61 protein-coding genes (1 of these 61 only partly in view) are annotated in these 49186 nt (G+C 63.1%); 51 read left to right on the top strand and 10 right to left on the bottom strand.

All coding sequences use genetic code 11. The annotated features are described in order from the left end of the window. The 8 genes from RID11_RS19080 to RID11_RS19045 form a co-directional block, all read left to right on the top strand. Window positions 1-143: EF-Tu C-terminal domain-related protein (locus RID11_RS19080; RefSeq protein WP_502949321.1), on the top strand; the 143-nt coding region annotated here is incomplete at its 5' end. Window positions 144-248: 105 nt separating this feature from the next. Further along, window positions 249-557 carry a 30S ribosomal protein S10 gene (gene rpsJ, locus RID11_RS19075; protein ID WP_037273464.1) on the top strand — a complete coding sequence of 103 codons (309 nt, stop codon included), beginning with the start codon at window positions 249-251 and terminating at the stop codon, window positions 555-557. Window positions 558-569: 12 nt separating this feature from the next. Then, window positions 570-1412, top strand: coding sequence for a 50S ribosomal protein L3 (gene rplC, locus RID11_RS19070; protein ID WP_350141856.1), 843 nt, complete (start codon window positions 570-572; stop codon window positions 1410-1412). After that, a complete protein-coding gene (gene rplD / locus RID11_RS19065; RefSeq protein WP_350141855.1) occupies window positions 1409-2026 on the top strand; it encodes a 50S ribosomal protein L4 in 618 nt (205 codons plus the stop codon). The genes rplC and rplD overlap by 4 nt, the downstream gene beginning before the upstream one ends. Then, window positions 2023-2319 (top strand): 50S ribosomal protein L23, encoded by a 297-nt coding sequence (locus RID11_RS19060; protein WP_350141854.1) that lies wholly within the window; start codon window positions 2023-2025, stop codon window positions 2317-2319. Before rplD ends, RID11_RS19060 begins: the two co-directional genes overlap by 4 nt. Window positions 2320-2485: 166 nt before the next feature. Continuing rightward, window positions 2486-2875 (top strand): hypothetical protein, encoded by a 390-nt coding sequence (locus RID11_RS19055; protein ID WP_350141853.1) that lies wholly within the window; start codon window positions 2486-2488, stop codon window positions 2873-2875. 94 nt (window positions 2876-2969) lie between these two features. Then, the gene (locus RID11_RS19050; RefSeq protein ID WP_350141852.1) at window positions 2970-3719 is read left to right on the top strand and encodes a hypothetical protein; all 750 of its coding nucleotides are present in this window, start codon (window positions 2970-2972) and stop codon (window positions 3717-3719) included. Continuing rightward, a complete protein-coding gene (locus tag RID11_RS19045; protein WP_350141851.1) occupies window positions 3719-4726 on the top strand; it encodes a hypothetical protein in 1008 nt (335 codons plus the stop codon). Before RID11_RS19050 ends, RID11_RS19045 begins: the two co-directional genes overlap by 1 nt. A gap of 190 nt (window positions 4727-4916) precedes the next feature. Here the strand turns inward: RID11_RS19045 and RID11_RS19040 are convergent, their stop codons facing one another. Then, a complete protein-coding gene (locus RID11_RS19040) occupies window positions 4917-5264 on the bottom strand; it encodes a phasin family protein (RefSeq protein WP_350141850.1) in 348 nt (115 codons plus the stop codon). Window positions 5265-5601: 337 nt separating this feature from the next. Between RID11_RS19040 and rplB the strand changes: the two genes are divergently transcribed. The 19 genes from rplB (at window position 5602) to RID11_RS18945 (ending at window position 14712) form a co-directional block, all read left to right on the top strand. Further along, on the top strand, window positions 5602-6444 hold the full coding sequence (rplB, locus tag RID11_RS19035; protein WP_350141849.1) for a 50S ribosomal protein L2: 843 nt from the start codon (window positions 5602-5604) through the stop codon (window positions 6442-6444). Between the two features lie 3 nt (window positions 6445-6447). Next, window positions 6448-6726, top strand: coding sequence for a 30S ribosomal protein S19 (rpsS, locus tag RID11_RS19030; protein ID WP_050663337.1), 279 nt, complete (start codon window positions 6448-6450; stop codon window positions 6724-6726). 3 nt (window positions 6727-6729) lie between these two features. Further along, the gene (gene rplV, locus RID11_RS19025) at window positions 6730-7110 is read left to right on the top strand and encodes a 50S ribosomal protein L22 (RefSeq protein WP_050663336.1); all 381 of its coding nucleotides are present in this window, start codon (window positions 6730-6732) and stop codon (window positions 7108-7110) included. Continuing rightward, window positions 7110-7817, top strand: coding sequence for a 30S ribosomal protein S3 (rpsC, locus tag RID11_RS19020; RefSeq protein WP_350141848.1), 708 nt, complete (start codon window positions 7110-7112; stop codon window positions 7815-7817). The genes rplV and rpsC overlap by 1 nt, the downstream gene beginning before the upstream one ends. Window positions 7818-7830: 13 nt before the next feature. Next, on the top strand, window positions 7831-8244 hold the full coding sequence (gene rplP / locus RID11_RS19015) for a 50S ribosomal protein L16 (RefSeq protein ID WP_350141847.1): 414 nt from the start codon (window positions 7831-7833) through the stop codon (window positions 8242-8244). 226 nt (window positions 8245-8470) lie between these two features. Further along, window positions 8471-9091, top strand: coding sequence for a 2OG-Fe(II) oxygenase family protein (locus tag RID11_RS19010; protein WP_350141846.1), 621 nt, complete (start codon window positions 8471-8473; stop codon window positions 9089-9091). Between the two features lie 210 nt (window positions 9092-9301). Further along, the gene (locus RID11_RS19005; RefSeq protein WP_050663332.1) at window positions 9302-9508 is read left to right on the top strand and encodes a cold-shock protein; all 207 of its coding nucleotides are present in this window, start codon (window positions 9302-9304) and stop codon (window positions 9506-9508) included. Between the two features lie 263 nt (window positions 9509-9771). Further along, complete coding sequence (rpmC, locus tag RID11_RS19000; RefSeq protein WP_050663331.1) at window positions 9772-9972, top strand: 50S ribosomal protein L29; 201 nt, start codon at window positions 9772-9774, stop codon at window positions 9970-9972. 12 nt (window positions 9973-9984) lie between these two features. Then, window positions 9985-10215, top strand: a complete 231-nt coding sequence (gene rpsQ, locus RID11_RS18995) for a 30S ribosomal protein S17 (protein WP_050663330.1) — start codon at window positions 9985-9987, stop codon at window positions 10213-10215. A 78-nt stretch (window positions 10216-10293) separates the two neighbouring features. Then, window positions 10294-10662, top strand: coding sequence for a 50S ribosomal protein L14 (rplN, locus tag RID11_RS18990; RefSeq protein ID WP_050663329.1), 369 nt, complete (start codon window positions 10294-10296; stop codon window positions 10660-10662). Between the two features lies 1 nt (window position 10663). Next, on the top strand, window positions 10664-10975 hold the full coding sequence (gene rplX / locus RID11_RS18985) for a 50S ribosomal protein L24 (RefSeq protein WP_050663328.1): 312 nt from the start codon (window positions 10664-10666) through the stop codon (window positions 10973-10975). Next, window positions 10968-11531 (top strand): 50S ribosomal protein L5, encoded by a 564-nt coding sequence (gene rplE, locus RID11_RS18980; protein ID WP_350141845.1) that lies wholly within the window; start codon window positions 10968-10970, stop codon window positions 11529-11531. Before rplX ends, rplE begins: the two co-directional genes overlap by 8 nt. Window positions 11532-11550: 19 nt before the next feature. Continuing rightward, the gene (gene rpsN / locus RID11_RS18975) at window positions 11551-11856 is read left to right on the top strand and encodes a 30S ribosomal protein S14 (protein ID WP_050663326.1); all 306 of its coding nucleotides are present in this window, start codon (window positions 11551-11553) and stop codon (window positions 11854-11856) included. 13 nt (window positions 11857-11869) lie between these two features. Further along, window positions 11870-12262, top strand: coding sequence for a 30S ribosomal protein S8 (gene rpsH, locus RID11_RS18970; RefSeq protein ID WP_080457188.1), 393 nt, complete (start codon window positions 11870-11872; stop codon window positions 12260-12262). Window positions 12263-12274: 12 nt separating this feature from the next. After that, window positions 12275-12808, top strand: a complete 534-nt coding sequence (gene rplF / locus RID11_RS18965; protein ID WP_350141844.1) for a 50S ribosomal protein L6 — start codon at window positions 12275-12277, stop codon at window positions 12806-12808. A gap of 11 nt (window positions 12809-12819) precedes the next feature. Next, window positions 12820-13179 carry a 50S ribosomal protein L18 gene (gene rplR, locus RID11_RS18960; RefSeq protein ID WP_050663323.1) on the top strand — a complete coding sequence of 120 codons (360 nt, stop codon included), beginning with the start codon at window positions 12820-12822 and terminating at the stop codon, window positions 13177-13179. Window positions 13180-13287: 108 nt separating this feature from the next. Further along, complete coding sequence (gene rpsE / locus RID11_RS18955; RefSeq protein WP_350141843.1) at window positions 13288-13857, top strand: 30S ribosomal protein S5; 570 nt, start codon at window positions 13288-13290, stop codon at window positions 13855-13857. 12 nt (window positions 13858-13869) lie between these two features. Next, window positions 13870-14058, top strand: a complete 189-nt coding sequence (gene rpmD / locus RID11_RS18950; protein ID WP_050663321.1) for a 50S ribosomal protein L30 — start codon at window positions 13870-13872, stop codon at window positions 14056-14058. A 216-nt stretch (window positions 14059-14274) separates the two neighbouring features. Beyond that, window positions 14275-14712 (top strand): GFA family protein, encoded by a 438-nt coding sequence (locus RID11_RS18945; protein WP_350141842.1) that lies wholly within the window; start codon window positions 14275-14277, stop codon window positions 14710-14712. 19 nt (window positions 14713-14731) lie between these two features. Here the strand turns inward: RID11_RS18945 and RID11_RS18940 are convergent, their stop codons facing one another. After that, window positions 14732-15445: a vWA domain-containing protein gene (locus RID11_RS18940; protein WP_350141841.1), complete on the bottom strand. Its 714-nt coding sequence runs from the start codon at window positions 15443-15445 to the stop codon at window positions 14732-14734. A 258-nt stretch (window positions 15446-15703) separates the two neighbouring features. Here RID11_RS18940 and rplO point away from each other — a divergent pair, with 258 nt between their 5' ends. From rplO to RID11_RS18870, 14 genes are all read left to right on the top strand, one after another. Beyond that, the gene (rplO, locus tag RID11_RS18935) at window positions 15704-16177 is read left to right on the top strand and encodes a 50S ribosomal protein L15 (protein WP_350141839.1); all 474 of its coding nucleotides are present in this window, start codon (window positions 15704-15706) and stop codon (window positions 16175-16177) included. 112 nt (window positions 16178-16289) lie between these two features. Next, complete coding sequence (gene secY, locus RID11_RS18930) at window positions 16290-17654, top strand: preprotein translocase subunit SecY (RefSeq protein ID WP_350141838.1); 1365 nt, start codon at window positions 16290-16292, stop codon at window positions 17652-17654. Next, entirely contained in the window at window positions 17651-18295 is a 645-nt protein-coding gene (locus RID11_RS18925; protein WP_350141836.1) for an adenylate kinase, read from the top strand. Before secY ends, RID11_RS18925 begins: the two co-directional genes overlap by 4 nt. Window positions 18296-18446: 151 nt before the next feature. Next, entirely contained in the window at window positions 18447-19649 is a 1203-nt protein-coding gene (locus tag RID11_RS18920) for a glycosyltransferase family 87 protein (RefSeq protein ID WP_350141834.1), read from the top strand. A gap of 194 nt (window positions 19650-19843) precedes the next feature. Continuing rightward, window positions 19844-20212: a 30S ribosomal protein S13 gene (rpsM, locus tag RID11_RS18915; RefSeq protein WP_350141833.1), complete on the top strand. Its 369-nt coding sequence runs from the start codon at window positions 19844-19846 to the stop codon at window positions 20210-20212. A 15-nt stretch (window positions 20213-20227) separates the two neighbouring features. Continuing rightward, complete coding sequence (gene rpsK / locus RID11_RS18910) at window positions 20228-20617, top strand: 30S ribosomal protein S11 (RefSeq protein WP_037247420.1); 390 nt, start codon at window positions 20228-20230, stop codon at window positions 20615-20617. 114 nt (window positions 20618-20731) lie between these two features. Beyond that, window positions 20732-21748: a DNA-directed RNA polymerase subunit alpha gene (locus RID11_RS18905; protein ID WP_074785798.1), complete on the top strand. Its 1017-nt coding sequence runs from the start codon at window positions 20732-20734 to the stop codon at window positions 21746-21748. Between the two features lie 150 nt (window positions 21749-21898). Then, window positions 21899-22318, top strand: coding sequence for a 50S ribosomal protein L17 (gene rplQ, locus RID11_RS18900; protein WP_050663313.1), 420 nt, complete (start codon window positions 21899-21901; stop codon window positions 22316-22318). A 164-nt stretch (window positions 22319-22482) separates the two neighbouring features. Next, window positions 22483-23859, top strand: coding sequence for a trypsin-like peptidase domain-containing protein (locus tag RID11_RS18895; protein WP_350141829.1), 1377 nt, complete (start codon window positions 22483-22485; stop codon window positions 23857-23859). Beyond that, window positions 23856-25166 carry a replication-associated recombination protein A gene (locus RID11_RS18890; protein WP_350141827.1) on the top strand — a complete coding sequence of 437 codons (1311 nt, stop codon included), beginning with the start codon at window positions 23856-23858 and terminating at the stop codon, window positions 25164-25166. Before RID11_RS18895 ends, RID11_RS18890 begins: the two co-directional genes overlap by 4 nt. A gap of 213 nt (window positions 25167-25379) precedes the next feature. Continuing rightward, entirely contained in the window at window positions 25380-26990 is a 1611-nt protein-coding gene (locus RID11_RS18885; protein WP_350141826.1) for an ABC transporter substrate-binding protein, read from the top strand. Window positions 26991-27194: 204 nt separating this feature from the next. Then, window positions 27195-28151 (top strand): ABC transporter permease, encoded by a 957-nt coding sequence (locus tag RID11_RS18880; RefSeq protein WP_350141824.1) that lies wholly within the window; start codon window positions 27195-27197, stop codon window positions 28149-28151. A gap of 12 nt (window positions 28152-28163) precedes the next feature. After that, window positions 28164-29402: an ABC transporter permease gene (locus tag RID11_RS18875; protein ID WP_350141822.1), complete on the top strand. Its 1239-nt coding sequence runs from the start codon at window positions 28164-28166 to the stop codon at window positions 29400-29402. Between the two features lie 5 nt (window positions 29403-29407). Then, entirely contained in the window at window positions 29408-31090 is a 1683-nt protein-coding gene (locus RID11_RS18870) for an ABC transporter ATP-binding protein (protein WP_350141821.1), read from the top strand. Window positions 31091-31729: 639 nt separating this feature from the next. On the opposite strand, the gene carB is transcribed toward RID11_RS18870, so the two are convergent. Both carB and RID11_RS18860 read right to left on the bottom strand, forming a co-directional pair. After that, entirely contained in the window at window positions 31730-35029 is a 3300-nt protein-coding gene (gene carB, locus RID11_RS18865; protein WP_350141819.1) for a carbamoyl-phosphate synthase large subunit, read from the bottom strand. Between the two features lie 110 nt (window positions 35030-35139). Next, complete coding sequence (locus tag RID11_RS18860) at window positions 35140-35664, bottom strand: hypothetical protein (protein WP_350141818.1); 525 nt, start codon at window positions 35662-35664, stop codon at window positions 35140-35142. Between the two features lie 161 nt (window positions 35665-35825). Between RID11_RS18860 and RID11_RS18855 the strand changes: the two genes are divergently transcribed. Continuing rightward, the gene (locus tag RID11_RS18855; protein ID WP_350141817.1) at window positions 35826-36950 is read left to right on the top strand and encodes an aminodeoxychorismate synthase component I; all 1125 of its coding nucleotides are present in this window, start codon (window positions 35826-35828) and stop codon (window positions 36948-36950) included. Window position 36951: 1 nt separating this feature from the next. Here RID11_RS18855 and RID11_RS18850 read toward each other — a convergent pair whose 3' ends face one another. Next, window positions 36952-38184, bottom strand: coding sequence for a class I SAM-dependent methyltransferase (locus RID11_RS18850; RefSeq protein ID WP_350141816.1), 1233 nt, complete (start codon window positions 38182-38184; stop codon window positions 36952-36954). A 239-nt stretch (window positions 38185-38423) separates the two neighbouring features. On the opposite strand from RID11_RS18850, the gene aspS reads away from it, so the two are divergent. After that, window positions 38424-40199 (top strand): aspartate--tRNA ligase, encoded by a 1776-nt coding sequence (gene aspS, locus RID11_RS18845; protein WP_350141815.1) that lies wholly within the window; start codon window positions 38424-38426, stop codon window positions 40197-40199. Window positions 40200-40207: 8 nt separating this feature from the next. Continuing rightward, window positions 40208-40930: a GNAT family N-acetyltransferase gene (locus RID11_RS18840; protein WP_350141814.1), complete on the top strand. Its 723-nt coding sequence runs from the start codon at window positions 40208-40210 to the stop codon at window positions 40928-40930. A 322-nt stretch (window positions 40931-41252) separates the two neighbouring features. Here the strand turns inward: RID11_RS18840 and RID11_RS18835 are convergent, their stop codons facing one another. Further along, on the bottom strand, window positions 41253-41954 hold the full coding sequence (locus RID11_RS18835) for a response regulator (RefSeq protein ID WP_350141813.1): 702 nt from the start codon (window positions 41952-41954) through the stop codon (window positions 41253-41255). Window positions 41955-42101: 147 nt separating this feature from the next. Between RID11_RS18835 and mce the strand changes: the two genes are divergently transcribed. After that, window positions 42102-42506, top strand: coding sequence for a methylmalonyl-CoA epimerase (mce, locus tag RID11_RS18830; RefSeq protein WP_350141812.1), 405 nt, complete (start codon window positions 42102-42104; stop codon window positions 42504-42506). Continuing rightward, window positions 42506-42790 carry a DUF1467 family protein gene (locus RID11_RS18825; protein WP_350141811.1) on the top strand — a complete coding sequence of 95 codons (285 nt, stop codon included), beginning with the start codon at window positions 42506-42508 and terminating at the stop codon, window positions 42788-42790. The genes mce and RID11_RS18825 overlap by 1 nt, the downstream gene beginning before the upstream one ends. Here the strand turns inward: RID11_RS18825 and RID11_RS18820 are convergent. Beyond that, entirely contained in the window at window positions 42756-43463 is a 708-nt protein-coding gene (locus tag RID11_RS18820; protein ID WP_350141810.1) for an EI24 domain-containing protein, read from the bottom strand. The genes RID11_RS18825 and RID11_RS18820 overlap by 35 nt on opposite strands. Then, a complete protein-coding gene (locus RID11_RS18815) occupies window positions 43460-44038 on the bottom strand; it encodes a nitroreductase family protein (protein WP_350141809.1) in 579 nt (192 codons plus the stop codon). The genes RID11_RS18820 and RID11_RS18815 overlap by 4 nt, the downstream gene beginning before the upstream one ends. Window positions 44039-44153: 115 nt before the next feature. On the opposite strand from RID11_RS18815, the gene RID11_RS18810 reads away from it, so the two are divergent. Together RID11_RS18810 and RID11_RS18805 are read left to right on the top strand one after the other, a co-directional pair. Then, window positions 44154-44408: a DUF167 domain-containing protein gene (locus RID11_RS18810; RefSeq protein ID WP_350141865.1), complete on the top strand. Its 255-nt coding sequence runs from the start codon at window positions 44154-44156 to the stop codon at window positions 44406-44408. 57 nt (window positions 44409-44465) lie between these two features. Next, the gene (locus RID11_RS18805) at window positions 44466-45683 is read left to right on the top strand and encodes an MFS transporter (protein WP_350141808.1); all 1218 of its coding nucleotides are present in this window, start codon (window positions 44466-44468) and stop codon (window positions 45681-45683) included. Between the two features lie 73 nt (window positions 45684-45756). Here the strand turns inward: RID11_RS18805 and trhO are convergent, their stop codons facing one another. Together trhO and RID11_RS18795 are read right to left on the bottom strand one after the other, a co-directional pair. After that, a complete protein-coding gene (trhO, locus tag RID11_RS18800) occupies window positions 45757-46671 on the bottom strand; it encodes an oxygen-dependent tRNA uridine(34) hydroxylase TrhO (RefSeq protein ID WP_350141807.1) in 915 nt (304 codons plus the stop codon). Window positions 46672-46731: 60 nt separating this feature from the next. After that, entirely contained in the window at window positions 46732-47121 is a 390-nt protein-coding gene (locus RID11_RS18795) for a hypothetical protein (RefSeq protein ID WP_350141806.1), read from the bottom strand. A gap of 158 nt (window positions 47122-47279) precedes the next feature. On the opposite strand from RID11_RS18795, the gene pncA reads away from it, so the two are divergent. The 3 genes in view from pncA to RID11_RS18780 are tightly spaced (each overlapping or abutting the next) and all read left to right on the top strand, a layout consistent with a single transcriptional unit that may run on beyond the window. Further along, complete coding sequence (gene pncA / locus RID11_RS18790; protein ID WP_350141805.1) at window positions 47280-47876, top strand: bifunctional nicotinamidase/pyrazinamidase; 597 nt, start codon at window positions 47280-47282, stop codon at window positions 47874-47876. Then, window positions 47873-48460, top strand: coding sequence for a uracil-DNA glycosylase family protein (locus RID11_RS18785; protein ID WP_350141804.1), 588 nt, complete (start codon window positions 47873-47875; stop codon window positions 48458-48460). Before pncA ends, RID11_RS18785 begins: the two co-directional genes overlap by 4 nt. Further along, window positions 48453-49186, top strand: partial view of an SseB family protein gene (locus tag RID11_RS18780; RefSeq protein WP_350141803.1) — the 5' portion only. 52 nt of this gene lie beyond the right edge of the window; the window shows 734 of its 786 coding nt (coding positions 1-734); the start codon lies at window positions 48453-48455; the stop codon falls past the right edge of the window. Before RID11_RS18785 ends, RID11_RS18780 begins: the two co-directional genes overlap by 8 nt.

Raw genomic sequence — 49186 nt, 5'->3', positions numbered from 1 at the left:
CGGAGATGGTGATGCCCGGCGACAACCTCAAGTTCGAGGTCGAGCTGATCGCGCCGATCGCGATGGAAGACGGCCTGCGCTTTGCCATCCGCGAAGGCGGCCGCACCGTCGGCGCCGGCGTCGTCGCCAAGATCATCGAGTAACAACCATCAGGCCCCGGGGCATGGCTCCGGGGCAGGGTTCGACGAGGGAGGCCGGGTGGTCCGGCCTTCCTCCTATCAACTCCAATGCCGCGAAAGGCTAGACCAATGCAAAGCCAGAACATTCGCATTCGGCTCAAGGCGTTTGACTACCGTGTGCTGGATGCCAGCACGCAGGAAATCGTCAACACCGCCAAACGGACCGGTGCCCAGGTGCGCGGGCCGATCCCGCTGCCGAACAAGATTGAGAAATTCACCGTTCTGCGTGGCCCCCACGTGAACAAGAAATCCCGCGACCAGTTCGAGATCCGGACGCATAAGCGTCTTCTCGACATCGTCGACCCCACGCCGCAGACGGTGGACGCGCTTATGAAGCTCGACCTCGCCGCTGGCGTGGATGTGCAGATTTCGGTTTAAGGAGGGCAAGACATGTTGCGCTCTGGTGTGATCGCGAAAAAAGTCGGCATGACCCGGCTTTTCATGGAAGACGGCAAGCAGGTTCCTGTGACCGTTCTTCAATTGGACAAACTTCAGGTGGTGGCACAGCGCACCCCTGAGAAAGACGGCTATAGCGCCGTGCAACTCGGTGCAGGCACCGCCAAGGCCAAGCGCACGACGCAGGCCATGCGCGGGCATTTCGCCGTGGCCAAGGTGGAGCCCAAGCGCAAGGTCGCGGAATTCCGCGTGGCGCCTGAGAACCTGATCAACGTGGGCGAGGAAATCACCGCTGACCATTACTTTGAAGGTCAGTTCGTGGACGTCTCGGGCACCTCGATCGGTAAGGGTTTTGCCGGGGCTATGAAGCGCCACAACTTTGGCGGTCTGCGGGCCAGCCACGGTGTGTCGATCAGCCACCGCTCACACGGCTCGACGGGTCAGTGTCAGGATCCCGGCAAGGTCTTCAAAGGCAAGAAGATGGCCGGTCACATGGGCGCGGCCAAGGTCACCACGCAGAACCTGCAGGTGGTGCGCACCGATGCAGAGCGTGGCCTGATCATGATCAAGGGCGCCGTGCCCGGATCGAAAGGTGGTTGGGTGACGATCAAGGACGCGGTGAAAAAGCCGTTCCCCGAGAACGCCATTCTGCCCGCCGCGCTGAAATCGGCCGCTGAAGAGGCCGCGAAAGCTGCCGAGGAAGCCGCCGCACAGGCCGCTGCCGAGGAAGAAGCAGAAGCCAAGCGTCTGGCCGAAGAGCAGGCCGCTGCGGAAGAAGCAGCCCTGAAAGAGGCCGAGGCCGACATTCAGGCCGAGAAGAAGGACAGCGAAGAATGAAACTCGACGTGATCAAACTGGACGGCGGCAAGGCCGGCTCGGTCGATCTGGGCGAAGACATCTTCGGCCTGGAACCGCGCGCGGACATCCTGCACCGCGTCGTCCGCTGGCAGCGCAACAAGGCGCAGGCCGGCACGCACAAGGTCAAGACCCGGTCGGAAACCAGCTATTCCACCAAGAAGATCTATCGCCAGAAGGGCACCGGTGGCGCACGCCACGGCGACCGCAACGCGCCGATCTTCCGCAAGGGTGGTATCTACAAGGGCCCGACCCCGCGCAGCCACGCGCATGACCTGCCCAAGAAGGTGCGTCAGCTTGGCCTCAAGCACGCGCTCTCGGCCAAGGTCAAGGCGGGCGAGCTGGTGGTGATCGAGAACACCGAGAGCGACGGCAAGACCAAGACCCTGGCCAAGCTGATCAAGGACATGGGCTGGAAGCGCGCGCTGATCATCGACGGGGCCGAGGTGAACGCAGAGTTCGCCCGTGCCGCGGCCAATATCGAGGGTCTCGATGTGCTGCCGTCGATGGGCGCAAACGTCTATGACATCCTCAAGCGCGACACGCTCGTGCTGACCAAGGCGGGTGTCGAAGCACTGGAGGCTCGGTTGAAATGAGCGCGAAATCTGAACATTACGATGTGATCCGCAAGCCGGTGATCACCGAAAAGGCGACCATGGCCTCCGAAAACGGAGCGGTTGTCTTCGAGGTGGCGATCGACGCCAACAAGCCGCAGATCAAGGAGGCCGTCGAGGCGCTCTTTGGTGTGAAGGTCAAGGCCGTCAACACCACGATCACCAAGGGCAAGCAAAAGCGCTTCCGTGGCCAGATGGGCCGCCGGAATGACGTCAAGAAAGCCTATGTGACGCTGGTCGAAGGCAACACGATCGACGTGACCACGGGTCTGTGATCATGGTGGCGTGAAACCCCACCCTACGGAATGAAAGACCCCGGCTGCCGCAAGGTGGCCGGGGTTTTTCGTGTGTTGTGTTGATGCGCTTGGGGTGCCAATCCACGCTCTGGCTGGCCTGTCTTGTTCAGACCAGGAAGGCGGCGTAGGCTTGGCCGGGGTCAGGGTGAAAGACGAGGTTGTCGGCATGTGGTCGGTTTTTCTGCTCATGTTCGGATTTTTCGCTGGCGCATGCGTATCAATCTGGGTTTCCGGGTTTTTGGTCGCTTTTGTTTTCCCGGTGTTCAATTACAAAGACGAGTTCATCGAGTACTACACGAAACGCACAGGCGCCCCCCCGTCCCGCGCAAAACTCATCCGGTGTATGTACGGGGCAGGTCACTGGTTCTTTGTGACCGAAAAGAGTTATAGGCCTCGGACACCCCATTCACTCAGCCTGATCCCGACAGCGTTTCTTCTTCGTCATATGTTGTTCGGTCTAGCGTCAATGCTGACAGCCCTCGGGCTGTGGGCGGTTATTCTGATCGGGTATCAAATCCTGAAAGGGCTGTTCTGATGGTTCCGCCTAAAAGCCGCGCTTGGCTTGGTTCCGCTTTTTGTTTAGTGATTTTTCAGACATTCAACCGAGGCTGGAAGCCGGGGGACACCCTTTGGACGCGCAGAACCTATTTGCCAACGCCGATGCCTCCGAGGTGGCGAATTGTTGTGACACATGTGACGAGGTGCGGGCCAGTGGTTTCAAGGCCGGGCTGCCCACGAAACGTGTGCGGGTCCAGATCGCGCCGAGCGATACGTCCAACCGCAATGCCTGGGTCCGCTACCAGACAGAGAAATGCGGCCCGCTGGAATACAACATCTATGATCCGAACTGGTTCATGAGCGCGGTTCAGCATATCGGCTACGAACTGGACCCGCGCAGTGCGGTCTGGGCCGATGGGCTGGCCGCGACGCCGCCGCCGTCTGCCCCCGCCAGCTACAGGTTCGGCTGTTGCCTGCTGGAGGCCAAGTATTCCCAGCCCGACCGCGCCCAGGCGCTCTATATCGACCGGGCGACGTTCGTGCGCACGCGGCAGCGCAAGTGGTGGCTGAGGCGAGCCTATCGGAATTACCGCGACGGACAGGTGTTGAGGAATATCCTCGGTCGGCGGCTGGGCCGGCGCCCGCGGCCGCCGATCAGTTTCGCGCGCTATGCTGGCCGCCGCTGGAGCACGGCGCGCGCCCGGGCCGTTGCCCAGCTCGTGGCCTACGCGGCCTTTTGCAGAAGCACCGAAACGCCCTTTACCATCTTTGTCGTGATCGCGGGTGAGATGCGGTTTGTGCAGACCTATTTCCTGCGGATCACCCCGCCGCCCGGGCGCGTCGCGCACGCACGTTTGGGCGGGCCGCATTGGAGGACCTGATGACGGAATTCACGGTATTTTTTGCGCCGCAGGGCGAGCGGCACATGGTTGAAGGGCATTCCGAGATAGCCGCCATCGCGGAGCGTCACGGACTGGAGCAGGCCTCGGCCTTCAGCGCGTCAGGCGGTGCATTCGCCGTGACTGACCTCGGGTTTCAGGACGCGGACGCGTATCATCCCTATCGCCTCGACACGCCGGACGCGGCCGGGGCCGAGACCTTCCTAGCGCGCGAATTGCCCAATCATGACGGCATTGTCATCCTGCGCCACCCCGACAGATATGAACCGCGCAAGGACATCTTTCTGACGGTTGATCCGGGGCTGGCGGCGGATCTGTCGGAAGCCGGGTTTCCGGCCCTCGTGGCCGGGCCCGGGCAGGCGGGCCTTATACGCCGTGCCCTGAGCGGGGCGGGCGCGGCGCAGGCCACAGAAGACCTCGACGCGGAGATGCTCATGGACGCGGGAGAGATCAGCAGCACGATGCGCCCTGTTCCGCATGATCTGTCGCGCCCCGGCGCCGCGCCCTTTCCGGTCGTCCTGGGACGTAGCGCGCTGGTTGGGGGCTGGCATGCCGCAGGACGGGCGCTGAGCGAAATCGAACTCATGGACCGTGTCACTGCCCTCATGGGGGGAGACGCCTATGAATTGCAGCGCGAGGACGACGCGATCATCGGCGGGGTCTACGAGACCGAGGATTTCGCCATCGAGTTTTCCGTGATGCCGCGCCCGTTCGCCGATATCGGGTACGACGGCCCGGTTGTCTATTTCGAGCAGACCTTCGACACGGTGCCGACCGGCCCGGAGTTCACCGTCGAGGAGAGCGTCGACCAGGGCCTGCGCCGTGTCGCCGAGGCAATCGGGCTGTGCCTGGCCGTGGAAATCCCTTACGCGGACACCGAAGGGTGGCTTGTCGGATACAGACGCAGGGCGGATGGCGACTTGGAGGCCGTGCGCGCCTGGCTAGATGAGGAAGCTGCGGAGGGCGACGGGGAAGTGGTGGAGGACTGATGGCAGTCGCATGGGCGACGTGGCTGCGGAATGACGCGGTTTGGAGAGGACCTGCCTTACGCAATGAGGGTCCTGAACTGACTTGGAACACCGCAACGCCCCTCTCCAAGTCACGAGTCGCGGGTCGTACAATTACCCCCGCTGCGCCGAGTTTGTCACGGCGCGGCGTCACGCAGCAACGCACATGCCCTCAAACCGGAACATCGTCAAAGTCGCGCTTGGTGCTGGTCTTGGCGTCCTTGACCGTGTCGCCGGTGGCCTCGGTCATGATGTCAAACATCCGCTGCGCCTCGGAGGTGTATTGCTCGACCGCGCGGCGGAAGAATTCCGATTGCAGTTGCACCAGATCGGCCGGGCTCTGACAGCGCAGCATTGCCCTTTGGGTCTCGAGATCGTTTTGCAGGCGCTCGGAGGCGAAGCGGGTGCTTTCGGCCATGATGTCGAGCCACATCCGGGCGGCGGGGTTCCCGGCGGCCATGGCGGAGGTGAGGGCCTCGGTGTCGGGTTTGGCGGTGGTTTTCTTTGCGGATTTGGTCATGGTCGGTCTCCCTTGTCCGGACGGATCATGCGCCATTGCGGGCGGCGCATCCCATCGTTTATGTGTTATTCAACGACCGGATTTTAAACCCGTCGGGCCGGGTTGGCCTTGATCTGTGTCTAATGGCGCGATTATGTGCTCACCCCCTTGACCGGGCACGGACACTCCCCTATCAGACCCCATCCGCAAGGCCCCGGATTCGTCCGGGGCTTCGCTGTTGTTCGCAAGGGCAACGAAGAGCCGGGCACCTTCGGGGGCCTATAACCACGGTGGGATTGAAACCCACCTTACATAGCGGGCCTTCGGGCACGCGTTTGCTAAACGGAAGACAGAAAGCATGGCACTCAAGTCGTATAAGCCGACGACGCCGGGCCAGCGCGGGCTGGTGCTGATCGACCGTTCGGAGCTGTGGAAAGGACGTCCGGTCAAATCCCTCACTGAGGGTTTGACCAAGCATGGCGGCCGGAACAATACCGGACGGATCACGATGCGTCGCAAGGGCGGCGGGGCGAAACGCCTCTACCGCATCGTCGATTTCAAGCGTACCAAACTCGACATCCCGGCCGTCGTGGAACGGATCGAATATGACCCGAACCGCACCGCGTTCATCGCGCTGATCCGCTACGAAGATGGCGAACAGGCCTATATCCTGGCGCCGCAGCGTCTGGCTGTCGGCGACAAGGTGCTCGCCAGCGCCAAGGCCGATATCAAGCCGGGCAACGCGATGCCGTTCTCGGGCATGCCGATCGGCACGATCATTCACAACATCGAGCTCAAGGCTGGCAAGGGCGGGCAGATTGCACGCGCCGCTGGCACCTATGCGCAATTCGTCGGCCGCGATGGCGGTTACGCGCAGATCCGTCTGAGCTCGGGCGAGCTGCGTCTTGTGCGTCAGGAATGCATGGCCACCATCGGTGCGGTCAGCAATCCCGACAACTCGAACCAGAATTACGGTAAAGCGGGCCGCATGCGCCACAAGGGCATCCGCCCGTCGGTGCGTGGTGTCGTGATGAACCCGATCGACCACCCGCATGGTGGTGGTGAGGGCCGGACCTCGGGTGGTCGTCACCCGGTCACGCCCTGGGGCAAACCCACCAAGGGCGCGCGCACCCGCAACAAGAACAAGGCGTCGCAGAAGCTTATCCTGCGCTCGCGTCACGCCAAGAAGAAGGGCCGCTAACACATGGCACGTTCTGTATGGAAAGGCCCCTTCGTCGATGCCTATGTCTTGAAAAAGGCAGAGGCAGCGCGCGAGTCGGGGCGCAAAGAAGTGATCAAGATCTGGTCGCGCCGCTCGACGATCCTGCCGCAATTCGTGGGTCTCACGTTTGGCGTCTACAATGGCCACAAGCACATTCCGGTGAATGTGAGCGAGGACATGATCGGCCAGAAATTCGGTGAATACTCGCCGACCCGCACCTATTACGGGCATGCGGCGGACAAGAAAGCGAAGAGGAAATAAGCCATGGGCAAGGATAAGAATCCCCGCCGCGTGGCGGATAATGAGGCGATGGCCAAGCTGCGCATGCTGCGCACGAGCCCGCAGAAACTCAACCTCGTCGCCGCGATGATCCGTGGCAAGAAGGTGGACCGGGCGCTGACCGATCTGACCTTCTCGAACAAACGGATCGCCGAGGACGTCAAGAAGTGCCTGCAATCGGCGATCGCCAATGCCGAGAACAACCACAATCTCGACGTGGACGAGCTTGTTGTCGCCGAGGCATATGTCGGCAAGAACCTTGTGATGAAGCGTGGCCGTCCGCGGGCACGTGGCCGGTTCGGGGCGCTGAAAAAGCCGTTCTCGGAACTGACGATCAAGGTGCGTGAAATTGAGGAGCAAGCCTAATGGGTAACAAAGTCAATCCGATTGGCATGCGCCTGCAGGTGAACCGCACCTGGGACAGCCGCTGGTATGCCGACACCAAGGATTACGGTGATCTTCTGCTCGAGGACCTCGCGATCCGCGAGTTCATCAACACCGAGTGCAAGCAGGCCGGCATCAGCCGTGTGATCATCGAGCGTCCGCACAAGAAGTGCCGCGTCACGATCCACACCGCGCGCCCGGGCGTCATCATCGGCAAGAAAGGCGCGGATATCGAGACGCTGCGCAAGAAGCTGGCGAAGATGACCGACAGCGAGTTGCATCTCAACATCGTCGAGGTGCGCAAGCCCGAGCTTGATGCGGCCCTGGTGGGTGACAGCATCGCGCAGCAGCTTGAGCGTCGTGTGTCCTTCCGTCGTGCGATGAAGCGCGCCGTGCAGAACGCCATGCGGATGGGGGCCCTGGGTATCCGGGTCAACGTCGCAGGGCGTCTTGGCGGGGCCGAAATCGCCCGGACCGAATGGTATCGCGAAGGGCGTGTGCCGCTGCACACGCTGCGCGCCGATATCGATTATGCCAATGTCGAGGCGGCGACCGCCTATGGCATCATCGGCATCAAGGTCTGGATCTTCAAGGGTGAGATCATGGAGCACGATCCCGGTGCGCGTGATCGCAAGGCCCAGGAACTCCAGGATGGTCCCGCGCCCCGTGGCGCCGGCGGCCGCCGTTAAGGAGGAATGACAGATGCTTCAACCAAAGCGTACAAAATTCCGCAAGATGCACAAAGGCCGGATCAAGGGCGAAGCCAAGGGCGGCTCTGATCTGAACTTTGGGTCTTTCGGTCTCAAGGCCACACAGCCCGAGCGTGTCACCGCACGCCAGATCGAGGCGGCACGCCGTGCCATGACGCGTCACATGAAACGTCAGGGCCGGGTCTGGATCCGGATCTTCCCGGACACCCCGGTGACGGCCAAGCCGATCGAGGTTCGCATGGGTAAGGGTAAAGGCTCGGTGGACCGGTGGGTCTGCAAGGTCAAGCCCGGCCGTGTGATGTTCGAGATCGACGGTGTCGGCGAAGCGGTCGCGATGGAGGCCCTGCGCCTCGCCGCGATGAAGCTGCCGGTCAAGACCCGGGTCGTGGTCCGCGAGGACTGGTAAGGGCGGTGGGGTGAACCCCCATCCTTTGATATTGGCCCCCCGCGCGAGTGATCGTGCGGGGGGCTTTCGTTTGGGCGGGCGGCAAGCCCGTTGTAACGGGCTTGTGACGCGGTTTTCAAACCGCGTGAGACGCGCCTTGCAAGGCGCTTGGTCAAGCCGCTTGCAAGCGGCTTTCGCGGTGAATTTGCCTCTCGCCTCGGGGCGGAGGCTGCGCTAGGAACGGGCCATGTCCCAGATCCGCTCTCTCTTCGTGACCCGCCTCTACCGTGCCGCCCTGAGTGAGCACGGCCCCGCCATCGATGCCAGGGAGTTGGAGGCGTCGTGCTATTCCATCGCCGAGGATGACGAGGCGGGGCAGGACTGGTGCGAGACCGAAGGCTATCCCGGCTACACCTCCTATGCCTCGCTGACCGATCTGCCGTGGCGGTTTCCGATCTTTGCCGATCTGGTCAAGGCGCTGGATGCGCATGTCGCGGCGTTTGCCGAGGATCTCGAGTTTGATCTCGACGGGCGCGCGCTCAAGCTGGAGGATATCTGGATCAACATCCTGCCCGAGGGCGGCAGCCATGGCAGCCACATCCACCCGCATTCGGTGATCTCGGGCACCACCTATGTGGCGATGCCCGAGGATGCCAGCGCGCTCAAGCTGGAAGACCCGCGCTCGGCGCGGATGATGGCTGCGCCGACGCGTCGCAAGGGCGCGCGGGAGGAATTGCAGACCTTCGTTTATGCCAGGCCGCAGGTGGGCGATGTGCTGCTGTGGGAATCATGGCTGCGCCACGAGGTGCCGATGAACATGTCAGAAGCGGACCGGATCAGCGTCAGTTTCAACTATTCCTGGGCCTGATACCGCCGTTTGGGGCGCATAAGCCCCGGAAAAATCGGTAATTTGAACTTGCCTCTTGCAAAATGGACCATTCGCGCGCATATGGACGCTGCTAACGTTATTCTTTTTCGATACCTGTCTCCTCTAAACCGGCGGTCAGTTTCTCGATCCAGACCGACCACGCCGCGGCTGCCGCACTCAAGCGGGCAGCACAACATCAGGAGACTACCCATGGCCAATGGCACCGTAAAATGGTTCAATTCCACTAAAGGCTTCGGCTTTATCGCACCCGACAATGGCGGCAAGGACGTTTTCGTCCACATCAGCGCCGTCGAGCGCGCTGGCCTCACCGGCCTGGCCGATGACCAGAAAGTGACCTTCGACATCGAATCCGGCCGTGACGGCCGCGAGAGCGCGTCGAACCTGCAGCTCGCATAAGCGAACTGACCGGACTTTGGGACGGCCTCGGGGGAACCCGGGGCCGTTTCTTGTTTTGGATGGGGTGCCGGCCCGCCATGGGCAGGCTGGACGATTTCCCAAACTCCCCCTTGCCCTATGCGGCGGCCTCCCTTATAGAGCGCCAATCCGCGACCCTTGGGCCTGCCCGGGGATTCGCGTGTTTTGCAATTCATCCACCGGGTTTCGGGTGACCCTGAACCAACCGTCAGGGGCCGTCCGGTGTTTTGAGAAAGGAAAAGGCGATGAACGCCAAGGAACTGCGTGACAAGACCCCGGACCAGCTCCGGGAGGAACTCACCACCCTGAAGAAGCAGCAGTTCAACCTGCGCTTTCAGGCGGCCACCGGCCAGCTTGAGAACCCCGCTCAGATGCGCAAGGCCCGCCGCGACGCGGCGCGCGTCAAGACCATTCTGAACGAAAAAGCCCAAGCGGCCGCAGAGTAAGGAGCCCCTGAGATGCCCAAACGTATTCTTCAAGGTGTCGTGACCTCTGACGCCAACGCCCAGACCGTCACCGTATCGGTCGAGCGCCGCTTCAAGCATCCGGTGATGCAGAAGACCATCCGTAAGTCCAAGAAGTACCGGGCTCACGACGAGAACAACACCTACAAGGTCGGCGATGCCGTTCGGATCATCGAATGCGCGCCGAAGTCGAAAACGAAACGCTGGGAGGTGCTGGAGGCGTAAGCCAACAGCGCCGTCCGGCATTGTCGAAACCCTGGGGACCAGGCATTGCATCGCCCCCCATAGGTCGGGAGAAACCAAATGATCCAGATGCAGACCAATCTGGATGTTGCTGACAACTCCGGCGCACGCCGAGTTCAGTGCATCAAGGTTCTAGGTGGTTCCAAGCGTAAATACGCATCCGTGGGCGACATTATTGTCGTCTCGGTCAAGGAAGCCATCCCGCGCGGTCGCGTGAAGAAGGGCGACGTCCGCAAGGCCGTCGTCGTGCGCACCGCCAAGGAGGTTCGTCGTGAAGACGGCACCGCCATCAAGTTCGACCGTAACGCCGCCGTCATCCTGAACAATGCGGGCGAGCCTGTCGGCACCCGTATCTTCGGGCCGGTCGTGCGCGAATTGCGCTCCAAGAACTTCATGAAAATCATCTCGCTCGCCCCGGAGGTGCTGTAAGATGGCTGCCAAACTTAAAAAAGGCGACAGCGTGATCGTTCTGGCCGGCAAGGACAAGGGCCAGAAGGGCACGATCACCAGCGTTGATCCGAAATCCGGCAAGGCCGTGGTCGAGGGTGTCAACATGGCGATCCGCCATACCCGTCAGAGCCAGACCAGCCAGGGGGGCCGCCTGCCCAAGGCGATGCCCATCGACCTGAGCAATCTGGCCATTGTCGACAAGAACGGCAAACCGACCCGCGTCGGCTTCAAGATCGAAGGCGACAAGAAGGTTCGTTTTGCCAAGACCACGGGGGACGTGATCGATGCTTGATACAGCAACCTATACCCCGCGTCTGCGCACGCAGTTCCGTGAGGCAATCAAGCCCGCTCTGAAGGAAGAGTTCGGCTATACCAACGACATGCAGATCCCGCGTCTGGACAAGATCGTCCTGAACATCGGCTGCGGCGCCGAGGCTGTGCGCGACTCCAAGAAGGCGAAATCCGCTCAGGAAGACCTGAGCCTGATCGCCGGTCAGCGCGCCGTCGTCACCAAGGCCCGCAACTCGATCGCCGGGTTCCGCGTTCGCGAGGACATGCCCCTGGGGGCCAAGGTCACGCTGCGCGGCGACCGCATGTATGATTTCCTCGATCGCCTGATCACCATCGCCATGCCCCGTATCCGCGACTTCCGCGGCGTGCCGGGCAAGTCGTTCGATGGGCGTGGCAACTACGCCATGGGCCTCAAGGAACATATCGTTTTCCCCGAAATCAACTTCGACAAGGTCGACGAAGTGTGGGGTATGGACATCATCATCACAACCACGGCGAAGACCGACGCTGAAGCCAAGGCGCTGTTGAAGCTATTCAACATGCCCTTCAACAGCTGAGCCGGGGGAGGATAGATTTATGGCTAAGAAAGCAATGATCGAGCGCGAGAAGAAGCGCCAGAAGCTGGTGGAGCGTTTCGCCAAGAAACGTGCCGCGCTGAAAGAGATCATCAGTGACGAAAGCAAGCCGATGGAAGAGCGGTTCCGCGCCTCCCTGAAGCTGGCACAATTGCCGCGCAACAGCTCGGCGACCCGGCTGCACAACCGCTGCCAGCTGACCGGTCGTCCGCATGCGTATTACCGCAAACTCAAGATTTCCCGTATCGCGCTGCGCGATCTGGGCTCTGCCGGGCAACTGCCTGGCGTTGTGAAATCGAGCTGGTGAGGAGGGCAGAGATATGAACGATCCTATCGGCGATATGCTCACCCGTATCCGCAACAGCCAGATGCGCGGTAAATCCACGGTTCTGACCCCGGCCTCGAAGATGCGCGTGCGCGTGCTCGACGTTCTGGCGGCAGAAGGGTACATCCGTGGCTATGAACAGATCACGGGCGAAAACGGTCACCCGGCGATCGAAATCAGCCTGAAGTATTTCGAGGGCACCCCTGTCATTCGCGAAATGAAGCGGGTCTCCAAGCCCGGTCGTCGCGTCTATATGGGCGTCAAGGACATTCCGCAGGTCCGTCAGGGCCTCGGCGTGTCGATTGTCTCCACCCCCAAGGGTGTGATGTCGGATGCAGCCGCGCGCGCAGCCAATGTTGGCGGCGAAGTGCTCTGCACGGTATTCTAAGGAGACCCGGACATGTCTCGTATCGGAAAACAACCCGTGGCTCTGCCCAATGGTGTCACCGCGACGCTGTCGGGCCAGACCATCGAAGTGAAGGGCCCGAAGGCAACCAAATCCTTCACGGCGACCGACGATGTGACCATCACCATCGAGGATGGCCAGATCACCGTCACGCCGCGCGGCAAATCCAAGCGCGCCCGCCAGCAATGGGGCATGACCCGCACGGTCATCTCCAACCTGGTGCACGGTGCCAATGAAACCTTCAAGAAAGAGCTGGAAATCCGCGGCGTCGGTTATCGCGCGCAGATGGCGGGCAACGTCCTCAAGCTGAACCTCGGTCTCAGCCATGACGTCGACTTCGCTGTTCCGGAAGGTGTGACTGTTACCGCGCCCAAGCCCACCGAACTGGTGGTCGAAGGCACGGACAAGCAGCTCGTCGGTCAGGTTGCGGCGAATATCCGCGACTGGCGGCGGCCCGAGCCCTACAAGGGCAAAGGGATCCGCTACAAGGACGAGTACATCTTCCAGAAGGAAGGCAAGAAGAAGTAAGGACGCGAGCTATGGCATACAGCAAAAGAAAACTGTTCCTCAAACGCCGCCTGCGCGTTCGGAACAAACTCCGCAAGGTCAATGCAGGGCGTCCGCGCCTGAGCGTTCACCGCTCCAACAAGAACATCAGCGTGCAGCTGATCGACGACGTCAACGGTGTGACGCTCGCCGCCGCCTCGACCCTCGAAAAGGATCTGGGACTGGTGGGCAAATGCAACCTCGAGGCCGCCACCAAGATCGGGGCCACGATTGCAGAACGCGCCAAGAAGGCGGGTGTCACCGAGGCCTATTTCGACCGGGGCGGGTTCCTGTTCCATGGTCGGGTCAAGGCCGTGGCCGATGCCGCGCGTGACGCCGGTCTGAAAATCTAAAGCGCAGGCGGCCCCCCTCGGGGCCGCCTCGATGATCCGGGAGCCTTGGCTCACCTGGATTGAGCATTATCAGGCACCCCGCCGTGCCGCATGGAAAGGACGACGAGAATGGCAAGAGATGACAACCGGGGGCGCGGGCGTGACCGCGACGAAACCCCTGAATTCGCCGATCGCCTGGTTGCGATCAACCGGGTTTCGAAAACCGTAAAAGGGGGCAAGCGCTTCGGCTTTGCCGCTCTGGTCGTTGTTGGCGACCAAAAAGGCCGTGTCGGCTTTGGCAAAGGTAAAGCCAAGGAAGTCCCCGAGGCGATCCGCAAGGCCACCGAAGCCGCCAAGCGCGCGATGATCCGCGTGCCGCTGCGCGAGGGCCGGACGCTGCACCACGACATGGAAGGTCGCCATGGCGCGGGCAAGGTCGTGATGCGCACCGCCCCGCAGGGTACCGGCATCATCGCCGGTGGTCCGATGCGCGCCGTGTTCGAAATGCTGGGCGTTCAGGACGTGGTCGCCAAGTCGAACGGGTCGCAGAACCCCTATAACATGATCCGCGCCACGCTGAACGGTCTCCAGAAAGAGACCAGCCCGCGCATGGTCGCACAGCGCCGTGGCAAGAAGGTCGCCGACATCCTGAAACGGGGTGACGAAGCGCCGGCTGCTGCCGATGCGGAAGAAGCGTAAGGAGACCGGAACATGGCAAAAACCATCGTCGTCAAGCAGATCGGCTCGCCGATCCGCCGCCCCGAAAAGCAGCGCCAGACCCTGATCGGTCTGGGCCTCAACAAGATGCACAAGACGCGCGAGTTGGAAGACACGCCCGCCGTGCGCGGCATGATCGCCAAGGTCTCGCATATGGTCGAGATCGTCGAGGAAAAGGGCTGAGCCCGTTTTCTTGAAAAGAAAACGGTCCGGAAACTTTTGAAGTTTCCGGCAGGTTTTGAAGAAATTCGCCCCGGTCAGAGATGATCGGGGCGATCTTCGTTACACTATCACGCGAGTCTTTTGTCTCTCTGCCGTGCGGGCAGGGGGCCGTGGTATTCTCTCTCTGCGCCGGGTGGCGGGCTGCCGCCGGGCGCGCAATCCTTGAGGGAGGACCCCATGTCACATAAATATTCCGGCGGTTGCGATCACATCCACACGCATGCCGATCACGACCCGATCGACAATCACACCTGTCACTGTTCCGTCTGCAAGGGCGTTACCGGGCAGGACACCACCCATGTCGTGTTCTTCAAGCATGGCGATGTGGCGGTGGATAACGAGGCCGGTCTGAAACGCCAGCCGTTCAACGCCAACAATCCCGACGGCCCGCTTGAGCTGTGCACCTGCGGGGAATGCGGCGCGCCGATCATGCTCGACGACAAGCAGAACCGCATCCGTGTCATCGTGCCCAACCTTATGGGCTATGACGGTCAGATTGCCCCGGCCCCCTATCACGCCTTCTACGATCCCGCGAGCGGCGTGCCGAAGCCGGATGACGGCCGCCCTGTCTACGAGGCGCTGCGCCCCGATTTCGAGTGGCCTGCGCCGTCGTAAGCATTGCTGCCCCGGCGGATCAGATCGGCAAACGCGGGCTGATCTGCCGGGGCGCTTCGCCCACCACCAGACATCCAAGCGTGACGCGGAGCGCGTCTGCCAATTCGTCCACCGTTTCGGTCGAGACGAACAGCCCGCCGGTCGCGTCGGCGAGGCATTTGGCCACCGTCTGGCCGTCATAGTCGCCGGCCTCGGGGCTGTTCCACGAGAACGGGTCATAGACCACGCGAAAGCCGATGACATGCACGGTAAGCCCCGGCGCGGTGTCGGCCAGATGCGCGCTGAGCGCGCAGGGCGTGCCGCCGCAGGTCTCGTTGCCATCGGTCACCAGCACGACGATGCCGTCCTCTCCCAGAACCTCGACCGCCGTGGCGACCGAGGCAGCGAGCGGGGTGAGGCCGCCGGGCGAGAGGGTGTCGATGCCCGCGATGACGGCGGGGCCGGCATCGGCACGGGGGGCAAAGCGCAGGTCGATCCCCGAGCAGGCATGCGCCCCGCCGGGGCCATAGGTCAGCAGGCCGACCCGGCGATAGGGGGCGATGTCGGGCATCGCCTCGCGCACCGCGCGGCGGGCATCGACGATTCGGGTGGGCGCGGTTGCGTCATGGCCCACCTCGTCCATCGAGCCCGAGCCGTCGAAGACCAGCATCGCATCGCGCGCGCAGCCCGTGGCGGCCTGTGGCGCGGGGCCGGGCAGGGTGGCGAAGGCGAGGGCAAGGCAAAGCGCGCGCATGGGATCTCCGGCTTGGGTGCCACCAGCGTAACGCGGGCCGGGCGCATGTCCAGAGGGGCGATGCCTTTCACCGTTTGGATCGGCCTGCGGCCTCGGCGTGATGTCGCCCTCCGGCTGGCTGAAAACTCGGCCCTTGATCCCGGGGCGGGCCGGGTCTATACGCCCACGGTGGCCTGAGGGCCCGACTCAACCTTTCACGCAAGCCGCGTTCGGCCGCTCCCGTCGCTGGGGGCCGCATCCGGCAAGGAGATAGCGACAATGAAACTGCATGAACTGCGCGACAATCCCGGCGCAACCAAGACCAAGAAACGCATCGGCCGCGGCCCCGGCTCGGGCATGGGCAAGATGGGTGGCCGTGGTATCAAGGGTCAGAAATCCCGCTCGGGTGTGGCCATCAAGGGCTATGAGGGCGGCCAGATGCCGCTCTATCAGCGCCTGCCCAAGCGCGGCTTCAACAAGCCGAACCGCAAATCCTTCGCGGTGGTGAACCTCGGCCTGATCCAGAAATTCATCGAAGCGGGCAAGATCGACGGCTCCGCCCAGATCACCGAGGATGTGCTCGTGGCCTCGGGCCTCGTGCGGCGCAAGCTCGATGGTGTGCGCGTTCTGGCGAAGGGCGACGTGACCACGAAACTCGACATCGCCGTGACTGGCGCCTCCAAGTCGGCCATCGACGCCGTCGAGAAAGCCGGGGGCACGCTTTCGGTCACAACAGCGCAGGCCGCTGAATAAGAGGTTGTGAGCGGGCCTGCGCCCGCTTACATAGTCCTCGAGTTTTCCTTTTGACGCCGCCTGAGCTGGAAAACAGCCCTAGGCGGCGTTGTCATATGAAAGAGACCCGCGAATGGTATCTGCAGCAGAGCAAATGGCGGCCAACACAAGCTGGTCCGCGCTTGGCAAGGCCACCGAGTTGCGCAAGCGCATCCTCTTCACGCTGGGGCTTTTGATCGTCTATCGGCTTGGCACCTTCATCCCGGTGCCGGGGATCGACGGCGCGGCACTCCGGGATTTCATGGACGGCGCTCAGGCGACGATCGGCGGCATGCTCAGCATGTTCACCGGTGGCGCGCTTGGCCGGATGGGCATCTTTGCCCTCGGTATCATGCCCTATATCTCGGCCTCGATCATCGTGCAGCTGTTGACGGCGATGGTACCGCAGCTACAGCAGCTCAAGAAAGAGGGCGAGCAGGGCCGCAAGAAGATCAACCAGTATACGCGCTATGGCACGGTCGGTCTCGCCACGCTGCAAAGCTATGGCCTCGCGGTCAGCCTGCAATCGGGTGACATGGTCACCAATCCCGGTCTTTTCTTCATCGCAAGCTGCATGATCACGCTGGTCGGCGGCACGATGTTCCTGATGTGGCTGGGCGAGCAGATCACCGCGCGCGGCGTCGGCAACGGCATCTCGCTGATCATCTTCGTGGGCATCATCGCCGAGATCCCGGCGGCACTGGCGCAGTTCTTTGCCTCGGGCCGCTCGGGTGCGATCAGCCCTGCGGTGATCGTGGGCGTGATGCTCATGGTGGTCGCGGTGATCGCCTTTGTGGTGTTCATGGAGCGCTCTCTGCGCAAGATCCATATCCAGTATCCCAAACGTCAGGTGGGGATGAAGGTCTATGACGGCGGCTCGTCGCACCTGCCGGTCAAGGTCAACCCGGCGGGCGTGATCCCGGCGATCTTTGCCTCGTCGCTCTTGTTGCTGCCCGCGACCATCGGGACGTTTTCGGGCAATCAGACCAATCCGGTCATGTCCACGATCATGGCCTATTTCGGACCCGGTCAGCCGCTCTACCTGCTGTTCTTCGCGGGCATGATCATCTTCTTCACCTATTTCTACACGTTCAACGTGGCCTTCAAGCCCGATGACGTGGCTGAGAACCTGAAGAACCAGAACGGGTTCATTCCCGGCGTGCGCCCCGGCAAACGGACCGAGGAATATATCGAATACGTGGTCAACCGCATCCTGGTGCTCGGGTCGATCTATCTGACGGCAGTCTGTCTTCTGCCCGAGGTGCTGCGCAACCAGTTTGCCATTCCGTTCTACTTTGGCGGCACGTCGGTGCTGATTGTGGTCTCGGTCACGATGGACACGATCCAGCAGGTTCAGAGCCACCTGCTTGCGCATCAATACGAAGGGCTGATCGAGAAATCGCAGCTCAGCGGCAAAGGTCGCAAGAAAGGCCGTCGCAAGGGAGGGGCACGTCGATGAACATCATACTTCTGGGGCCGCCGGGGGCGGGCAAGGGCACGCAGGCGCATTACCTGGTCGAGAGCCGCGACATGATCCAGCTCAGCACCGGCGACATGCTCCGCGAGGCCAAGGACAGCGGTTCGGAGATGGGCAAGATTGTGGCCGATGTGATGGCACGTGGTGATCTGGTCACCGACGATATCGTGATCGGTCTGATCCGCGAAAAACTCCAGGGCGACAAGCAGGGTGGGTTCATCTTTGACGGGTTCCCGCGCACGCTGGCACAGGCTGATGCGCTGGCCGACCTTCTGGAAGAGCAGGGTGAGACGCTGGATGCGGTGATCGAGCTGCGCGTCGACGACGAGGCCCTCGTGGAACGCATCACCGCGCGCTCGACCTGCGGCGGCTGCGGCGAAGTTTATAACGACATCACCAAGCCCTGGCCCGCGGACGGCAAATGCGCCAAATGCGGCAGCACCGATGTCAAGCGCCGCGCCGACGACAATGAGGACAGCCTGCGCAACCGGCTGATGGAATATTACAAGAAAACCTCGCCGCTGCTGGGCTATTACTATGCCAACGGTCAGCTTGCCTCGGTCGACGGCCTGGGCGAGATCGACGAGGTCAAGGCGGCGATTGCAGCGGCACTTGACGGCTGAGGCTTGACGACAAAGCGTGACCGCCAACCGATCTCGGGCGCGTTCGAAAACTTGTGGTCATCCGTGTCTTGCCGGAATAGGCTGTTCCAAAATCGGTTCGGCCTCGTGTCAGGACTTAGCGCTTGTCAGATGTTCAGTTCGCGGATTTCCAATGTTTCTTGTCACGCGCTACGCATTCCCGGTTTTGATTAGTGCGGTGTCGCTGACGCTGATCCTTGTCTATCTCGCCTCGACGACCGGTGGGTATGACTTTACCGGCCATGTGATCGGCCGGGACTTTCTCAACACACATTTGGGTGGAGTGCTCATTTCCGAAGGGCGATCCGAGGTTCTGTTTCAGCCCGATACCTATTGGTCGATCATAAAGCAGCTTCATGGTGCGGATTACGGTATTCACAACTGGTCATACCCTCCCCTGCTCTGGCCGCTCTCTCAATTTCTCGCGCTGTTTCCTTATTTCTGGGCCTACACACTCTGGACTGTGATGGGCGTGGCTCTCGTCTTTGTCGCAGTCAGGCTCCTGGGGCTGGGTTGGATATGGGGGATTTTCATCTGTCTTTCTCCTGCGGGGATGGTGAATATTCTTGCCGGCCAGAATGGGTTTGTGTTTTCCTCGTTATTGGTCATTGCGATGGTTCTGACCCATAGAAGCCGTAGCGTAAGCGCCGGTCTGACTTGGGCAATTCTGGCGATAAAGCCCCACCTTGGCATTTGCGTCATCCCGTTTCTCCTCGCCTCGGAGCGATACAAGACCATGGCCTTCGGGGCGCTTTTTCTGGTAACTGCAGTGACGGTTTCGATCTTTCTGTACGGTACGGGGGCATGGTGGCAATTCCTTACCGTGACCTCAAAGCAGCAGACGACTGTCGTCGAGACTTGGCAAGGCGCTTTGATGTGGATGATCCCAAGCGGTTTCATGCAGGGGCGGTTGCTGGGGCTGGCCATTGGGCAGGCCTACATACTCCACTTGATCCTGGCGCTTGTTGCAGCGGTCGTTCTCTGGCTCCGCTGGCCCTCCGGACGTTCAGATATCCGCCATCATATTCTCTGGTTGGTTCTCGGAACTCTTATCATTCTGCCTTACAGCTTCAACTACGACATGGTCATGTTTCATTTCGCACTGGCACTCTGGTATGATCGCAAAAACGAATTGCTTGGCGCATTCTCCATTCCCAATCTGAATATCATGTTCGCCCTGCTTTGGCTGCTGCCTTGGATAGGCAGTGTTCTTGCCGCCAGCCTGTCGCTTCAGGTGACCCCGTTGGTGTTGTTATTGATGCTCTTCGCAACACCGGCTCTGGGGCAAAGGGGTCATTCATCGTCAAAAACATTGTCTGGCGGTACCGGCAATTGATCGAGGGTTGACACGTTGGTGAAACACTCATAACCAGCCCTATCTCGCACACGAGATTGATTCTCGTCGGGTCGCCCCCGGCCTCGAATCGACAATCCGAATTCAGCTGCGGCCCGGAGCGAAAACCGCCTCGGGCTTACGTTGTGAAAAAAGGTTCTGGAGCTACGGAACCGCAACGAAAAAGGAAAAGACACTTGGCACGTATCGCCGGCGTTAATATCCCGACCTCCAAACGGGTCCCGATCGCCCTTACCTACATCACCGGAATCGGCCACTCTTCGGCCAAGGCCATCTGCGAAGCCGTGAACATCGACGCCTCGCGCCGCGTCAACGAGCTTTCGGATACCGAAGCTCTGGCCCTGCGCGAGTACATCGACGCGAATTACACCGTCGAAGGCGACCTGCGTCGTGAGACGCAGATGAACGTCAAGCGCCTGATGGATCTCGGCTGCTACCGTGGCCTGCGTCACCGCCGCAACCTGCCGGTTCGTGGTCAGCGCACCCATACCAACGCACGCACCCGCAAAGGCCCCGCAAAGGCCATTGCCGGCAAGAAGAAATAAGGGAGGGCTGACCAGATGGCACGCGATACCAAACGCACCAAGAAGAAGGTCTCCAAGAACATCGCCACCGGCGTTGCTCATGTGAACTCTTCCTTCAACAACACCAAGATCCTGATCTCCGACGTGCAGGGCAACGCGATTGCGTGGTCCTCTGCCGGGACCATGGGCTTCAAGGGCTCGCGCAAATCGACGCCCTATGCCGCGCAGATGGCCGCAGAAGATGCGGGCAAAAAGGCGCAGGAACATGGCATGCGCTCGCTTGAGGTCGAGGTTCAGGGGCCCGGGTCGGGCCGTGAATCGGCGCTGCGCGCGCTGGCGGCTGTCGGCTTTAACATCACGTCGATCCGTGACGTGACGCCGATCGCCCATAACGGCTGCCGCCCGCCGAAACGTCGCCGGGTCTGATCCGACATCTATCAAAGCGGGGCCGCGCACAGGTGCGGTCCCCTTTTCGTCATTTTACATCCTCGGGCGTTCTGGACCTTTGGACATGAGGACAGAACAGGAATGGAGGGACGCATGATCCACAAGAATTGGGCTGAACTGATCAAGCCGACACAGCTTGACGTGAAACCGGGCAATGACCCGCTGCGTCAGGCGGTTCTGGTCGCCGAACCGCTGGAGCGCGGCTTTGGTCTGACCCTCGGCAACGCGCTGCGCCGCGTGCTGTTGTCGTCGCTGCAAGGGGCGGCCATCACCGCCGTGCAGATCGACAACGTGCTGCACGAGTTTTCCTCGGTGCCGGGCGTGCGCGAGGATGTGACCGATATCGTTCTCAACCTCAAGGGCGTTGCCGTCCGCATGGAAGTCGAAGGGCCCAAGCGCCTGTCGATCAACGCGAAGGGCCCGGGTGCCGTGACCGCTGCCGACATTTCCGACAGCGCGGGCATCGAGGTGCTGAACAAGGATCACGTGATCTGCCATCTCGACGAAGGTGCGGACCTGTACATGGAACTGACGGTCAACACCGGCAAGGGCTATGTCTCGGCGGACAAGAACAAGCCCGAGGACGCGCCCATCGGCCTCATTCCGATCGACGCGATCTATTCTCCGATCACCCGCGTCAGCTATGATGTGCAGCCGACCCGTGAGGGCCAGGTGCTGGACTATGACAAGCTGACCATGAAGATCGAGACCGACGGCTCGATCACGCCGGATGACGCCGTGGCCTTCGCTGCGCGCATCCTGCAGGATCAACTGTCGATCTTCGTCAACTTCGACGAGCCGGAATCGGCGGGCCGTGAGGCCGAGGATGACGGGCTGGAATTCAACCCGCTCCTGCTCAAGAAAGTCGACGAGCTGGAACTCAGCGTGCGCTCGGCCAACTGCCTCAAGAACGACAATATCGTCTATATCGGCGATCTCATCCAGAAGACCGAAGCCGAGATGCTGCGCACCCCGAACTTCGGCCGCAAGTCGCTCAACGAGATCAAGGAAGTGCTCTCGGGCATGGGCCTGCACCTCGGCATGGATGTCGAGGACTGGCCGCCGGACGATATCGAGGACCTCGCCAAGAAATTCGAGGACGCCTTTTGAGATAAGGGAACGGAAACTTTGAAAGTTTCCGTTCCGATTTCTTTTCAAGAAATCGGTGCTCCCCGACGACCCGGGCAATCCCGCCCCAAGGAGAGCGGCTGACACGCATCAGACCGCCAGACAAAGCAAAAACGCTTAGGAGATAGAAAAATGCGTCACGCAAGAGGATACCGCCGCCTGAACCGCACCCACGAGCACCGCAAGGCGCTGTGGGCGAACATGGCCGGCTCGCTCATCGAACATGAGCAGATCAAGACCACCCTGCCCAAGGCCAAGGAACTGCGCCGGATCATCGAGAAGATGGTCACGCTCGGCAAGCGCGGTGACCTGCACGCACGCCGTCAGGCCGCCGCCCAGCTCAAGCAGGACATCCACGTTGCCAAGCTCTTCGACGTGCTCGGGCCCCGCTACAAGGACCGTCAGGGCGGGTATGTCCGCGTGCTCAAGGCCGGGTTCCGCTATGGTGACATGGCGCCGATGGCGATCATCGAATTCGTTGACCGTGACGTCGATGCCAAGGGTGCCGCAGACCGCGCCCGGGTTGCCGCCGAAGAGGCCGCAGAAGAATAAGCCACGCCAATTATTGGCCCGGCCCTGACCCCCGCCCTCACCGGCGGGGGTTTTGCGTCTGTGGGACCTGGGTATTTGGACCAAGAAGAAGCGCAGCGGGCTTGCATTGCTTCCGCGTGCCGCGCATATCTCGGGCGATCCGCCGACACATAAGGAGGCCGCTCTTGATCCGCATCCTGTCCTTCGTCCTGATCCTGCTCGCGGGACCGCTAACCGCCGAGATGCGCGTGCCGATGTCACAGGCCGAGATCCAGACCGGGTTTGTGCCGGTGGTGAAGCAGGCCGCCCCGGCGGTGGTCAACATCTACGCGAGCCGTATCGTCGAAGGCCGGCGCAGCCCGTTCCGCAACGATCCGTTCTTCGGGCGGTTCTTCAACGATTTCGGCGCATCGCGGCCGCGCGTGCAGAACTCGCTAGGCTCGGGCGTGGTGCTTGGCGCGGATGGCATCGTGGTGTCGAATTACCATGTGGTCGGCGAGGCGACGGATATCCGCGTGGTTCTCAATGACGGGCGCGAGTATGCCGCGCGCGTCCTGCTGGGCGATGAAGAGGCCGATCTTGCGGTGTTGCAGGTCGAGGACGCCCCCGACCTGCCCGCGCTGCGGCTGCGCGACAGCGACAGCGTGCAGGTCGGCGAGTTGGTGCTGGCCATTGGCAATCCGTTCGGCGTGGGCCAGACGGTGAGCAGTGGCATCGTGTCGGGGCTGGCGCGGTCGGGCACGGCGTCGGGCAATGCGCGGGGCTATTTCATCCAGACCGATGCGCCGATCAACCCGGGCAATTCAGGCGGTGCGCTGGTCGATGTTAACGGTGATCTGATCGGGATCAACACGGCCATCCTGTCGCGCTCGGGCGGATCGAACGGGATTGGCTTTGCCATCCCCTCGGCCTTGGTGGCGCAGTTCGTTGCGCAGGCGCGCGCCGGGCAGAGCGCCTTTGTCCGCCCCTGGGCCGGGCTGGGCGGGCAGCCGGTGACGCCCGACATGGCCGAGGGGCTGGGCCTGACCCGGCCCGAGGGAATCGTGATCTCTCAGGTGCATCCCGAGAGCAGCTTTGCCGGTCAGATAGAGCCGGGCGACGTGATCGCGGCGGTCGACGGGCAGCCGGTGAACAGCCCTGCGGAGATGGTGTTTCGCATGTCGCTTGCCGGGATCGGTGATACCGCGCGGATCACGCGGCAGCGCGATGGTGAGGCGGACGAGATCGACGTGCCGATGATCGCCGCCCCCGAAGTGCCGCCGCGCAACCCGACCCGGACGGGCGACCGCGCCGCGCTGCCAGAGATGGTGCTTTCGACGATCAATCCGGCGGTGATCGACGCTTACGGCCTGCCGCTGATGGCCGAGGGGGTGATCGTCGACGACCCCGGACCATACGGCGCGCGGGCGGGGCTGCGCCCCGGTGACATCCTGCGCGAGATCAACGGCATCGCCGTCAGTGACAGCGCCACGGCAGTCGAGGCGCTGGAGCGGGCCTCGCGCACGCTGAGCATCGAGGTGATGCGCAACGGGCGGCGCATGGCGCTGCGGTTGCGGTTGTGAGCGATCTTTTCGATACCGGCGACACGCCTGCACCCAAGGGGGCGCCGCGCCCGCTGGCGGACCGGCTGCGCCCGCGTGCCCTGTCGGAGGTGATCGGGCAGGATCAGGTGCTGGGGCCCGATGCGCCGCTTGGCGTGATGCTCGCGTCGGGCAGTCTGACCTCGTTGATTTTCTGGGGCCCGCCCGGTGTGGGCAAGACCACCATCGCGCGGCTGCTGGCGGATGAGACCGATCTGCATTTCGTGCAGATCAGCGCGATCTTTACCGGCGTCCCGGAATTGCGCAAGGTCTTCGAGGAGGCCAAGCACCGACGCGCGAACGGGCAGGGCACGCTTCTCTTCGTCGATGAGATCCACCGGTTCAACAAGGCGCAACAGGACGGGTTCCTGCCGCATATGGAGGATGGCACGATCCTTCTGGTGGGGGCCACGACGGAAAACCCGTCGTTTGAGTTGAACGCGGCGCTGCTCAGCCGGTCGCAGGTGCTGGTATTGACGCGGCTCGATCTGGCGGATCTCGAACGTCTGGCGCAGCGGGCCGAGAAGGATCTGGGCCGGGCCCTGCCGCTTGACGGTCCGGCGCGCGAGAGCCTTCTGGAAATGGCCGATGGCGACGGGCGCGCGCTGCTCAATCTGATCGAGCAGGTGGCGGCGTGGAAGACTGACGGGAAGCTGGGGCGCGAGGCGCTGGCCGCGCGGCTGATGAAGCGGGCGGCGAAATACGACAAGTCGGGCGATGAGCATTACAACCTCATCTCGGCGCTGCACAAATCGGTGCGCGGCTCTGATCCTGATGCCGCGCTCTACTGGCTGGCGCGGATGCTGACCGGGGGCGAGGACCCGCGCTATCTGGCGCGGCGCATCACCCGGATGGCGGTGGAGGATATCGGCCTTGCCGACCCGCAGGCGCAAACGGTCTGCCTGCATGCCTGGGAACTCTATGAACGTCTGGGCAGTCCCGAGGGCGAGTTGGCACTGGCGCAGGCGGTGACGTATCTCGCGCTCGCGCCGAAATCGAACGCGGGCTATGCCGCCTACAAGGCCGCGATGCGCGAAGCGAAGAAGACCGGGAGCGAGCCGCCGCCCAAGCATATCCTGAACGCGCCGACCAAGTTCATGCGCGACGAGGGCTATGGCGCGGGCTATGCCTATGACCACGATGCCGAGGACGCGTTTTCGGGGCAGAACTACTTTCCCGAGACGATGAAACGTCCGGTTCTCTATCAGCCGGTGGAGCGCGGATTCGAGCGCGAACTCAAAAAACGACTCGACTATTTTTCACGTCTGCGCGAGCGGCGTGGGGGGTAAAACCGGGTAGCTTCGGAAAAAGCTTCAGGATTACTGACCTTTAAAACTTGCGCGTTTTTCGGATTAGAGTCTGGAAAGCCGAGGGATTTCGTGTTTTGTTTTCAACATGTCGTATTTGAGCATCCTGACCGCGGGTCAGCAAAGGAAGCTTTCGGAGAGGGCCATGACAGGGGCCTCTCCAATGACAGATCAACAACAAAACAGGGAAGTCTCATGACAAAGAAAACCGACAAGGTCCTTATGGACAGGCTGGCAAATGCCGCGCGCACCGGCGATATCTCGCGCCGGTCGTTCATGCATTTCGCCGCTGCTGCGGGCATGACTGCCTCGGCCGCGACCGGCCTCTGGGGGACATCGGCCGCCGCACAGCCAAGCCGCGGTGGCACGTTCCGCTGGGGCGTGCATGACGGCAACAGCTCTGACACGCATGACCCGGGCACCTATGTGACCCGGCAGATGATCTTTTTGGCGCATACGCATCGCAGCTATCTGACGCTGATCGAGCCCGACAACTCGCTTGGCCCGGATCTGGCAACAAGCTGGGAAGCGACGCCGGATGCCAAGGAATGGACGTTCGAGCTCAATCCCGACGCGTCCTTCCACAGCGGCAAGCCGGTGACGGCGCAGGACGTGATCGACAGCCTCAACCACCATCGCGGTGATGCGTCCACCTCGGCGGCCAAGGCGCTGTTGACGGATGTGACCGATATCAAGGCCGATGGCGAGAATGCCGTTGTCATCACGCTGGCGCGCGGCAATGCCGATCTGCCATGGCTGATGACTGACTATCACTTTGCCATCTGCCCGTCGAACGGCGATGGCTCGATCGACTGGAAATCCGGCGACGGCTCTGGCCCCTACAAGATCGAGTCGGGCGAGTTCGGCATTCAATGGGCGCTGAGTCGGCATGACGGCTGGCATCTGGACGGGGCCTATTTCGACGCGGTCGAGATGCTCATTCTCAACGACCCGAACGCGCGTCAGACAGCACTTGTGACGGGCGATGTGAACTGCGTCTCGCTGATCGAGCTCAAGACGCTGGCGCTGCTGGAGCGTAACCCCGACATCAAGGTCGACAACATCCCGTCGGGTGGCGCGATCACGATGCCGATGCATTGCGACACGGCGCCGTTTGATGACGTCAACGTGCGCAACGCGCTGAAACTCGCGATGAACCGCGACGAGATCATCGAGAAGATCTCGTTCGGGGCGGCGACCAAGGGCAACGACTTCCATCTCTCGCCGGTGCAGCCCTATTGGCCCGACGATATCCCGCAGCGTGAATATGATCCGGACGAGGCGAAATCGCTGCTCAAGAAGGCCGGGCAGGAGGGCCTTACGGTCAATCTTTCGGTCGCGGACAGCGTCTATACCGGTGCCGTGGACATGTGCGTGCTTTATGCCGAACAGGCCAAGGCGGCGGGCATCAACATCAAGGTCGTGCGCGAGCCGAACGATGGCTACTATTCGGACGTGTGGCTGAAAAAGCCGTTCTCGGCCGTGTCCTGGGGCGCGCGCCCGACGCCGGACGTGATGTTCACGCTGGCCTACAAGGACGACGCCGCCTGGAACGAGAGCCGTTGGCAGAATGAGCGCTTCAACGAGCTGCTGCTTCAGGCCAAGGGCGAACTCGATCAGGATCTGCGCGCCGAGATGTATCGCGAGATGTGCATGCTGATGCGCAACGATGGCGGTACGATCATCCCGTTCTTCAACAACTGGGTCTATGCCCGTGGCAAGGGTGTGGAGCGGGGCGAGGATGTCGCGGCAAGCTGGAGCTGTGACGGTGCGCGCGCCGCGAGCCGCTGGTGGTTCTCGTCCTGACGCCCTGATCCGGCCCGGTCCCCGAAACGGGGGCCGGGTCTTTCACTGCCGGTGGCGGGTCTGTCCTGCCTCCGGTTTCGCCAATCCGGTCGCACCCGCAAACACCAAAAAACAAAGCGCGACCGCAGACACAGAACACTGTGCGCCTGAGCCGAAAACGGCCCGCCGGAACAAGGCGGCAGGCAGAAACAGCAGGAGGGAAAGATGGGGGACATCCTAGGGCTCGTTGCGAAACGGCTCGGTCTCGGACTGATCATCCTATTGGTCATATCCGTCATCATATTTTTCATGGTCGAGCTTTTGCCCGGTGACATCGCCGAGGCGGTGCTGGGGCAGGGCGCGACGCCCGAAAACCTGGCCGCGCTGCGCCGCGAGATGGGCCTCGATCAACCGGCCATCGTGCGCTACCTGGATTGGCTCTCGGGCGCGGTGATGCTCGATTTCGGCAATTCCATCGTGACCGGCACAAGCGTGTCCGAGACGATCAGCGAGCGCTTTGCCAATACGCTGTTCCTCGCGACCTACGCGGCAGCCATCGCGGTGCCGATCTCGATCATTCTGGGGATCATTGTGGCGCTGCTGCGCAACTCGATCTTCGACCGGGTGGCCAACGTTGCCACGCTCACCTCGATCTCGAGCCCGGAATTCTTTCTGGGCTATATCCTGATCCTCTATCTTGCGGTCAAAACGAGCATGTTCCCGGCGATTGCCAGCCTGAGTTCGGACATGGATTTCGGCGATCTGCTCTATCGCACCTTCCTGCCGGCGCTGACGCTGGTGCTGGTGGTGACGGCGCATATGATGCGCATGACACGTGCGGCGATCATCAACCTTCTGGCCTCGCCCTATATCGAGATGGCGCGGCTCAAGGGCACACCGCCCTGGAAGGTGATCGTCAAGCACGCCCTGCCCAATGCCTGGGCCCCGATCATCAACGTGGTGGCGCTGAACCTTGCCTATCTCATCACCGGCGTGGTGCTGGTGGAGGTGGTGTTCGTCTACCCCGGCATCGGACAGGCCCTCGTGGACGCGGTCAGCAAACGCGACTTCCCGGTGGTTCAGGCCTGCTGCCTGATCTTCGCGGCGACCTTCATCCTGCTCAATCTTGCGGCGGATGTGGGCGCGATCCTGACCAACCCGCGCCTGCGGCATCCGAAATAAGGGGGCAGAGACATGAGTGTTTTCGTCATTATCTACTATACTCTGCTACTCGGCGCGTCCTGCCTTGCGGCTTACTTCAACAAGCGGTCGGCGTTCCTGCTGCTGTTCTCGCTGACGCTTGTGTCCTTCGTTCTGGGCATTGTCGGCGGGCCGGGGGCGTTGCGTGGCGTCGCCATTGCGGCGGGGCTTCTGGCCTTGGCGGCGATGGTCTCCTACGCCTTCCGCGAGTTCCTGATCGCCATCACCTCGGTCAACATGGCCAAGGAGTTGCGCACGGCGCCGCTGACGGCGGCCTTTGGGATGTTCGTGATCTTCACCTATGCGATTGCAGGCATTTTCGCGCCGGTGATCGCGCCCTTTGGCGAGGCGGAAATCATTTCTTCGGCCTTTGCACCGGCGGATGAGAATATGCTTCTCGGGGCCGATCAGCTGGGCCGCGACATGTTCAGCCGGATCATCTATGGAGCGCGCAATACCGTGGCACTGGCGCTTGCCGGGACGGTGCTGGCCTTCCTTCTGGGCGCGCTTGCGGGTTTGCTGGCGGCGGTCAATGGCGGCTGGTTCGATCAGCTCATCGCCCGCACCTCGGACGTGATCATGTCGATCCCGTCGCTGATCTTCGCGCTCTTGATGCTGTCGATCTTTGGCGGCGAGTTGGCCAATGACACGACGAGTTTCTGGTTGCTGACCGGGTTCATGATGGTGACCGGACTACTGGTCGTGACGGCGGTGTTCGAGAACAACATCCTCGGCTGGGCCATCGGGCTGGCGGCACTGGTCGGGGTTTCGGTGGCCTTTGCCGGGTTCATGCTGATCATCTTCAACCCGTCCGAGATCATTCTCGTGCTGGTGGTCGCGGTGATCTACAGCCCGCGCGTCTTCCGCCTGACACGGGCGGTCGCGGGCAACGTGGTGGTGATGGACTATATCGAGGCGGCCAAGCTGCGCGGCGAGAAGACATGGTATCTGATCCGCCGGGAAATCCTGCCCAACTCCACCGCCCCGCTGGTGGCGGAATTCGGGCTGGAATTCTGCTTCGTATTCCTGCTGATCGCGGGCCTGTCGTTCCTCGGTCTGGGCATTCAGCCGCCGACGGCGGATTGGGGCTCGATGGTGCGCGAGAACGCGACGCTGGTCTCGTTCGGTGAGATCACCCCGCTTATCCCTGCGGCGGCCATCGCGCTTCTGACCGTCGCGGTCAACTTCGTGGTGGACTGGATGCTCTACCGCTCCTCTGGACTGAAGGTGTAATCGTCATGATCAAGAAAAACGACGTATTGCTGAAGATCCGTGACCTGAAAATCCAGGGCTATTCGGATGAAACATGGGTCGACATCATCAAGGGTGTCGACCTGACCCTGCACCGGGGCGAGGTGATGGGACTGATCGGCGAATCGGGGGCTGGCAAATCCACCATCGGGGCGGCCTGCATGGGCTATGCCCGCGACGGCACCCGGATTGTCGACAGCTCGAGTGAGTTCGACGGGATGGAGCTGACCACCGCCACCGAGGCGGACCGGCGCATGCTGCGCGGCTCTCGTATCGCCTATGTGGCGCAATCGGCGGCGGCGTCGTTCAACCCGGCGCACAAGATCATTGACCAGCACACCGAGGCGCCGCTGCAATACCGTCTCAAGAAGCGGATGGAGGCGCAGGAGGACGCGATGGAGCTTTATGAAAAGCTCCGGCTGCCCAATCCGCAGGAAATCGGCTTTCGCTATCCGCATCAGGTGTCGGGCGGGCAGTTGCAGCGCGCGATGACCGCGATGGCGATGTCGTGCCGTCCCGATCTGATCATCTTCGACGAGCCGACGACGGCGCTTGACGTGACCACGCAGATCGAGGTTCTGGCCGCGATCCGCGACATCGTGGACGAGTTCAACACCGCTGCGATCTACATCACCCATGACCTTGCGGTGGTGGCGCAGATGGCCGACACGATCAAGGTGCTGTTGAAGGGCGAGGAGGTCGAGGAGGCGGCGACCAAGGAGATGCTCGACAACCCGAAGGAGGATTATACCAAATCCCTCTGGGCGGTGCGCAGCTTCGAGAGCCCACAGCGCCACAGGCCCACCGATGGCACCCCGCCGCTGATTTCGGTCAAGAATGTGGATGCCTCCTACACGGGCGGCGAAAAGGTGCTCGATGATGTGAGTTTCGACATCTACGAGGGCATGACCGTGGCTGTGGTGGGCGAATCCGGTTCGGGAAAATCGACCACCGCGCGGGTGATCACCGGCCTGTTGCCGCCCTCAAATGGCGAGGTGCTGTTCAAGGGCGAGCCGTTCCCGCCCAGCTTTCGAAATCGCAGCAAGGATCAGTTGCGCCAGTGCCAGATGATCTACCAGATGGCCGACACGGCGCTCAATCCCAAGGTGCGCATATCGGAGATCATCGCGCGCCCGGCGGCATTCTATGGCGGTCTCAAGGGGGTCGCGCTCAAGAACCGGGTGGATGAGCTGCTCGACCTGATCGAGCTTGAACCGGCGCAGTATTACTACCGCTATCCGCCGGAGCTGTCGGGCGGGCAGAAGCAGCGCATCGGCATCGCCCGCGCGCTTGCCGCAGAGCCCACGTTCATCGTGTGCGACGAGGTGACATCGGCGCTGGATCAGCTGGTGGCCGAGGGGATTTTGCGGCTTCTCGACCGGCTCCAGAACGAGCTGAACCTGGCTTACATGTTCATCACGCACGACCTTGCGACGGTGCGTTCCATCGCCGATGAGGTTGTGGTGATGCAGCATGGCAAGGTGGTCGATCAGGGGCCGAAGGACGAGATGTTCACGCCGCCGCACCATCCCTATACCGACCTGCTGCTCAGCTCGGTGCCCGAGATGGACCCGGATTGGCTGACCACGCTTCTGGAAGAGCGCGGCGTCGACAATGTGGGCGATGCGGCGACGGCCAGGATTGATCCGAAAGACGCCAAGGTCACCTGACGTCTGGCCAGACGACCAAAACGGCGGGGGGCAACCTCCGCCGTTTGTCATGTCCGAATCTGCGTTGTATGGGGTGCTTAGAGAACCGCCATGGCCGACAGCACGAATGTGCCGATGATCGCGCCATAGACGATCAGCACGGCCTGCCAGGAGGCAGAGTGCATACGCAGTTCGCGGTTCAGTTCGTCGCGTGTCATGGGCTTGCCTCCTGCCTCGGGGTTGCGTTCGTGAACGGGCGCGCCGCTCACAATCCGCACATAAGCGATAAATGCGGCCGCGCAATGATAAAATCGTTGAAAATCCATGCATTTTCGACAACCCACATGGTCGTTTTCGACATATCAAGCGAATGCGAAGGGGTGTGGTCTGAAAACGACGTCGCAATTGGCCTTGAGCTGTCGTTGACGTCTAGCACCAATGCGCGGAATCGAGGTGCCGCAGGCACCGCCGCGCAGCGCCCGACCGCCCCACCGGGCGGGCGCTTTTGCAACGTTTCAAGCTATTGAAAACGCGGGAGTGTTTGGCTGGCATAAAGTGCGGTCCACCGAGGTTGCTGCGCCCACCCGGCGGTCGGGCACTGCGCGGCTTATCTCTAAAATCGTCAAAGACCGCTTCAGGCCAGCCGCAGCCTGAACCTCGTCAGACGCTATTGCCCTGCAACGGCATCACCGACAACTCCCCCTCCTGCCGCGCCTTGATCGCCAATGCGGCCGCGTGCGACCCGGCCACGGTGGTGAAGTACGGGATCTTGTCATAGAGCGCGACCGAGCGGATTTCGCGGCTGTCCTCGACCGCCTGCACGCCCTCGGTGGTGTTCATAACCAGCGCGATCTCGCCATCCTTGAGCAGGTCGACGATATTGGGCCGGCCCTCATAGACCTTGTTGACCACCTCGCAGGCCAGCCCCGCCTCGGTCAGGAACGCCGCCGTGCCGCGTGTCGCCACGAGGGTAAAGCCGAGATCGGTGAGCACCTGCGCGGTTTCCACAAGCTGCGGGGTCTTGTCGCTGTCCTTGATCGAGACGAACACGCGTCCCTCCTCGGGCAGGTCCACACCGGCGCCCATCTGCGCCTTGAGAAAGGCACGCGGGAAGGACACGTCCCAGCCCATCACCTCGCCGGTAGAGCGCATCTCGGGGCCGAGGATCGTATCGACACCTGGGAAGCGGGCGAAGGGCAGCACCGCCTCCTTGACCGAGAACCACGGCATGTCCGGATCGGCCAGCGTCATCTGGTCGGCCATCGGCAGGCTGCCGGGCTTGGTATCGCGCGGGTAGGGGCCGCGATAGGGGAAGGAGGCCATCGTCTCGCCCGCCATCAGCCGCGCGGCGATGGAGGCGATGGCGCTATCCGTGGCCTTGGCCACGAAGGGCACGGTGCGGCTGGCGCGGGGGTTCACCTCGATCAGGTAGATATCGTCGCCCTTGACCGCGAATTGCACGTTCATCAGCCCGACGACATTGAGCGCGCGGGCAAGCGCCTCCGTCTGTGTCTTGATCTCGGCGATGGTGGCCTGCGAGAGCGAATAGGGCGGCAGCGAGCAGGCGCTGTCGCCCGAGTGCACGCCGGCCTCCTCGATATGCTGCATGATGCCCGCCACATGCACATTCTCGCCATCGCAGAGCGCATCGACGTCGCATTCGATGGCGCCCGACAGGTAGCTGTCGAGCAGCACGGGGCTCTTGCCGGAAACGACCACCGCCTCGGCGATGTAGCGTTCCAGATGGGCCATGTCGCGGACGATCTCCATCGCGCGGCCGCCCAGCACGTAGGACGGGCGGATGACCAGCGGAAAGCCGATGCTCTCGGCAATGGCGAGCGCCTGCGCGTCCGTCGAGGCGATGCCGTTCTTCGGCTGCTTGAGGCCCAGCTTGACCACCAGTTCCTGAAACCGCTCGCGGTCTTCGGCCAGGTCGATGGCGTCAGGCGTGGTGCCGAGGATCGGGATGCCCTCGGCCTCCAACCCGCGCGCCAACTTCAGCGGTGTCTGCCCGCCGAATTGCACGATCACGCCGTGCAGCGTTCCGTTCTCCTGCTCGACACGCAGGATTTCCATCACATGCTCGAATGTCAGCGGCTCGAAGTAGAGCCGGTCCGAGGTGTCGTAATCGGTGCTGACCGTCTCTGGGTTGCAGTTGATCATGATCGTCTCGTAACCTGCATCGCTGAGCGCGAAACAGGCGTGACAGCAGCAGTAATCGAACTCGATCCCCTGACCGATCCGGTTCGGCCCGCCGCCCAGGATGACGACCTTTTTGGCGTCCGACGGGCGCGCCTCGCATTCCACCTCGCCCATCATCGGGGCCTCGTAGGTGGAGTACATGTAGGGGGTCTGCGCCTCGAATTCGGCGGCGCAGGTGTCGATCCGCTTGAAGACCGCATGCACGCCCAGATTGACGCGGGCGCGGCGCACCTGTTCTTCGTCGCGGCCGGTCAGCGTCGCGAGGCGGGCATCGGTAAAGCCCATCATCTTGAGTGCGCGCAGGCCGTCCTCTGTCATCGGCAGGCCGTCGCGGCGGATGCGCTCCTCGGCCTCGACGATCTCGCGGATACGGGCGAGGAACCACGGGTCAAACGCCGTGGCGGCGTTGATCTCGTCATCGCTGAGGCCATGGCGCATGGCCTGCGCGATGGTGCGCATCCGGTCGGGTGTGGCGACCGAGAGCGCGCGGGTGATCGCGGCCTTGTCCGGTGCGCCTTCGATCTCCACCTCGTCGAACCCGCTCAGCCCGGTTTCCATCGAGGCGAGCGCCTTTTGCAAGGATTCGTGGATCGTGCGGCCAATCGCCATCGCCTCGCCCACCGATTTCATCGCGGTGGTCAGGTGCGGCTTGGAGCCGGGGAATTTCTCGAAGGCAAAGCGTGGAATCTTGGTGACCACGTAGTCAATCGTGGGCTCGAAAGAGGCCGGCGTCACCTTGGTGATGTCGTTGTCCAACTCGTCGAGCGTGTAGCCCACGGCCAGCTTGGCCGCGATCTTGGCAATCGGAAAGCCCGTGGCCTTGGAGGCCAGCGCCGAGGAGCGCGACACGCGCGGGTTCATCTCGATCACCACCATGCGCCCGTCTTCGGGATTGATCGCCCATTGCACGTTGGAGCCGCCGGTCTCGACCCCGATCTCGCGCAGCACGGCAATGCTGCCGTTGCGCATGATCTGGTATTCCTTGTCGGTCAGCGTGAGGGCAGGGGCCACGGTGATCGAATCGCCGGTATGCACGCCCATCGGATCGACGTTCTCGATGGAGCAGACGATGATCGCGTTATCCGCGCGGTCGCGGACCACCTCCATCTCGAATTCCTTCCAGCCCAGCAGGCTCTCGTCGATCAGGATCTGGCTGACCGGCGAGGCGTCGAGGCCGGATTTGCAGTAGTGGATATAGTCGTCGCGGTTATAGGCCACGCCGCCGCCGGTGCCGCCCAACGTATAGGCCGGGCGGATGATCGCGGGCAGGCCGACATAGTCGATCGCCGCCATGCATTCATCCATGTTGTTGGCGATGGTGGCCTTGGGATTCTCGATGCCCAGCCGGTCCATCGCCTCGCGAAAGAGCTTGCGATCCTCGGCCATTTCAATGGCTTGCCGGTTCGCGCCGATCAGTTCCACGCCGAATTTCTCCAGCACGCCCATATCGGCCACGGCGAGCGCGGTGTTGAGGCCGGTCTGCCCGCCCATCGTGGGCAGCAATGCGTCGGGGCGCTCCTTCTCGATGATCTTGGCCACAGTTTCGGGGGTGATCGGCTCGATATAGGTGGCATCGGCGAGGCCGGGGTCGGTCATGATCGTGGCGGGGTTCGAGTTCACTAGGATGACGCGGTAGCCTTCCTCGCGCAGGGCCTTGCAGGCCTGTGCGCCGGAATAGTCGAATTCGCAGGCCTGTCCGATGATGATGGGCCCCGCTCCGATGATCATGATGGATGAGATATCGGTTCTTTTCGGCATATCGGTCCTCGGGCAGCTTGATGACCGCGCGGGCCGGTGGGGCGCGCGCGCAAATTGGTGGGGTTATATCCATCATCGGCCCGTGTGCAAGGGGCAAACCCGGTGCGGGATCAGGAGGTTTCGGGCATCTCCGGTGCGTCCTCCAGAATGACACGGTCAAGCGCGCCCATGCCCGCGCCGTCGCGCTGCGGATAGAGAATCAGCCGGTCGATCACCTGACCGTTGAGCGCACCTGCCTCGAACCGCGTGAACCCGGGCTGCGCGGGGTCGGCGACAAAGCGGTCGCCCGCGACCAGCAGATCGCCGAGATAGCCCTCGACCTGCACTTCGGGCGCGCCACGCTCGGACTGCCAGTCGAGGGAGACGAGGGTGAAGGGCGCCTCGCGCAGGATCGCGATGCCGCTGCGCTGGCCCATGGTGCCCTCGATCTCGGTCGGGCCATCGGTGCCGTCGCCTGACTTTTCAGCGGTCGAGATCATCGCGTTGCGGGTGACGATCCGGTAGCCGTCCTCTTGCATTTCCTGCGGCGCGGGCCCCTCAGGCGGCCCCTCGAACCCGATAGAGGCCTGCTCTGCCCTTGCCATCCCGGCGCAGAGGCAGAGACCCAGAATGCCGCTTTGCAAAAGAAGTCTCATCAATCCGGTCCTGAAATCGCCCTTGGGTCTCAGCGTCGCGCCTGCCATGCTTTGTGTCAAGCGCGGGGCTTGCGCAAAACCGGATCAAAGCGGCGCTTTTGTGGGTGTCTTTCGGTGCCGCGCGGCCTAAATACCGCAGCACCTGTGCAAGAGGATGCAACGTGCAGATTCGTTTCGATCATGGACCGACCGGGGACGCCTGCCAGTTCGCGCAGGCCGCACGCCTGATCGTGGCGCATGAGCCGGATGAGGTGCCTGCCGCCCTCGCCGCGATGGACGCGGCGCGCGCAGCGGGCCATTGGCTCGCCGGATTTGCCAGCTACGAGTTGGGCCATGCGTTCGAGCCGCGCCTTGCCGCGACCCTGCCTTCGCGCCGCCGCCTGCCGCTGTTGCAATTCGGCGTGTTCGAGGCCCCGCTTGACGCGGCCCCCCTACGGCCCGGCCTCGCGCAACTGAGCGATATGCGCCCTGATTGGGACGCGCACCGCTACGCGCAGGCGTTCCAGACCGTGCATGACTATATCTGCGCGGGCGATATCTATCAGGCAAACCTGACCTTTCCGATCCGGATGCAGGCTTTGGGCACGCCGCAGGCGCTTCACGCGGCGCTGACCCAGATCCAGCCGGTGCGCCATGGCGCTCTGATCGAGGCCGAGGGGCTGCCCGCGATCCTGTCACGCTCGCCGGAACTCTTCTTTCGCACCGAGGCGTCGGGCGGGATCGAGACCCGGCCGATGAAGGGCACGCAGCCGCGCAGTACCGATGCGATGGAGGATGCGCGCCGCCGGTTCTTTCTTCAGTCGGATGAAAAGAACCGCGCCGAGAACCTGATGATCGTGGACCTTTTGCGCAACGATATCAGCCGGGTGAGCGTGCCCGGCTCGGTCCGCGTGCCGGAACTCTTCAGCGTCGAAAGCTACGAGACGGTGCATCAGATGACCTCGCTCATCGCCGCCGATCTGGCCCCCGGTGCCACGCTGTCGGACATCCTGCGCGCGCTCTTCCCCTGCGGGTCGATCACCGGCGCGCCGAAGCTGCGGGCGATGCAGATCCTCGCCGATCTCGAAGGCGCTGCGCGCGAGATCTATTGCGGCTCCATCGGCTGGGCCGCGCCTGACGGGCGCGCGGAATTCAACGTCGCCATTCGCACGCTGCTGCTGGAGCAGGGACAGGCGACGCTGAACGTCGGCGGCGGCGTGGTCTATGACAGCACCGCCGAGGGTGAATACGAGGAGGCGCTGTGGAAGGCGCGCTTTGCCCGCGCGTTGATGCCCGTTCCGGCGTGATCTATTCCGCCGCGTGGCGCAGATCGTCGCTGTCGTCGGGATAAAGATAATCGCGCGTCAGCGGCACGGCATCCTGCCTGGGGCTCATCTGGAACTGGAACACCACCTGATTGTTGAGCCGGAACGTCAGTTCGCTGGCGATCAGGTAGTAGCGCCACATCCGGCAGAACCGATCATCATAAAACGCGCGCACCCGGTCGATATTGGCCTCGAACCGCCTGCGCCATTCGCGCAGCGTCTCGGCGTAGTGCAGCCGCCAGACCTCGACATCGGTGGTCACCAGATGGTGCCGTTCGACCGCCGCCACTGCCTCTGACATGGCCGGGCAATAGCCGCCGGGGAAAATATACTTGGTGATCCACGGGCTTGTCGCGCCGGGCGGCCCGGCGCGTCCGATGAAATGTATCAACGCGATGCCGTCGGGTTTCAGCAGCCGCTCGACGGTGGCGAAGTAGGCGTCGTAATGCGGCACGCCGACATGTTCGAACATGCCGACCGAGACGATGCGGTCGAACTGCCCCTGCACGTCACGGTAATCCATCAGCTCGAACCGGGCCTTGTCGGCCAGCCCCGCCTTCTCGGCGCGGGCATTGGCCATGGCATGCTGTTCGCGCGACAGGGTCACGCCGGTCACATCTGCCCCGAAATCGCGCGCGAGCGTCAGGCCCATGCCGCCCCAGCCGCAGCCGATATCAAGCACCCGCATCCCCGGCTTGATCAACAGCTTGCGGGCGATATGCGCCTTTTTCGCCGCCTGCGCCTCTTCCAGGGTCATGTCGGGGCGGGCGAAATAGGCACAGGAATAATTGCGGTCCTCGTCGAGAAAGAGGTCATAAAGCTCGCCTGAGAGGTCATAGTGATGCGCCACGTTGGAGCGCGACCGCGTCACCGGGTTAAACTGATCCAGCCGCCGCGTGAGCCGGCGCACCACCTCCAGCGGGCGGCGGAACCATGGTTGACCCTGTGCGGCTATATTCATGATCGCGAGGCTGAGAAAGCCGTAGACGTCATCCCCGTCAAAAGTGACGGTCCCGTCCATGTAGCCTTCGCCGATGGCCATGTCGGGCGAAATCACGATCCGGCGGGGCAGGGCCGGATCGTGCAGGGTCACCGCAGCCTCGGGTGCGTCGCCGCCGGGGCCATAGCTGCGCGTCTCCCCGTCCGGATAGGTCACGCGCAACCGTCCACACTTGAAAAGATGGGTCAGAAATCCGTCCAGAGCCTTGGTCCACATGCTACACCTCGCTTTCTTGCGCCCGGTTTCAGCGCATCCTTACGGCGTACCAAACTTCTCCCTGTGCCCGTTTGTTCCGGGCAGCCTGCTCGAGTGAAAGGTATTTTTGCGCAATTCCCCTGTTCTGTAAACGGTTTTGCCCGGCAGTGCCCCGGCCCGCCCTTGACTTTGCCGCCCCGCCAAGGTGTATCGGCCCGGACCCAAGAGACAGGCCCGCGACCGGGCTCGGAGAGGATATCATGCACAGCTATCGCAGCCATTCCTGCGCGGATTTGACCAAGACCAATGTCGGCGAGACCGTTCGCCTTGCAGGCTGGGTGCATCGCATCCGCGATCACGGCGGGGTTCTGTTCATCGACCTGCGCGATCACTATGGCGTGACGCAGGTGCTGTGTGACCCCGACAGCCCGGTCTTCGCCGAGGTGGAAAAGCTGCGCAGCGAATTCTGCATCCGAATCGACGGCACGGTGAAGGCGCGTGACGAAGGTCTGGTGAACCCCAAGATCCCGACCGGTGAGATTGAGGTTTTCATCCGTGATATGGAAATCCTCGGGGCTGCCGCGGAATTGCCGTTGCAGGTCTTCGGCGAGCAGGAATATCCCGAGGAGACGCGCCTGCGCTACCGCTACCTCGACCTGCGCCGCGAGGCGATGCAGCACAACATGGCCCTGCGCTCGGACGTGGTGGCCGCGATGCGCCGCCGGATGTGGGATCAGGACTTTCGCGAGTTTCAGACGCCGATCATCACGGCTTCCTCGCCTGAGGGCGCGCGCGATTTTCTGGTGCCGTCGCGCCTGCACCCGGGCAAGTTCTACGCCCTGCCGCAGGCCCCGCAGCAGTTCAAGCAGTTGATCATGGTCTCGGGCTTTGACAAGTATTTCCAGATCGCGCCCTGTTTTCGCGATGAGGACCCGCGCGCCGACCGCTCGCCCACCGATTTCTACCAGCTTGACCTCGAGATGAGCTTTGTCGAGCAGCAGGACGTGTTCGACACGATTCAGCCGGTCATTCAGGGCGTGTTCGAGGAGTTCGGTGAGGGGGCCACGGTTGACAAGGTCTGGCCGCAGATCAGCTATCGCGACGCCGCGCTGTGGTATGGCACCGACAAGCCCGACCTGCGCAACCCGATCAAGATGCAGGACGTGTCCGAGCATTTCCGGGGCTCGGGCTTTGCCATTTTCGCCAAGCTGCTGGAGCAGGATGGCACGCAGATCCGCGCCATTCCCGCCCCCACCGGCGGCAGCCGCAAGTTCTGCGACCGCATGAACGCCTTTGCCCAGAAAGAGGGGCTGCCGGGTATGGGGTATATCTTCTGGCGCGATCAGGGCGACGGCATGGAAGCCGCCGGCCCGCTGGCCAAGAATATCGGGCCTGAGCGGACCGAGGCGATCCGTCAGCAGCTTGGCCTTGGCGTGGGCGATGCAGCGTTTTTCCTGGGTGGCAAGCCGCAGGCGTTCGAGCGGGTGGCGGGCAAGGCGCGCGATGTGATCGGCGAGGAGTTGGGCCTCACTGAGAAGAACCGCTTTGCCTTTGCCTGGATCGTCGATTTCCCTATGTACGAGGCGGATGAAGAGACCGGTAAGGTCGATTTCAGCCACAACCCGTTCTCGATGCCGCAGGGTGGGATGGAGGCCCTGAACGGCAACCCGCTGGACGTGCTCGGTTACCAGTATGACCTTGCCTGCAACGGTTATGAGCTGGTTTCGGGCGCCATTCGGAACCACAAGCCCGAGATCATGTTCAAGGCGTTCGAACTGGCGGGCTATGGCGAGGACGAGGTGCGCAAGCGCTTTGGCGGCATGGTCAATGCGTTCCAGTTCGGTGCGCCGCCGCATGGCGGCTGTGCGGCGGGCATCGACCGGATCGTGATGCTGCTGGCGGGTACGTCGAACATCCGCGAAGTCATCATGTTCCCGATGAACCAGCGCGCCGAAGACCTGATGATGAACGCCCCCTCGGATCCGACCAGCGATCAGCTGATGGAACTGGGGCTGCGTGTCATCCCGCAGGACTGACCGCGCTGATGGATCAGAGCCGCCCCCTTGGTCCCGAACTGGTGGATTGGCGGCCCCCGCCCGCCCCGGACGGCGCGCCGCTGGTCGGGCGTTATGCGCGGCTCGACCGGCTGGATGCGGACCGGCACGCGGGTGATCTGCACCGCTTGATGAGCGGCGATGCGTCGCTCTGGGATTACATGCCGTACGGGCCGTTTTCCTCGGCCTCGCAATACCACCGTTGGGCGCGTGAGGCGGCGGCGGGTGACGCCCCGCTGTTCTACGCGATCACCGATCTCGATGCCGGACAGGTCGGCGGCGTGGCCAGCTATTTGCGGATCAAACCAGAGGCGGGCAGCATTGAGGCGGGCCATATCAACCTTGCGCCGGCGTTGCAGCGCACCCGGGCCGCGACCGAGGCGATTTACCTGATGATGGATTGGGCCTTTGGCGCGGGCTATCGCCGGTTCGAATGGAAATGCGACGCGCTCAACATGCCCTCGCGCCGCGCGGCGCAGCGGTTGGGGCTGAGCTACGAGGGTACCTTCCGGCAAGCCACGGTGGTCAAGGGACGAAACCGGGACACCGCGTGGTTCGCCGCCATCGACACTGAGTGGCCCGCGCTGAAAGAGGCGTTCGGGTTTTGGCTGGATCCCGCGAATTTTGATGCGGACGGTCGGCAGAGAGAGCGTCTTGGTGCACTGACAGGATTGGTGCGCGTGGCCTCGGACCCGGCGCAGAACGGCGGCTGACGAGGGTGAGTTTGCCGGTGAGAATGCGCGGCTTGGGTGACATAGTGATGGGTGGGTATGGCCTTGTGCTGCCTTTCACATCTAGGACCAATGCGCGTAATAAAGGTGCCGCTGGCACCGCCGCGCCGCGCCCGACCGCCCCCTCGGGCGGGCGCTTTTGCAACGTTTCAAGCCATTGAAAACGCGGAGGTGTTTGGCTGGCATAAAGTGCGGTCCACCACGGTTGCTGCGCCCACCCGGCGGTCGGGCACTGCGCGGCTCATCTCGTTAACACCAAAGGTCCTCTCGAGGCCAACACCTCCGAAATCGCAAGGCCCCCTGCTCAGAGCGCTACCCGAGCCGCCAGTCGTGTCTCGATCAGGGACAGGACGCGGGCGATACCGGCCTCTGAGCCAAACCCGCTCAGGCCCGCCGCCGCCTCTGCCAGCACATCATCCCCCGCCGCCCGCGCCACACCCAGCAGAAATTGCGTGACATAGGTTTGGGTCGCGCGTTCGGGCATGTCCTCCAGCAGGCTGCGCACATGCTCCAGATCGTCGCGATAGGCCAGCGGATCGGGCGCGATCACCTCTTCGCTCAGCGCGTAGGGCCCGACAGGGCATCGGTCGCGCGGCAGGTGGCGCAGCATCTCCTGCTGGAACCGCCCGAGGCTCAGCGCCGCTTTGGCGAGGAAACCGTCGGCCCCTGCCGCCATGGCCGCAGGCCCGGTGCCGGGATCGCCGCTGCTGGCAAGGATCACGCCGACGCGCGGCACCGCGCGCGCCAATTCCGCGATCAGGTCGATGCCCGACCCGTCCGGCAGCCCGGGATCGACGATCACCACCGAGGGGCGATAGACCGACAGGTGACGCCGCGCCGAGGCGAGGCAATCGGCCCGTCGGATGCGCGCGCCACTGCGCAGGCACATCAGGCGCAGCGCCTCGGAGGCATAGCGGCTGTCTTCGACGGCCAGAACGGTCATACCCAGTAGTGGGCGCTGCGCACTGACGGCACGGTGCGGGGCGAGGCTGTCAAGATCGCTCATCGGGCTGGTCCTTCTTGCATTGACGGCTTTCAGCATGGCCCGCGTTAGGTGAACACGACGTTAATGCGCGGCTTGCGTCCCTCTGTCGCTTGTCAGGGGCGGCCAACATCCCCATAACAGCCGCAAACCAGACGAAAGGATCACGCCATGATCGGACGCCTCAATCATGTGGCCATCGCCGTGCCGGACCTCACCGCCGCCGCTGACCAGTATCGCAGCGCGCTTGGCGCCAAGGTCGGCGCGCCGCAGGACGAGCCCGATCACGGCGTCACGGTCGTGTTCATCGAACTGCCCAACACCAAGATCGAACTGCTCTACCCCTTGGGTGAGGACAGCCCGATCAACGGCTTTCTGGAAAAGAACCCCTCGGGCGGCATTCACCATGTCTGCTATGAGGTAGATGACATCATCGCCGCGCGTGACCATCTCAAGGAAACCGGCGCGCGGGTTCTGGGTAGCGGCGAGCCCAAGATCGGCGCGCATGGCAAGCCGGTGCTGTTCCTGCACCCCAAGGATTTCCAGGGGTGCCTCGTGGAATTGGAGCAGGTCTGATGGGTATCACCTCGGCTCTCGTGCTGCTCGCGGTGATCTGGTTCATGACCTTTTTCATCGTGCTGCCGATCCGCATCCAGACGCAAGGGGATGTAGGCAAGATCGTGCCCGGCACCCATGCCGGATCGCCCGAGCATCACCACCTGAAAAAAAAGGCCTGGATCACCACCGGCATCGCCTTCGTGCTCTGGATCATCATCGGCGGCACGATCATTTCCGGCGTGATCACGCTTGAGGATATCGACATGTTCAACCGGATCGGGCCGGGCTCCGCGTCAGAATAGCGTGGTAGATATGGGTGAAGGTCGCGGCGCCCATGATCGGGATCAGCAGGTTGACCAGCGGTAGCGATAGCGGCAGCGCCATCAGCACCCCCGCCAGCCAGATCGTCATCCGGTGGCGGCGGCGCAGCGCCTTGGCTTGGATCCGCCCGACCCGGCGGATCGCCACCAGCGTGAAATATTCCATCCCCAGCAGATAGCCGTTCAGCGCCCAGAAGATGAACGGCGCGAACGGCGCGAAGATCGCGTAGAGAATGAGCGCCAGCGTGTTGGCCCCGATGATCACGCCGAGAAAGTTGATCGTATCGCGCAGCGCCTCGCCGAAGGGGATGTTAACCGCAGGCGGCAGGGTGGGGTAATGCTTGTCCTCCACCGCCTGCGCCACGACATCCAGAAACATCGAGGTGATCGCCGAGGCGACGGGCACCATCAGAAAGACCGACAGCACGAACATCAGCAACAATGACGCGCCGCCGAGCAGATCGCCCAGCCATGTCACCTCGCCGATCAGCGGCAGCGTGGTGCTGTCGCCGACGGCCGATTGCACCAGCCACAGCACCCCGGAATAGGCGACGATCAAGAGCGCCAGCGTGAGCCCCACGCCAAGCAGCAGCACCTTGCGGAACCGCGGATCGCCGATCTGGCCCATGGCCTTGAAGAAGCTCGAAAAAATCATTCCGGCATCCACTCGGTGACCGCGTCTAGATCGGGGCGCGGGCGTTCGGGGGGCGCGCTCGTCTCGGTGCCGATATGGATGAACCCCGCGATCCGCTCATGCGGCGCGAGCCCCAGTGCCGTGGTGGCAAAGCCCCGGTCATGGCTTGCCCATCCGCTGAGCCAGTTCGCGCCCCAACCGGCGGCGAGCGCGGCATTCAGCAGCCCGAGGCAGACGCAGCCCGCCGAATAGGTCTGCTCGAGCGCGGGGATCTTGTCCGAGGCCTTCGGGCTCTCGATCACGGCTACGGCGAGATGCGCATCGGCAAACTGCGCCTGCCCCTTGGCGATATCCTCGGGCGACTTGCCCAGGCGCGCGCCCACCTCGGGCACGAGACCGGCCAGCCGCAAGAGCGCGGCGCGCTCCAGCACGATCAGCCGCCACGGCTCCAGCTTGCCGTGATCGGGCACCCGCAGCGCGGCCCGCAAAAGCGGGCGCAGCGTGTCCCGGTCCGGCACTGGCAGGCCGAGCGTCTTGGCGGGCCGCGATCGGCGGATTTGCAGAAAGTCGAGCGCGGCGGGGTTGGGCGTGGGCATGGGCAGCCTTTCAGATCGGTTCGCCCCACATGTCGGCAAGCGCGCCTCCGGGGTCAAGTCGAAACCCGTCGAAAACCGCTTGGGTCGCCCGGCGCGTGGCGCTATCGGGGTGCACATGGATTATCCCGACCTCCGCCACCTGGCCCATGCTGGCACTCAGATCGCGCTGCGCGTGACACCGAAGGCCTCGCGCGACCGTATCCTCGCCGAGGGCGATACGCTGCGGGTCTACGTCACCACCGTGCCCGAGGATGGCAAGGCCAACGCAGCGGTGCAGAAACTGCTGGCCAAGGCGCTTGGAATTGCAAAATCGCGGCTGACCCTCATCCGGGGCCACACCGCGCGCGACAAGGTCTTTCAGGTGGACTGATCCGGCTCACGTTTTTGGCACTGGCAACTCGGCGCGGGCGCGCCTAACGTCGCCGCCATGAACGCCGATATCGCCCTTCTCGACAGCCGCTATTCCTGGACGCGGCTTGCCATTTCGCTGGCCATCGCGATGGTCGGCAATGTCGGCATGTGGTCGATCATCGTGGTGATGCCCGCGATTCAGGCCGAATTCGGGGTCGACCGGGCGGCGGCCTCCTTGCCCTATACGCTGACCATGGTGGGCTTTGCCTTCGGCAACATGGCGATCGGGCGGGTGGTTGACCGGTTCGGGGTGACCACGGCGCTGATTGGCGCGGCGCTGCTGATTGCGGCGGCCACGGGGGCGGCGGCGCTCAGCCCGTCGGTGCTGGTGCTGTCGGGGCTGCAACTGCTCATCGGCTTCGGCACGGCGGCCAGTTTCGGGCCGCTCATTGCCGATATCTCGCTGTGGTTTCTGAAGCGGCGCGGCATCGCCGTGGCAATCACGGCAAGCGGCAACTACCTCTCGGGGGCGATCTGGCCGGTGATCCTGGCGGGGATTCTCGCCGGGCAGGGCTGGCGCGCGGTCTATCTGGTGCTCGCCGTGGTGACGCTGGCCACGGTCATTCCGCTGGCGCTCTTCCTGCGCCGCCGTGTGCCACTGGCGGCCCGCGCCCATGCCGACAGCCTGTCGGCGGCGCGCGCGGGCAGCACCGGCCTCTCGCCGCGCATGCTCGCGATCCTGCTGGGGATTGCGGGGGTGGGGTGCTGCGTGGCGATGTCGATGCCGCAGGTCCATATCGTCAGCTACTGCGTCGATCTAGGCTACGGGCCCGCCGTCGGCTCGCAGATGCTGTCGCTGATGCTTCTGGGCGGGGTCGGCTCGCGGCTGGTGTCGGGCCTGCTGGCGGATCGGCTGGGCGGGGTGCGCACCCTGCTCATCGGCTCGGCGCTGCAAGGCTTGGCGCTGATGCTCTACCTGCCGTCGGACGGGCTGACCTCGCTCTATATCGTCAGCCTCGTCTTTGGCCTCGCGCAGGGCGGCATCGTGCCCAGCTATGCGGTGATCGTGCGCGAATACATGCCCAGCGCCGAGGCCGGGCGCCGCGTCGGCTTCGTGCTGATGACCACCATCGTCGGGATGGCCCTGGGCGGCTGGATGTCGGGCTGGATCTATGACGTGACCGGCAGCTATCACATGGCCTTCCTGAATGGCATCGCGTGGAATGGCCTCAATATCGGGATCATGGTGCTGATCCTGCTGCGCACCAGACCGCGGAACGCGGTGCCGGCCTGAGCGGCGTTATATGAGTATTTTTGCCATAAAGAAGCCGATCCCGTTTCTTTATGGTCCAAATACTCAAATCAGGTCACTCTTCGTGAACGATCTTGATATGCCGTTCACCGCGCGCCTCGGCCAATGCCATCTGTTTCTGGCGCTCGCGAAACCGCGCCTTGTCGGCCTCCGATGTTTCCTGCGCGCAGAGATGGCAGGACACACCCTCCTCATAGTCGGGGTGGCCCATGTCCTCGGGCAGGATCGGGCGGCGGCAGGCATGGCAGAGACGGTGCGGGCCTGTCCGCAGCCCGTGGCCCACCGAGACCCGGCCGTCAAAGACGAAACACTCGCCCTGCCATGTGCTTTGATCTTCGGGCACCTCTTCGAGATACTTCAGGATACCGCCCTTGAGGTGATAGACTTCCTCCACCCCTTGCCCCAAAAGGTAATTGGTGGATTTCTCACAGCGGATGCCGCCGGTGCAGAACATCGCGATCCGTTTGTTGTGGAAACGGTGCTTGTTTGCCTCCCACCACGCCGGGAAGTCGCGAAAGGTGAGGGTTTCGGGATCGACCGCGCCCTCGAACGTGCCGATCGCCACTTCGTAATCGTTGCGGGTGTCGATCACCGCGACATCGGGGCTCTGGATCAGGGAATTCCACTCAGAGGGCTCGACATAATGCCCCACGCTGGCGCGCGGATCGACATCGGGCTGGCCCATGGTGACGATCTCTTTCTTGAGCCGCACCTTCATCCGGCGAAACGGCTGCTCGGCGCTCTGGCTGTCCTTCCACTCCAGATCCGCGCAGCCGGGCAGGGCGCGGATATGCGCCAGAACCCTTGCGATGCCCGCCTGCGGCCCGGCAATCGTGCCATTGATCCCCTCGCGCGCCAGAAGCAGCGAGCCGCTGATGCGCTCGGCCTCGCAGAGCGCCTGAAGCGGGCGTTGAAGGGCGGCGGGGTCATCAAACCGGGTGAAGTGGTAGAGTGCGGCAATCCTGTACATGGCGCGCGATTTACGCCCCCTGTAGCCAACTCGCAAGAGGGCAGGGCCTTCTGGTTCCGCCTATCCTGCGCCTTCGGATATCCACAAGGCTGTTGGCACCCCGTTCACTCCGAAAATCCGCACCCAGATATATCGGGGTCTGCCGGTGAGCACCCACTCCGCCACATATTCCGATCCGGACATGAGGTGGCAGGACCCGGCAATGCGCGCCCGCATCTCGCGCGAGCCAAAGAACGGATCGCCCTGATCGCCCTGATGTCGCACCCCGAAGCGGTGATAATTTGCCCGATCCTGCTGCACGATGGCGCAGAAATCGCTTAGCGGCTGGCCGCGCGAATTGCGCATGTCTTCGGCTTGGATGCTGGTGAAATATTCGCCCATGAACTGCTGCGCGGCGGCGGGCACCGCCAACATGCAGGCCGACAGGCAGAGCGTTACGATCCTCATCATCAAATTTCTCCCTTATTAAGTATCTCTTGAAAATTCGCGTGTTGGCAGAGTGCCATGGGGCGGGGGATCAGGCAACAACGGCATCGCTCTTGAGAAGGGCCTGCCATTGACGCGCGGCATCCGCGCACCTACCCCTATTGGGCAAAGGAGGCCCGCCCATGACATCCGCCCTGATCGTGATCGACATGCAGTATGATTTCTGCCCCGGCGGCGCGCTTGCCGTGCCCGAAGGTGACAGTATCGTGCCCGGCATCAACGCGCTGATGGCGCAGTTTCCGGCGGTGATCCTGACGCAGGACTGGCACCCGGCGGGGCATTCCTCTTTCGCGTCGTCACATGACGGGAAGGCCCCCTTTGATATGGTGGACATGCCCTACGGGCCGCAGGTGCTCTGGCCGGATCATTGCGTGCAGGGCAGCCAAGGGGCCGCGTTTCACGAGGGGCTTGATACCGATCGGGCCGATCTGATCATCCGCAAGGGGTATAATCCTGCAATCGACAGCTATTCGGCGTTCTTCGAGAATGACCACACCACCCCCACCGGGCTGCATGGCTATCTGCAGACGCGCGGCATCGACGATCTGACCATGGTGGGGCTGGCCACCGATTTCTGCGTGAATTTCTCGGCGGTGGATGCGGCGCGGCTCGGCTACCGGGTGACGGTGCGGCAGGATCTGGTGCGCGGCATCGATCTCGACGGCTCGCTCGCCACGGCGCTTGCGGGCATGCGGGAGGCGGGCGTGGTGTTTGCGTGAGCGATCTTGTCGCCGATATCCGCGCCTGCCGGCTTTGCGCAGAGCAGTTCGCCGCCACCCACACCGCCCACGAACCGCGCCCGGTGGTGTGGTTTCAACCCTCCGCGCGGATGCTGATCGCCGGACAGGCGCCGGGGATGCGGGTGCATCACTCGGGCGAGCCGTTCGATGATCCCTCGGGCGACCGGTTGCGCGACTGGCTGGGGCTGAGCGCGGCCGAGTTCTACGACACATCGCGCGTCGCCATCGTGCCGATGGCGTTCTGCTTTCCGGGCTATGACGCCAAGGGGTCGGATCTGCCGCCGCCGCGCATCTGTGGCCGCACCTGGCATGACCGGGTCATGCAAGCGCTTGAAAAGGTGGAACTGACCGTGGTCGTGGGCGGTTATGCCCAGAAATACCACTTAGGCGTCAAGACCGGCGTGACCGAAACCGTGAAGGCCTGGCGCGACCATGCACCGCGGCTTTTCGCCTTGCCGCATCCGTCATGGCGCAATACCGCTTGGCTGAAGAAAAATCCGTGGTTCGAGGCTGAGGTGCTGCCCGAATTGCGCGCGCAAGTTCAGAAGGTTCTCCATGACTGATGCGACCCGTCTTGATGCAGCCCATGCCGCGATGGAGGCGGCCCCCGAGGATGCGGGCGCGCGCCTGCGGTTCTACGAGACACTGGCCGCGAGCGAGCTTTGCCTGCTTCTGAAATCCGAGCCGGAGGGCGAGGTGCTCGATCCCGAAGTGTTTGAATTGCCAGAGAATTCCTTTGTCCTTGTGTTCGACCGCGAGGACCGGCTCGCGCTTTTTGCAGGTCGCCCGGTGCCCTATGCCGCGCTGAGCGGGCGCAGCATCGCCGCCATGCTGGCGGGGCAGGGTGTGGGGCTTGGCCTCAATCTCGACGTCGCGCCCTCGGCGATCCTGCTGCCGCCCGAGGCGGTGGACTGGCTGGCCGAGACGCTGTCGGAGGGGCCCTCGGAGGTCGAGGCGCGGGCGCAGGAGTTCAGCGCGCCCAAGCGATTGCCAGAGGCGATGCTGACCGCGCTCGACGCGCGGCTGGCGAGCATGACGGGGCAGGCACGCATGGCCTATCTGGTGGGCGTGACCTATGAGAGTGGCGCGCGCGGGCATATGCTGGGCTTTGTCGGGGCCGTGCCTGAGGCGCAAGGCGCATTGGCGCGGGCGGTGTCGGAGGTGCTGGTCTTTTCGGGTCTGGAGGCGGCGTCGCTCGACGTGGCGTTCTTTGACGCCTCCGACCCGGCGGCGGCGCGGTTGGCACGCTGCGGGCTGCGGTTCGACCTGCCGGAACCGCCGGACGTGGC

Origin of the sequence: Roseovarius sp. (assembly GCF_040219995.1) — a bacterium.
Taxonomy (GTDB): domain Bacteria; phylum Pseudomonadota; class Alphaproteobacteria; order Rhodobacterales; family Rhodobacteraceae; genus Roseovarius.
Note: the sequence above shows the minus strand (reverse complement) of the source record. Positions and strands in the feature narration are given on the sequence as shown.

What these genes read in the sequence shown, in the direction of transcription:
- rplR (WP_050663323.1), top strand. Translation starts at nt 12,820, where the DNA reads ATGGCATACAGCAAAAGAAAACTGTTCCTCAAACGCCGCCTGCGCGTT.
- rplC (WP_350141856.1), top strand. Translation starts at nt 570, where the DNA reads ATGTTGCGCTCTGGTGTGATCGCGAAAAAAGTCGGCATGACCCGGCTT.
- rpsQ (WP_050663330.1), top strand. Translation starts at nt 9,985, where the DNA reads ATGCCCAAACGTATTCTTCAAGGTGTCGTGACCTCTGACGCCAACGCC.
- rpsC (WP_350141848.1), top strand. Translation starts at nt 7,110, where the DNA reads ATGGGTAACAAAGTCAATCCGATTGGCATGCGCCTGCAGGTGAACCGC.
- RID11_RS18885 (WP_350141826.1), top strand. Translation starts at nt 25,380, where the DNA reads ATGACAAAGAAAACCGACAAGGTCCTTATGGACAGGCTGGCAAATGCC.
- RID11_RS18870 (WP_350141821.1), top strand. Translation starts at nt 29,408, where the DNA reads ATGATCAAGAAAAACGACGTATTGCTGAAGATCCGTGACCTGAAAATC.
- RID11_RS18825 (WP_350141811.1), top strand. Translation starts at nt 42,506, where the DNA reads ATGGGTATCACCTCGGCTCTCGTGCTGCTCGCGGTGATCTGGTTCATG.
- RID11_RS18920 (WP_350141834.1), top strand. Translation starts at nt 18,447, where the DNA reads ATGTTTCTTGTCACGCGCTACGCATTCCCGGTTTTGATTAGTGCGGTG.
- RID11_RS19010 (WP_350141846.1), top strand. Translation starts at nt 8,471, where the DNA reads ATGTCCCAGATCCGCTCTCTCTTCGTGACCCGCCTCTACCGTGCCGCC.
- carB (WP_350141819.1), bottom strand. Translation starts at nt 35,029, where the DNA reads ATGCCGAAAAGAACCGATATCTCATCCATCATGATCATCGGAGCGGGG.
- RID11_RS18940 (WP_350141841.1), bottom strand. Translation starts at nt 15,445, where the DNA reads ATGCGCGCGCTTTGCCTTGCCCTCGCCTTCGCCACCCTGCCCGGCCCC.
- pncA (WP_350141805.1), top strand. Translation starts at nt 47,280, where the DNA reads ATGACATCCGCCCTGATCGTGATCGACATGCAGTATGATTTCTGCCCC.
- RID11_RS18880 (WP_350141824.1), top strand. Translation starts at nt 27,195, where the DNA reads ATGGGGGACATCCTAGGGCTCGTTGCGAAACGGCTCGGTCTCGGACTG.
- RID11_RS18835 (WP_350141813.1), bottom strand. Translation starts at nt 41,954, where the DNA reads ATGAGCGATCTTGACAGCCTCGCCCCGCACCGTGCCGTCAGTGCGCAG.
- secY (WP_350141838.1), top strand. Translation starts at nt 16,290, where the DNA reads ATGGTATCTGCAGCAGAGCAAATGGCGGCCAACACAAGCTGGTCCGCG.
- rpmC (WP_050663331.1), top strand. Translation starts at nt 9,772, where the DNA reads ATGAACGCCAAGGAACTGCGTGACAAGACCCCGGACCAGCTCCGGGAG.
- rpsE (WP_350141843.1), top strand. Translation starts at nt 13,288, where the DNA reads ATGGCAAGAGATGACAACCGGGGGCGCGGGCGTGACCGCGACGAAACC.
- rplV (WP_050663336.1), top strand. Translation starts at nt 6,730, where the DNA reads ATGGGCAAGGATAAGAATCCCCGCCGCGTGGCGGATAATGAGGCGATG.
- trhO (WP_350141807.1), bottom strand. Translation starts at nt 46,671, where the DNA reads ATGTACAGGATTGCCGCACTCTACCACTTCACCCGGTTTGATGACCCC.
- mce (WP_350141812.1), top strand. Translation starts at nt 42,102, where the DNA reads ATGATCGGACGCCTCAATCATGTGGCCATCGCCGTGCCGGACCTCACC.
- rplN (WP_050663329.1), top strand. Translation starts at nt 10,294, where the DNA reads ATGATCCAGATGCAGACCAATCTGGATGTTGCTGACAACTCCGGCGCA.
- RID11_RS18925 (WP_350141836.1), top strand. Translation starts at nt 17,651, where the DNA reads ATGAACATCATACTTCTGGGGCCGCCGGGGGCGGGCAAGGGCACGCAG.
- RID11_RS18820 (WP_350141810.1), bottom strand. Translation starts at nt 43,463, where the DNA reads ATGATTTTTTCGAGCTTCTTCAAGGCCATGGGCCAGATCGGCGATCCG.
- rplF (WP_350141844.1), top strand. Translation starts at nt 12,275, where the DNA reads ATGTCTCGTATCGGAAAACAACCCGTGGCTCTGCCCAATGGTGTCACC.
- RID11_RS18810 (WP_350141865.1), top strand. Translation starts at nt 44,154, where the DNA reads ATGGATTATCCCGACCTCCGCCACCTGGCCCATGCTGGCACTCAGATC.
- rpmD (WP_050663321.1), top strand. Translation starts at nt 13,870, where the DNA reads ATGGCAAAAACCATCGTCGTCAAGCAGATCGGCTCGCCGATCCGCCGC.
- RID11_RS19045 (WP_350141851.1), top strand. Translation starts at nt 3,719, where the DNA reads ATGACGGAATTCACGGTATTTTTTGCGCCGCAGGGCGAGCGGCACATG.
- RID11_RS18805 (WP_350141808.1), top strand. Translation starts at nt 44,466, where the DNA reads ATGAACGCCGATATCGCCCTTCTCGACAGCCGCTATTCCTGGACGCGG.
- RID11_RS18840 (WP_350141814.1), top strand. Translation starts at nt 40,208, where the DNA reads ATGGATCAGAGCCGCCCCCTTGGTCCCGAACTGGTGGATTGGCGGCCC.
- RID11_RS18815 (WP_350141809.1), bottom strand. Translation starts at nt 44,038, where the DNA reads ATGCCCACGCCCAACCCCGCCGCGCTCGACTTTCTGCAAATCCGCCGA.
- RID11_RS18945 (WP_350141842.1), top strand. Translation starts at nt 14,275, where the DNA reads ATGTCACATAAATATTCCGGCGGTTGCGATCACATCCACACGCATGCC.
- rplO (WP_350141839.1), top strand. Translation starts at nt 15,704, where the DNA reads ATGAAACTGCATGAACTGCGCGACAATCCCGGCGCAACCAAGACCAAG.
- rplQ (WP_050663313.1), top strand. Translation starts at nt 21,899, where the DNA reads ATGCGTCACGCAAGAGGATACCGCCGCCTGAACCGCACCCACGAGCAC.
- rpsN (WP_050663326.1), top strand. Translation starts at nt 11,551, where the DNA reads ATGGCTAAGAAAGCAATGATCGAGCGCGAGAAGAAGCGCCAGAAGCTG.
- aspS (WP_350141815.1), top strand. Translation starts at nt 38,424, where the DNA reads ATGCACAGCTATCGCAGCCATTCCTGCGCGGATTTGACCAAGACCAAT.
- RID11_RS19040 (WP_350141850.1), bottom strand. Translation starts at nt 5,264, where the DNA reads ATGACCAAATCCGCAAAGAAAACCACCGCCAAACCCGACACCGAGGCC.
- rpsJ (WP_037273464.1), top strand. Translation starts at nt 249, where the DNA reads ATGCAAAGCCAGAACATTCGCATTCGGCTCAAGGCGTTTGACTACCGT.
- rpsH (WP_080457188.1), top strand. Translation starts at nt 11,870, where the DNA reads ATGAACGATCCTATCGGCGATATGCTCACCCGTATCCGCAACAGCCAG.
- RID11_RS19060 (WP_350141854.1), top strand. Translation starts at nt 2,023, where the DNA reads ATGAGCGCGAAATCTGAACATTACGATGTGATCCGCAAGCCGGTGATC.
- RID11_RS18860 (WP_350141818.1), bottom strand. Translation starts at nt 35,664, where the DNA reads ATGAGACTTCTTTTGCAAAGCGGCATTCTGGGTCTCTGCCTCTGCGCC.
- rplD (WP_350141855.1), top strand. Translation starts at nt 1,409, where the DNA reads ATGAAACTCGACGTGATCAAACTGGACGGCGGCAAGGCCGGCTCGGTC.
- RID11_RS18795 (WP_350141806.1), bottom strand. Translation starts at nt 47,121, where the DNA reads ATGATGAGGATCGTAACGCTCTGCCTGTCGGCCTGCATGTTGGCGGTG.
- rplB (WP_350141849.1), top strand. Translation starts at nt 5,602, where the DNA reads ATGGCACTCAAGTCGTATAAGCCGACGACGCCGGGCCAGCGCGGGCTG.
- rpsS (WP_050663337.1), top strand. Translation starts at nt 6,448, where the DNA reads ATGGCACGTTCTGTATGGAAAGGCCCCTTCGTCGATGCCTATGTCTTG.
- rplX (WP_050663328.1), top strand. Translation starts at nt 10,664, where the DNA reads ATGGCTGCCAAACTTAAAAAAGGCGACAGCGTGATCGTTCTGGCCGGC.
- RID11_RS18875 (WP_350141822.1), top strand. Translation starts at nt 28,164, where the DNA reads ATGAGTGTTTTCGTCATTATCTACTATACTCTGCTACTCGGCGCGTCC.
- rplP (WP_350141847.1), top strand. Translation starts at nt 7,831, where the DNA reads ATGCTTCAACCAAAGCGTACAAAATTCCGCAAGATGCACAAAGGCCGG.
- RID11_RS18905 (WP_074785798.1), top strand. Translation starts at nt 20,732, where the DNA reads ATGATCCACAAGAATTGGGCTGAACTGATCAAGCCGACACAGCTTGAC.
- RID11_RS19005 (WP_050663332.1), top strand. Translation starts at nt 9,302, where the DNA reads ATGGCCAATGGCACCGTAAAATGGTTCAATTCCACTAAAGGCTTCGGC.
- rpsK (WP_037247420.1), top strand. Translation starts at nt 20,228, where the DNA reads ATGGCACGCGATACCAAACGCACCAAGAAGAAGGTCTCCAAGAACATC.
- RID11_RS18850 (WP_350141816.1), bottom strand. Translation starts at nt 38,184, where the DNA reads ATGTGGACCAAGGCTCTGGACGGATTTCTGACCCATCTTTTCAAGTGT.
- rplE (WP_350141845.1), top strand. Translation starts at nt 10,968, where the DNA reads ATGCTTGATACAGCAACCTATACCCCGCGTCTGCGCACGCAGTTCCGT.